At 65.2% G+C, this 49,448-nt stretch carries 52 protein-coding genes and 3 tRNA genes (1 of these 55 only partly in view); 28 read left to right on the top strand and 27 right to left on the bottom strand.

Translation table 11 applies throughout. The features are described from left to right. Positions 1-525: 525 nt before the first annotated feature. On the bottom strand, positions 526-2,352 hold the full coding sequence (locus tag ACIPXZ_RS14970) for a phosphoenolpyruvate carboxykinase (GTP) (RefSeq protein ID WP_400595693.1): 1,827 nt from the start codon (positions 2,350-2,352) through the stop codon (positions 526-528). A gap of 262 nt (positions 2,353-2,614) precedes the next feature. Between ACIPXZ_RS14970 and ACIPXZ_RS14965 the strand changes: the two genes are divergently transcribed. Both ACIPXZ_RS14965 and ACIPXZ_RS14960 read left to right on the top strand, forming a co-directional pair. Further along, a tRNA-Arg gene (locus ACIPXZ_RS14965) sits at positions 2,615-2,688 on the top strand. Positions 2,689-3,026: 338 nt separating this feature from the next. Next, positions 3,027-3,100 (top strand) — tRNA-Arg (locus tag ACIPXZ_RS14960). 109 nt (positions 3,101-3,209) lie between these two features. Here the strand turns inward: ACIPXZ_RS14960 and ACIPXZ_RS14955 are convergent. Genes ACIPXZ_RS14955 through ACIPXZ_RS14945 form a run of 3 tightly spaced genes read right to left on the bottom strand, consistent with a single transcriptional unit; the run spans position 3,210 to position 6,730 of the window. Further along, entirely contained in the window at positions 3,210-4,433 is a 1,224-nt protein-coding gene (locus ACIPXZ_RS14955; protein ID WP_400595691.1) for an MFS transporter, read from the bottom strand. Beyond that, positions 4,430-5,743: a D-arabinono-1,4-lactone oxidase gene (locus ACIPXZ_RS14950; RefSeq protein ID WP_400595689.1), complete on the bottom strand. Its 1,314-nt coding sequence runs from the start codon at positions 5,741-5,743 to the stop codon at positions 4,430-4,432. Before ACIPXZ_RS14950 ends, ACIPXZ_RS14955 begins: the two co-directional genes overlap by 4 nt. A gap of 45 nt (positions 5,744-5,788) precedes the next feature. Beyond that, a complete protein-coding gene (locus tag ACIPXZ_RS14945; protein WP_400595687.1) occupies positions 5,789-6,730 on the bottom strand; it encodes a LysR substrate-binding domain-containing protein in 942 nt (313 codons plus the stop codon). A gap of 102 nt (positions 6,731-6,832) precedes the next feature. Here ACIPXZ_RS14945 and ACIPXZ_RS14940 point away from each other — a divergent pair, with 102 nt between their 5' ends. The 6 genes from ACIPXZ_RS14940 to ACIPXZ_RS14915 all read left to right on the top strand — a co-directional run bounded on the left by ACIPXZ_RS14940 (position 6,833) and on the right by ACIPXZ_RS14915 (position 13,695). Further along, the gene (locus ACIPXZ_RS14940; protein ID WP_400595685.1) at positions 6,833-8,125 is read left to right on the top strand and encodes an amino acid deaminase/aldolase; all 1,293 of its coding nucleotides are present in this window, start codon (positions 6,833-6,835) and stop codon (positions 8,123-8,125) included. Beyond that, the gene (locus ACIPXZ_RS14935) at positions 8,122-9,591 is read left to right on the top strand and encodes an aldehyde dehydrogenase family protein (protein WP_400595683.1); all 1,470 of its coding nucleotides are present in this window, start codon (positions 8,122-8,124) and stop codon (positions 9,589-9,591) included. Before ACIPXZ_RS14940 ends, ACIPXZ_RS14935 begins: the two co-directional genes overlap by 4 nt. 85 nt (positions 9,592-9,676) lie before the next feature. Then, positions 9,677-10,423, top strand: a complete 747-nt coding sequence (locus ACIPXZ_RS14930) for an ABC transporter ATP-binding protein (protein WP_400595681.1) — start codon at positions 9,677-9,679, stop codon at positions 10,421-10,423. Beyond that, positions 10,420-12,471 carry a YhgE/Pip family protein gene (locus ACIPXZ_RS14925; protein ID WP_400595679.1) on the top strand — a complete coding sequence of 684 codons (2,052 nt, stop codon included), beginning with the start codon at positions 10,420-10,422 and terminating at the stop codon, positions 12,469-12,471. Before ACIPXZ_RS14930 ends, ACIPXZ_RS14925 begins: the two co-directional genes overlap by 4 nt. Continuing rightward, complete coding sequence (locus ACIPXZ_RS14920) at positions 12,468-13,136, top strand: TetR/AcrR family transcriptional regulator (RefSeq protein WP_400595677.1); 669 nt, start codon at positions 12,468-12,470, stop codon at positions 13,134-13,136. The genes ACIPXZ_RS14925 and ACIPXZ_RS14920 overlap by 4 nt, the downstream gene beginning before the upstream one ends. A gap of 58 nt (positions 13,137-13,194) precedes the next feature. Further along, positions 13,195-13,695 (top strand): hypothetical protein, encoded by a 501-nt coding sequence (locus ACIPXZ_RS14915; protein WP_400595675.1) that lies wholly within the window; start codon positions 13,195-13,197, stop codon positions 13,693-13,695. Here ACIPXZ_RS14915 and ACIPXZ_RS14910 read toward each other — a convergent pair. After that, entirely contained in the window at positions 13,610-14,134 is a 525-nt protein-coding gene (locus ACIPXZ_RS14910) for a SixA phosphatase family protein (protein WP_400595673.1), read from the bottom strand. The genes ACIPXZ_RS14915 and ACIPXZ_RS14910 overlap by 86 nt on opposite strands. A 118-nt stretch (positions 14,135-14,252) precedes the next feature. Continuing rightward, positions 14,253-15,155 carry a winged helix-turn-helix domain-containing protein gene (locus ACIPXZ_RS14905; RefSeq protein ID WP_400595671.1) on the bottom strand — a complete coding sequence of 301 codons (903 nt, stop codon included), beginning with the start codon at positions 15,153-15,155 and terminating at the stop codon, positions 14,253-14,255. 649 nt (positions 15,156-15,804) lie between these two features. Here ACIPXZ_RS14905 and ACIPXZ_RS14900 point away from each other — a divergent pair. Continuing rightward, positions 15,805-16,557, top strand: a complete 753-nt coding sequence (locus ACIPXZ_RS14900; RefSeq protein WP_400595669.1) for a hypothetical protein — start codon at positions 15,805-15,807, stop codon at positions 16,555-16,557. 92 nt (positions 16,558-16,649) lie between these two features. On the opposite strand, the gene ACIPXZ_RS14895 is transcribed toward ACIPXZ_RS14900, so the two are convergent. Continuing rightward, the gene (locus ACIPXZ_RS14895) at positions 16,650-17,243 is read right to left on the bottom strand and encodes a hypothetical protein (RefSeq protein ID WP_400595667.1); all 594 of its coding nucleotides are present in this window, start codon (positions 17,241-17,243) and stop codon (positions 16,650-16,652) included. 167 nt (positions 17,244-17,410) lie between these two features. Between ACIPXZ_RS14895 and ACIPXZ_RS14890 the strand changes: the two genes are divergently transcribed. Both ACIPXZ_RS14890 and ACIPXZ_RS14885 read left to right on the top strand, forming a co-directional pair. Then, positions 17,411-18,151 (top strand): response regulator transcription factor, encoded by a 741-nt coding sequence (locus ACIPXZ_RS14890; RefSeq protein WP_400595665.1) that lies wholly within the window; start codon positions 17,411-17,413, stop codon positions 18,149-18,151. Continuing rightward, positions 18,148-19,662, top strand: coding sequence for a sensor histidine kinase (locus ACIPXZ_RS14885; protein ID WP_400595663.1), 1,515 nt, complete (start codon positions 18,148-18,150; stop codon positions 19,660-19,662). Before ACIPXZ_RS14890 ends, ACIPXZ_RS14885 begins: the two co-directional genes overlap by 4 nt. 84 nt (positions 19,663-19,746) lie before the next feature. Here ACIPXZ_RS14885 and upp read toward each other — a convergent pair whose 3' ends face one another. Next, positions 19,747-20,394: a uracil phosphoribosyltransferase gene (upp, locus tag ACIPXZ_RS14880; protein WP_400595661.1), complete on the bottom strand. Its 648-nt coding sequence runs from the start codon at positions 20,392-20,394 to the stop codon at positions 19,747-19,749. Positions 20,395-20,523: 129 nt separating this feature from the next. Here upp and ACIPXZ_RS14875 point away from each other — a divergent pair, with 129 nt between their 5' ends. The 3 genes from ACIPXZ_RS14875 (at position 20,524) to ACIPXZ_RS14865 (ending at position 23,767) form a co-directional block, all read left to right on the top strand. Beyond that, complete coding sequence (locus ACIPXZ_RS14875; RefSeq protein WP_400595659.1) at positions 20,524-21,024, top strand: nucleoside deaminase; 501 nt, start codon at positions 20,524-20,526, stop codon at positions 21,022-21,024. A gap of 142 nt (positions 21,025-21,166) precedes the next feature. Beyond that, complete coding sequence (locus ACIPXZ_RS14870; RefSeq protein WP_400595657.1) at positions 21,167-21,640, top strand: MarR family winged helix-turn-helix transcriptional regulator; 474 nt, start codon at positions 21,167-21,169, stop codon at positions 21,638-21,640. A gap of 30 nt (positions 21,641-21,670) precedes the next feature. Continuing rightward, complete coding sequence (locus ACIPXZ_RS14865) at positions 21,671-23,767, top strand: DHA2 family efflux MFS transporter permease subunit (protein ID WP_400595707.1); 2,097 nt, start codon at positions 21,671-21,673, stop codon at positions 23,765-23,767. A gap of 191 nt (positions 23,768-23,958) precedes the next feature. On the opposite strand, the gene ACIPXZ_RS14860 is transcribed toward ACIPXZ_RS14865, so the two are convergent. Both ACIPXZ_RS14860 and ACIPXZ_RS14855 read right to left on the bottom strand, forming a co-directional pair. Next, positions 23,959-24,687, bottom strand: a complete 729-nt coding sequence (locus tag ACIPXZ_RS14860; protein WP_400595655.1) for a VIT family protein — start codon at positions 24,685-24,687, stop codon at positions 23,959-23,961. Positions 24,688-24,788: 101 nt separating this feature from the next. Then, positions 24,789-26,021 (bottom strand): DNA glycosylase AlkZ-like family protein, encoded by a 1,233-nt coding sequence (locus ACIPXZ_RS14855; protein WP_400595653.1) that lies wholly within the window; start codon positions 26,019-26,021, stop codon positions 24,789-24,791. Positions 26,022-26,160: 139 nt separating this feature from the next. On the opposite strand from ACIPXZ_RS14855, the gene ACIPXZ_RS14850 reads away from it, so the two are divergent. Beyond that, positions 26,161-26,247, top strand: a tRNA-Ser gene (locus tag ACIPXZ_RS14850). 80 nt (positions 26,248-26,327) lie between these two features. On the opposite strand, the gene ACIPXZ_RS14845 is transcribed toward ACIPXZ_RS14850, so the two are convergent. The 3 genes from ACIPXZ_RS14845 to ACIPXZ_RS14835 all read right to left on the bottom strand — a co-directional run bounded on the left by ACIPXZ_RS14845 (position 26,328) and on the right by ACIPXZ_RS14835 (position 28,142). Next, positions 26,328-26,792 (bottom strand): tyrosine-type recombinase/integrase, encoded by a 465-nt coding sequence (locus tag ACIPXZ_RS14845; protein ID WP_400595651.1) that lies wholly within the window; start codon positions 26,790-26,792, stop codon positions 26,328-26,330. Positions 26,793-26,803: 11 nt separating this feature from the next. After that, the gene (locus ACIPXZ_RS14840; RefSeq protein ID WP_400595649.1) at positions 26,804-27,376 is read right to left on the bottom strand and encodes a hypothetical protein; all 573 of its coding nucleotides are present in this window, start codon (positions 27,374-27,376) and stop codon (positions 26,804-26,806) included. 91 nt (positions 27,377-27,467) lie between these two features. Continuing rightward, entirely contained in the window at positions 27,468-28,142 is a 675-nt protein-coding gene (locus ACIPXZ_RS14835) for a helix-turn-helix domain-containing protein (RefSeq protein WP_400595647.1), read from the bottom strand. A gap of 303 nt (positions 28,143-28,445) precedes the next feature. On the opposite strand from ACIPXZ_RS14835, the gene ACIPXZ_RS14830 reads away from it, so the two are divergent. The 13 genes from ACIPXZ_RS14830 (at position 28,446) to ACIPXZ_RS14770 (ending at position 36,955) form a co-directional block, all read left to right on the top strand. Beyond that, entirely contained in the window at positions 28,446-28,838 is a 393-nt protein-coding gene (locus ACIPXZ_RS14830; RefSeq protein ID WP_400595645.1) for a hypothetical protein, read from the top strand. Positions 28,839-29,079: 241 nt separating this feature from the next. Continuing rightward, on the top strand, positions 29,080-29,397 hold the full coding sequence (locus ACIPXZ_RS14825; RefSeq protein WP_400595643.1) for a hypothetical protein: 318 nt from the start codon (positions 29,080-29,082) through the stop codon (positions 29,395-29,397). Positions 29,398-29,832: 435 nt separating this feature from the next. Further along, on the top strand, positions 29,833-31,098 hold the full coding sequence (locus ACIPXZ_RS14820; RefSeq protein ID WP_400595641.1) for a DUF3631 domain-containing protein: 1,266 nt from the start codon (positions 29,833-29,835) through the stop codon (positions 31,096-31,098). Further along, positions 31,095-31,346 (top strand): hypothetical protein, encoded by a 252-nt coding sequence (locus ACIPXZ_RS14815; RefSeq protein ID WP_400595639.1) that lies wholly within the window; start codon positions 31,095-31,097, stop codon positions 31,344-31,346. The genes ACIPXZ_RS14820 and ACIPXZ_RS14815 overlap by 4 nt, the downstream gene beginning before the upstream one ends. Positions 31,347-31,363: 17 nt before the next feature. Beyond that, the gene (locus ACIPXZ_RS14810; protein WP_400595637.1) at positions 31,364-31,612 is read left to right on the top strand and encodes a hypothetical protein; all 249 of its coding nucleotides are present in this window, start codon (positions 31,364-31,366) and stop codon (positions 31,610-31,612) included. Beyond that, positions 31,609-31,773 (top strand): hypothetical protein, encoded by a 165-nt coding sequence (locus ACIPXZ_RS14805; protein WP_400595635.1) that lies wholly within the window; start codon positions 31,609-31,611, stop codon positions 31,771-31,773. The genes ACIPXZ_RS14810 and ACIPXZ_RS14805 overlap by 4 nt, the downstream gene beginning before the upstream one ends. Before the next feature lie 9 nt (positions 31,774-31,782). Further along, positions 31,783-32,583: a hypothetical protein gene (locus ACIPXZ_RS14800; protein ID WP_400595633.1), complete on the top strand. Its 801-nt coding sequence runs from the start codon at positions 31,783-31,785 to the stop codon at positions 32,581-32,583. A gap of 174 nt (positions 32,584-32,757) precedes the next feature. Further along, entirely contained in the window at positions 32,758-33,114 is a 357-nt protein-coding gene (locus ACIPXZ_RS14795; RefSeq protein WP_400595631.1) for a hypothetical protein, read from the top strand. Beyond that, positions 33,107-33,349, top strand: coding sequence for a hypothetical protein (locus ACIPXZ_RS14790; protein WP_400595629.1), 243 nt, complete (start codon positions 33,107-33,109; stop codon positions 33,347-33,349). The genes ACIPXZ_RS14795 and ACIPXZ_RS14790 overlap by 8 nt, the downstream gene beginning before the upstream one ends. A gap of 656 nt (positions 33,350-34,005) precedes the next feature. Continuing rightward, positions 34,006-34,866, top strand: a complete 861-nt coding sequence (locus ACIPXZ_RS14785) for a hypothetical protein (protein WP_400595627.1) — start codon at positions 34,006-34,008, stop codon at positions 34,864-34,866. Between the two features lie 448 nt (positions 34,867-35,314). Next, the gene (locus tag ACIPXZ_RS14780) at positions 35,315-35,686 is read left to right on the top strand and encodes a TIR domain-containing protein (protein WP_400595625.1); all 372 of its coding nucleotides are present in this window, start codon (positions 35,315-35,317) and stop codon (positions 35,684-35,686) included. Positions 35,687-35,696: 10 nt separating this feature from the next. Further along, entirely contained in the window at positions 35,697-36,677 is a 981-nt protein-coding gene (locus tag ACIPXZ_RS14775; RefSeq protein WP_400595623.1) for a caspase domain-containing protein, read from the top strand. After that, positions 36,677-36,955: a hypothetical protein gene (locus ACIPXZ_RS14770; RefSeq protein ID WP_400595621.1), complete on the top strand. Its 279-nt coding sequence runs from the start codon at positions 36,677-36,679 to the stop codon at positions 36,953-36,955. The genes ACIPXZ_RS14775 and ACIPXZ_RS14770 overlap by 1 nt, the downstream gene beginning before the upstream one ends. Before the next feature lie 67 nt (positions 36,956-37,022). On the opposite strand, the gene ACIPXZ_RS14765 is transcribed toward ACIPXZ_RS14770, so the two are convergent. The 14 genes from ACIPXZ_RS14765 to ACIPXZ_RS14700 form a co-directional block, all read right to left on the bottom strand. Next, positions 37,023-37,772 (bottom strand): PaeR7I family type II restriction endonuclease, encoded by a 750-nt coding sequence (locus ACIPXZ_RS14765; RefSeq protein ID WP_400595619.1) that lies wholly within the window; start codon positions 37,770-37,772, stop codon positions 37,023-37,025. A 22-nt stretch (positions 37,773-37,794) separates the two neighbouring features. Next, positions 37,795-39,426: an Eco57I restriction-modification methylase domain-containing protein gene (locus ACIPXZ_RS14760; protein WP_400595617.1), complete on the bottom strand. Its 1,632-nt coding sequence runs from the start codon at positions 39,424-39,426 to the stop codon at positions 37,795-37,797. A 55-nt stretch (positions 39,427-39,481) separates the two neighbouring features. After that, entirely contained in the window at positions 39,482-39,760 is a 279-nt protein-coding gene (locus tag ACIPXZ_RS14755; RefSeq protein WP_400595615.1) for a hypothetical protein, read from the bottom strand. 35 nt (positions 39,761-39,795) lie between these two features. Continuing rightward, positions 39,796-39,984 (bottom strand): hypothetical protein, encoded by a 189-nt coding sequence (locus ACIPXZ_RS14750; RefSeq protein WP_400595613.1) that lies wholly within the window; start codon positions 39,982-39,984, stop codon positions 39,796-39,798. 12 nt (positions 39,985-39,996) lie between these two features. Then, the gene (locus ACIPXZ_RS14745) at positions 39,997-40,863 is read right to left on the bottom strand and encodes a hypothetical protein (RefSeq protein WP_400595611.1); all 867 of its coding nucleotides are present in this window, start codon (positions 40,861-40,863) and stop codon (positions 39,997-39,999) included. Positions 40,864-40,930: 67 nt separating this feature from the next. After that, positions 40,931-41,497 (bottom strand): DUF6932 family protein, encoded by a 567-nt coding sequence (locus ACIPXZ_RS14740; protein ID WP_400595609.1) that lies wholly within the window; start codon positions 41,495-41,497, stop codon positions 40,931-40,933. A 790-nt stretch (positions 41,498-42,287) separates the two neighbouring features. Next, positions 42,288-43,124 carry a DUF1643 domain-containing protein gene (locus tag ACIPXZ_RS14735; RefSeq protein ID WP_400595607.1) on the bottom strand — a complete coding sequence of 279 codons (837 nt, stop codon included), beginning with the start codon at positions 43,122-43,124 and terminating at the stop codon, positions 42,288-42,290. Between the two features lie 155 nt (positions 43,125-43,279). Beyond that, a complete protein-coding gene (locus ACIPXZ_RS14730) occupies positions 43,280-43,900 on the bottom strand; it encodes a hypothetical protein (protein ID WP_400595605.1) in 621 nt (206 codons plus the stop codon). A gap of 108 nt (positions 43,901-44,008) precedes the next feature. Continuing rightward, the gene (locus tag ACIPXZ_RS14725; RefSeq protein ID WP_400595705.1) at positions 44,009-45,217 is read right to left on the bottom strand and encodes a Dyp-type peroxidase; all 1,209 of its coding nucleotides are present in this window, start codon (positions 45,215-45,217) and stop codon (positions 44,009-44,011) included. Between the two features lie 41 nt (positions 45,218-45,258). Then, a complete protein-coding gene (locus ACIPXZ_RS14720) occupies positions 45,259-45,813 on the bottom strand; it encodes a copper chaperone PCu(A)C (RefSeq protein WP_400595603.1) in 555 nt (184 codons plus the stop codon). Positions 45,814-45,872: 59 nt separating this feature from the next. Further along, positions 45,873-46,502: a copper resistance protein CopC gene (locus ACIPXZ_RS14715; protein WP_400595601.1), complete on the bottom strand. Its 630-nt coding sequence runs from the start codon at positions 46,500-46,502 to the stop codon at positions 45,873-45,875. Between the two features lie 116 nt (positions 46,503-46,618). Then, on the bottom strand, positions 46,619-47,239 hold the full coding sequence (locus ACIPXZ_RS14710; RefSeq protein ID WP_400595599.1) for a hypothetical protein: 621 nt from the start codon (positions 47,237-47,239) through the stop codon (positions 46,619-46,621). A gap of 117 nt (positions 47,240-47,356) precedes the next feature. After that, complete coding sequence (locus ACIPXZ_RS14705) at positions 47,357-48,727, bottom strand: APC family permease (protein ID WP_400595597.1); 1,371 nt, start codon at positions 48,725-48,727, stop codon at positions 47,357-47,359. A 43-nt stretch (positions 48,728-48,770) separates the two neighbouring features. Next, positions 48,771-49,448: the 3' end of an amidohydrolase gene (locus ACIPXZ_RS14700; protein WP_400595595.1), read on the bottom strand. 954 nt of this gene lie beyond the right edge of the window; the window shows 678 of its 1,632 coding nt (coding positions 955-1,632); the start codon falls outside the window, past its right edge; its stop codon occupies positions 48,771-48,773.

Raw genomic sequence — 49,448 nt, 5'->3', positions numbered from 1 at the left:
TTGGGGGTGGGGGCCCCCGGGGGGGGCGCGGCCCCCAAACATTTTGCTCCCCAGCCCACTCGGGCCCCCGGCCCCCCCACCCCGCGGGGGGGGCCCCCCGCCGGGGGGGCGGCGCCCCCCCCCCCCCCCCCCCCCCCCCCCCCCCCCCCCCCCCCCCCCGGCCCCCGCCCGGCGGAGGTTCCAGATGCAGGCCCCGGATACAGGCCCCGGATACAGGCCCCAGGCAGCGAAGCCGGGAGCACACATTCTTCGGACGGTGCCGCACTGAGACCGCCTCACTCGGGGTGGCCGCGCCCCCTGAGGAGGCCTGCCCTCTACAAACGGCCGCGCCCCTGAGACCACCCGCCCACCAGGGTCGCTGTCCTCTGAGAACCACCCGCCCGCCAAGGCCGCCGTACTCTGAAACGACCAGCCACCTTAAACAGCCGCGCTCCCCTTTAAACAGTCGAACCCCCACCCGAAGGCGGGGGTTCGACCAGTTCCTGCGCGAAAGAGTGTGAAGGCTGCCGCGCAGAGGCTCTGAGCTCAGGCCAGGCGGGACTTCAACCCATCCAGCTCGGCGCGGAGCTCGGCGGGCAGGGCCTCACCGAAGTTGGCGTACCACTCCTCAATGCTGGCGGCCTCGACCTCCCATTCCTCCGGACGGAAAGCCAGGGCGGCTTCCAGCTCGGCGGCACTGACGTCCAGGCCGTCGGTGTCCAGCGAGCCCTCGGCCGGCACGAATCCGATCGGGGTCTCCACGGCCTCGGCCTTGCCTTCGATGCGCTCGATGGCCCACTTCAGCACGCGGGAGTTCTCACCGAAACCGGGCCAGGCGAAGCCACCCTCAGGAGTGCGGCGGAACCAGTTGACCAGGAAGATCTTCGGCAGCTTCTCCGGGTTAGCCTTGGCGGACAGGGAGATCCAGTGCTTCAGGTAGTCCCCCGCGTTGTAGCCGATGAACGGGAGCATGGCCATGGGATCGCGACGCACCACACCGACCGCACCAGCGGCCGCGGCCGTGGTCTCGGAGGAGAGCGTGGAACCCATGAAGATGCCGTTGCTCCAGTCGCGGGCTTCGGTGACCAGCGGGATGGTGGTCTTGCGGCGACCGCCGAACAGGATGGCATCCACCTGAACACCCTCGGGAGCGAAGTACTCCGGGGCCAGCATGTCGATCTGGTCGATCGGGGTGCAGAAGCGGGAGTTCGGGTGCGCGGCGGGACGGCCGGACTCAGGGGTCCATTCATTGCCCTGCCAGTCGGTGAGGCGCGCCGGGGTCTCCTCGGTCATGCCCTCCCACCAGACGCCGCCGTCGTCGGTCAGCGCGACATTGGTGAAGATGCTGTTGCCCTTGGCGATGGCGCGCATGGCGTTCGGGTTGGTGCCCCAGCCGGTGCCGGGCGCGACGCCGAAGAGGCCCGCCTCGGGGTTGACGGCGCGCAGCTCGCCATCCTTGCCGAAACGCATCCAGTTGATGTCGTCGCCCAGGGTCTCGACCTTCCAGCCCTTGATGGTGGGGTCCAGGAGGGCGAGGTTGGTCTTGCCACAGGCCGAGGGGAAGGCCGCGGCCACGTGGTAGACCTTGGACTCGGGGCTGGTGAGCTTGAGGATGAGCATGTGCTCGGCGAGCCATCCCTCGTCGCGGGCCATGACGGAGGCGATGCGCAGGGAGAAGCACTTCTTGCCGAGCAGGGCGTTGCCGCCGTAACCGGAGCCGTAGGAGACGATGGAACGCTCCTCAGGGAAGTGCACGATCCACTTGTCCGGGTTGCAGGGCCAGGCGACATCCTCCTGGCCGGGCTCCAACGGGGCGCCCACGGAATGCAGAGCCGGGACGAAGAAGGCGTCCGTGGCGGTCAGGCGTTCCAGCACCTCGGTGCCGATGCGGGCCATGACACGCATGGAGGCGACGACGTAAGCCGAGTCGGTGATCTCGACGCCGAACTTGGGATCCTCCGCGTCAAGGTGACCCATGACGAAGGGGATGACGTACATGGTGCGGCCACGCATCGAGCCTGCGAAGAGGGCGTTGAGCTTCCCCTTCATCTCGGCAGGGGCCATCCAGTTGTTGGTGAAGCCGGCATCGGCCTCCTTCTCGGAGCAGATGAAGGTCTGCTCTTCGACACGCGCGACGTCGGCCGGGTCGGAGAAGGCGGCGAAGGAGTTCGGGAAGGTCTCCGGGTTGAGGCGGACCAGGGTGCCGGCCTCGACCAGTTCATTGGTCAGGCTCGCGTACTCTTCTTCGGAACCGTTCACCCAGTAGATGGAGTCCGGCTGCGTCAGCTCTGCCACTTCCTCCACCCAGGCCAGAAGCTTCTGGTGGGTAGTGGGGGCGTCGGCTGTCAGGCGAGACGTCGTCAGATTTCCCATAGTGAGTCCTTTTCGATGGGGTTCCTGGGCGGGTGTCTCAATGGTAGGTACGGACCACTGAGAGGATTCTCAGCAATATTTGACTCACGAGGCCTCATCGGAGTGTTTTCGCTGGCCATAACGGCCTTCCAACCCTTGTTTTGTGACTAAGGTCACATAGACCGGTCTATGTGCGAGGCGTCACCGTTCGTCGATTTGGACGCTCCCAAAAGTTCGCGTAAAGTTTATTGAGGTTCAAACGGGGTCACCCGGAGGAAACCATGCGCCCATAGCTCAGCTGGATAGAGCGTCTGTCTACGGAACAGAAGGTCAGGGGTTCGAATCCCTTTGGGCGCACAGAGCATCTGGAATAGAGCATCTGCATCTGGAACACAGCCAAGCCCCGGTCCACGGACCGGGGCTTTTTGCTGCCCGCTCGCACCTCACCCGACCCCTCTCCCCAACCCCTCGCTCCCCGGTGTCGCACCGGCCCACCCCGCGGGTGACGCCACTGACGCGGGTGACACCACTGATCAGCGCCGATCGTGGAGCAACGACGTCGGACGATGTCCACCAACTCGCGAAGAATTCTCGGTTTCGCCCCTGCTCCCCGGCAAGCGATGCCGTTGTGCATCACGAGGAGTTTTCGGGTAAGGTTTAGCAAGGTTCAGACGGGGTCACCCGGAGGAAACCATGCGCCCATAGCTCAGCTGGATAGAGCGTCTGTCTACGGAACAGAAGGTCAGGGGTTCGAATCCCTTTGGGCGCACAGAGCATCTGGAATAGAGCATCTGCATCTGGAATACAGAAAGGCCCCGGTCCACGGACCGGGGCCTTTCCTGTCTCCCGAATCAGCCCGTCCGGAAGCCCCGGGCCCTTCACTCCTCCCGGAACGCGCGGGCCAGCGGGATGATCACCAGCACGAGCACCAGCGGCAGGGCGAAGCCGTACCGCAGCGAATCGGCACCCACCAGCCCCGTCAGCACTGAACCCAGCAGGGCACCGAGATAGTTGAACTGGTTGAAACGTGCGATCACCGAATCCACCCGGCTTCGGAGCACCGCGCCATCGACAGTGTCCCCCGTGGTCCGCGAAGCGATGGACCCGGCCGCGGAGAAGGACAAGGGGGCGATGATGCCCGCGCCGAAGCCGAGAACCGCGAAACCGGCCACGGCCACCATGGCCGACGGTGCCAGCACCACCACCGCGAGCGCGGCCGCGGAGAGCAAGGCCGCGGCACGCAGCAGGCGGACCGCTCCGAACCGCCCGACGGCCCAGTCGCCGGCCAGCCGGGCCAGCAAGGAGGCGCACAGATACGGCAGCGTGGCCACTGCGACGTCGCCGACTCCCGTGCCGAAGAGTTCGTGCAGATACGCCGGGCCCCAAGTGGAGGCCGCGGTGTCCACCATGTAGAAGAGCACCAGGACCAGGCCCACCAGAAGAAGCCGACGCCAGGGGATCTCCACGCGCTGGCCCGCCCCCTCGGCGTCCTCTCCCCGATCCCGCCGCAGGAACGGCAGGAACATGAGCAGGACGGCGAGCGCGCCGAAAGGTGCGATCGACACCGCCAGGGACACCTCACCGAACCCGAGCGCCACGAGAGTCGCCGCGATACCGCCGGCAGTCCAGGCGGCATGGAAACCAGGGAGAAGAGTCCGCGAGAGCCGGTGCTCCAATGCCACGCCTTGCATGTTCATGGACGCGTCGACCGTGCCGAGGCCTACCCCATAGATCGCCAGAAAAAGACAGAAGAGTTCCAAGCCCGGGGCCAGCCCCGCTCCCACAGCACCGGCGCCGATGAGCACCAGCCCGAGCGACAGCGCCCTCGCCGAATCGAAGCGTCGCGCCAGCTGCCCGGCGACGACCGATCCGGCGCCGGCGAGGATGACCATGCCGAGGAGCAGCACCGAGAGCATCGCGGCGTCGAGTCCGAATTGCCCCTGGATCTGCGGCAGGTGCGTGGTCATGGTGATGAAAAGAAACCCCTGCATGAAAAAGGCGACGGCCACCGCCACCCTCTGCCGGGCCAGACGGCCTTCCTGCACGACGTCGAGGTGCTGGCTCATGTCCTTCTCCCTGCGGTGCGAATGCCGGTTCTTCAATGACCGAAGACGCGGCGGAGGTGATCGTTGACGAACAGCCCGTCTGGATCGAGGCGTGCGCGGACGCCCTGGAAATCATCCCAGCGCGGGTAGAGACCCGCGAGCCGCTCGGCGGAGAGGCTGTGCCTCTTGCCCCAGTGGGGACGCCCGCCGTAGTCGAGGGCGATGTCCTGAACCGCCGTGAAGAACTCCTGCCAGGGCATGCCCCGGTACATATGAGCGGCGATGTAACAGCTCTCACGGCCGTACGCGGGGCTCAGGAAGGCCTTCTCGTCCCCCGCGACGAAACGGACCTCGAACGGGAAATTCACGTCCAGGCCGCGGGCGCTCACCAGCTTGCGCATCTCACGGAGCGCCGCGACGCCCGCCTCCCGCGGCAAGGCCCATTCGGTCTCCGTGAAGCGCACACTGCGGCGGCTCACCAGGACGTGGTGGCTGAGACCCGTCCGCGTGGTCGGGCCGACCAGATCCGTGGCGAGACGGTTGAGCCGGGGGATGAGCCGCGGCCGGGCGCGACCCAGACGGCAGACCGCGTCGAGCGCGGTGTTCTCCAGCAGTTCCTCCTCCAGATACGCCTTCAATCGGGCCAGACCACCGGGGCGCCTCCCAGCGCCGGGACCGACCGCCCCATGAACGGTATTCGTGCTCTTGCTGATCACGGTTCCGCTGTGCGGGAAGGAGAAGAACTCGAAGTGTTCGTTGCCGTCCACCCGCTCATCCAGACTCGCCAGGACTTCTTCGAGCGGCGCAGGCTCCTGGACGCAGCGCAGGGCGAACGCGGGAACCACCTTCAGCGTGTAGGCGGTCACGACGCCGAGTCCCCCGACCGCGAGCCGTGCGGCCTCCAGCACGCCCTCCCCCGCCTGGGAAGCATGGATCAGCGAGCCGTCCGCAGTGACCAGCTCGACGTCGTCCACGAAGGTCGCGAGGTTCCCCAGCAGGCGCCCCGTGCCGTGAGTCCCGGTGGAGATGGCACCGGCCACGGATTGGCTGTCGATGTCCCCGAGGTTCGCCAGTGCCAGACCGTGTTCCTCGAGGAGCCGGTTGAGTTCGTGCAATCGGGTTCCCGCGGCGACCCGTACCGTCCCGGCATCGGCATCAACGGAGAGGAGTCCGCTCAAAGCGTCGAGAGACAGCAAGGTCCCGGAGGTCAGGACGTTGTCACCGAACGAGTGCCCGGCCCCTGCGACCCGGACCACGCCGCCTTGCCGGGCTGCTTCCTCCACCACCCGCCGGACATCGTCCACCGACGCCGCGTGGGCGAGGCGGGCCGGGGTGCAGGCCTGATCTCCGGCCCAGTTCTTCCACATGGCGTCCATGGTCACGCCGATGTGAGCCAAGACACAAACAGCGGATCAGTGCGGATTCACAACCGACGGGTGCTCAATTCCCCGGATGAGCTCACGTTCGGCGTCGCGCACCGCACGGGCGACCTCGACGAACGCTGTCACGGCCGCATTCTCGACATCCTGCCGCCAGGCCACCGCCACTTCACTGCCCGGGTGGGGTTCCACCGGAACGTAGACGAGGCCGGGGCGGGAGAGGTACCGCGCCGATGCCGCGGCCGTGAGCGCCGTGGCGACACCGCTCGCCACGAGTTCCGTTTCTTCGGTCGGCGAGCTCGTCTCCACGATCCGCGCGGGCCGATCCGGTCCACGGAAGGCCGAGAGTGTCCAGAACGCCCGCCACGCGACGTCGTTCCCTCCGCCGACGGTGAGCGGCTCGTCCAGCAGCTCGGCCGGTGACACGAGGCGGCGCGCCGCCAGAGGGTGGCCGGACGCCAGGCATGCGACCACGGGTTCCACGAACAAGGGGAGGCGTTTCACTCCGGGAAGGGAGAGCGGCGGCCGCAGGATGGCGAGATCGCTGCTGCCGTCCGCGAGTCCGCAGCTCGGGTCGCTCAGAGACGCCTCCTGGAGGTGCAGCTCGATCTCGGGGTGCCTCCTCGCGAACTCTGCCAGGATGGGGCGGGTCAGTTCCAGGGCAGCGCCCACCACGAAACCGAGCCTCAGTGTCTGCTGCGCGGCGCGGCTGGCCTGCCGGACTCTCCGCAGCCCGTCGTCCCACTCCGCGAGGACTGCTCGCGCCACCGCGAGAAACCGCTCGCCGTCTTCGGTGAGCTCCACTCTCCGTGTCGTACGGATGAGCAGTGTCAGACCGAGCTCGCCTTCCAGTTCGCGGATCTGTTTGGAGAGTGCCTGCTGGGCGACGAAAAGCCTGGCCGCCGCGCGGCTGAAGTGCAGTTCCTCAGCCACCGCCACGAAGTAACGCAAGCGCCGCGTGTTCACGTCCATCATCCGCCCATTGTGCGCACCACGCCCCTGATTGACAACGATTCGCTGTCAGTGACGCCCAGGAGGCTGTTTCCCCGCCGAGGTGAGACGTGTCACAGTCGGGGTATGTCTCTGCTCACGGAACCACCGTTCAGCCTGGCGGGTGCGGCCGGTCCGACAGGCGCCGGGCGCTCTGCGGAGAGCCGGTCCTTCACCGCCTCGGGCGGCTTCGCGGCCCTGGAGCGCGCCACCTCCCGCCATGAGGCGCCGCTCGCGGTCCTGAGCCTGCCGGCGCTGCAGCACAACACCGCGGATCTGCTGCGCCGCGCCGCGGGCAAGCCCATCCGGGTGGCCAGCAAGTCGCTGAGATCCCGGGACATGCTGCGCGCCGTCCTCGCCGTACCGGGTTTCCGCGGCATCCTGGCCTATGCCCTCCCCGAGGCCCTCTGGCTGGCCGAGGAGTTCGACGACGTCCTGCTCGCCTACCCGAGCACGGACCGCGCCGCACTCACGGAGCTTGCGGGGTCCGCGAGCGCCAGGGAGCGCGTCACCTTGATGGTGGATTCGCTCGAACACCTCGAATTCCTGCGGGACTTCGCCACGGCCGGAGCGCCTCTCCGGCTCTGCCTGGACCTGGATGCGTCATTGCGTCTGGCATCGGGCCGCGTCCATCTCGGCATGCGCCGCTCCCCCGTCCACTCCCCGGATGAGGCCGAAGCGCTGAGCACCGAGATCGCGAGCAGGCCGTGGTTCCGGCTGGTCGGGGTCATGTCCTACGAAGGCCAGATCGCCGGACTCGGAGACGACACGGGGTCCTGGGCGAACCGGGTGCAGATGCGGGCCTTGCGTTCTTTCTCCGCATTCGAGCTCGCCGGCCGGCGGCAGGACGCCATCGCCGCGGTCCAGGCGGCCCTGGCCCGTGCCGGTGCTCCCGCATTGGAGTTCGTCAACGGCGGCGGCACCGGAAGTTTCGAGACCACAGGGCGGGAGGAGTGCGTCACGGAACTCGCGGCGGGATCCGGCCTCTACGGTCCGGGCCTCTTCGACGGATACCGGTCGTTCCGGCCTCAGCCGGCCGCGTTCTTCGCCCTCCCGGTGGTACGCCGCCCCGCTCCCGGCTTCGTGACAGTGCTGGGCGGAGGCTGGGCGGCCTCCGGTCCAGCCGGACGGGACCGCTTGCCCCTGCCGGTCTGGCCGACCGGACTGCACCTGCTGGACCGGGAAGGCGCGGGCGAAGTCCAGACACCGCTGCAAGGTCCGGCGGCGGACACACTCCGGCCCGGCGACAAGGTCTGGTTCCGGCATGCCAAGGCCGGCGAACTCCTGGAACACGTCACCACTGTGCATATGGTGGACGGCGACGAGCTGGTGGCAACCATCCCCAGCTACCGCGGCGAAGGAAAGGCATTCCTCGGATGAGCACTTTTGACTCTCTCAACCCCGCCGACGGTTCGGTGCTGGCATCCTTCCCGGCGTACGACGACGTCGAGGTGGCCGCCGCCGTCGCGCGCGCCCGGGAGGCCGCACCCTGGTGGGCGGGGCTCGGCTTCGAGGGCCGCAAGGCACGGCTCCTGGCCTTCAAGAGGCGGATCGTGGCGGGCCTGGACGAACTCGCCCGGCTCATGCAGGAGGAGACCGGCAAGCCGGTGGACGACTCACGCCTGGAGGTGATGGCCGCCGTGGAGCACGTGGACTGGGCGGCTCGCAACGCACATCCGGTCCTCCGGAAGACGTCGGTCCGGCCAGGGCTCCTCGGAGCCAATCTGGCCGCGAGTGTGGAGCACGTGCCGCTGGGCGTGGTGGGGGTGATCGGACCGTGGAACTATCCGGTGTTCACCCCGATGGGCTCGATCGCCTACGCTTTGGCCGCGGGCAACAGCGTGGTGTTCAAACCGAGCGAGTACAGCACGGCGGTGGGGCTTTGGATCGTGGACGCCTTCGCCACGGCCGTCCCGGAACTCCCGGTGCTGCAGGCCGTGACGGGCCTCGGGGCCACAGGGTCGGCCCTGTGCCGGGCCGGAGTGAACAAACTGGCTTTCACCGGTTCGACAGCCACCGGCAAGAAGGTCATGGCCGCCTGCGCGGAGACCCTCACCCCTGTGGTGATCGAGGCCGGGGGCAAGGACGCCGCGATCATCGCCGCCGACGCCGATATACGGGCCGCTGCACAGGATGTGGCCTTCGGCGCCTGGGGCAACGCCGGCCAGACGTGCATCGGAATGGAACGCGCCTACGTCGAGGCACCGGTCTTCGAAGCGTTCGTGGCGGAATTGCGCAGAATAGCCGCGGGCGTGACCGTCGGGGCCGGCCCGCAGGATCGCATGGGTCCGCTCACGATGCCCTCGCAGCCCGACACAGTGCTGCGGCACATCCGCGCCGCGCTCGACGACGGTGGGCGCGCCGTCGTCGGCGGCGAGGATTCGGTGAGGCCACCGTTCGTCAGCCCGGTGATCCTGCTGGACGTCCCGGAGGACAGCGCCGCGGTGCGGGAGGAGACGTTCGGCCCCACGCTGACCGTGACACGGGTGGACTCGCTGGAGGAGGCGGTGAGCAAGAGCAACGCCGGGGTCTACGGCTTGGGCAGCGCCGTCTACAGCCGGAACCTGCGCACGGCGGAGACCGTGGCCCGACGACTGCGCGCCGGGATGACCTCGATCAACAGCGTCATGTCCTTCGCACTGGTCCCGGCCCTGCCCTTCGGAGGCACCGGGGATTCCGGCTTCGGACGTATTCACGGGGCGGACGGCCTCCGCGAGTTCACGCGCCCGCACAGCGTGGCCCGGCAGCGTTTCCCGTTGCCGGTCCCGCTCCTGTCCTTCCAGCGGAAACCGTGGCACGTCAAGGCCTTGGCACGCGCGGTGAGGCTGGTTCACGGGAGGCGCTGACAGCTCGGTCACGTGGGGATATGCTATTTGAACTGACCGGTCAGTTCAGCTAATCTGAGAGTGAACTCCCACGAAAGGCCTCCCCATGCTTGACGTCCGTGCACTCCAGGTGAACGGCCGCAGAACCGATCTGCTGCCGCCCACCTCCCTGCGCGTCTCCCCCGGCGAACTCCTTCTGGTGCGCGGCGAGAACCAGGATGATCGCACCGTCCTGGCCCTCACACTCAGCGGCCGCATGAAGCCCTCTTCGGGCCACCTCTCCTGGAACGGCAGCACCCGGCTCCGGACGATCCGCAAGGCATCCGCCCTGGTCGACTCCCCCGGCATCAACGAACCCGAACAGCATCTCTCCGTCTGCGACCTGGTCACCGAAGACCTCGCCATGGTGCCCCGCCGCTATCGCGGCGCCCTGCTCGCCAAACCCTGGCTCAAGCTCAATTCCTTCGAGGACGTCGAGAAACTCTGGGTCGACGAACTCCCCGCGGAGCGACGCATCGACCTTCTGACGCAGCTGGCCCTCGCCGACCCGGGCGTGGACCTCCTGGTCCTGGACTCGCCGGACCGGCACAGCGCCGATCCTGCCGCCTGGCTCGAGCGCTGCGAAGCGCTGGCCTACGACGCCGGACGGCCACTCGCCGTCGTCGCCACGGTCTCCGCCCTGCCGGAAGGCTGGGAGGGTCCCAGCGCTGTGATCGGGAACTCCGCTCCGCTTCCCGCGGAAGACACGGAGAAAGAGGCCGTAGAGAACGAGGCTCCCTCCGATGAGGAGCCGGAGACCCCTGCCGGGGCCGAAGAGGAGGCCGCGGAGGCCGTCATGGAGGATCAGAAGTGACCGTACTGCGCCTGGCCCGCTCCGAGCTGAAGCGGATGACCAGCGGCGTCCTGCCCAAGCTCACCATCGTGGCGCTGTCCTTGGTCCCCCTCCTCTACGGGGCCATCTACCTGTACGCCAACTGGGATCCGTACAACAATCTCAGCGGCATCAAGGCCGCACTCGTGGTCGAAGACACGGGCGCCGCCCCCAGCAAGCCGGACGGCACCAAGGGCGAAGAACTCAACGCGGGCAGCAAGGTGGCCGATTCCCTGCTGGATGCGCACCTCTTCGACTGGCAGCGGGTGTCCACCTCTCAGCAGGCCGACGAAGGCGTGCGGACCGGACAGTACGCCTTCGCCCTGAAGATCCCCGCCGATTTCTCCAAGAACCTCGTCTCGCCGTCCAGCTTCGACTCGGCACACCAGGCGATGCTGAACGTCACCACGAACGACGCCAACAACTACCTGCTGAGCACGATCGTGGACAAGCTCACCACGGCCGTGCACAGCACCGTCGCTCAGGAGGTCGGCCAGCAGACCGCCGACCAGCTCCTGACCGGGTTCGGGGTGATCCACCAGAACATGGTGAAGGCCGCCGACGGCGCCGGAACGCTCTCCAAGGGCCTCACCCAGCTGCAATCAGGAGCCACCCAGCTCCACCAGGGCACGGGAGATCTGACCACCGGAGCCCAGCAGCTCGTGGACGGCCAGGGCAAACTCGTGGCCGGCGCGAACCAGCTCTCCAGTGGTGCGGGCACGCTCTCCAACGGGCTGTCACAGTTGAATCAGGGTGCCTCTCAGCTTCCCGCGAGCACCAAGCAGCTCGCCGACGGCGCCGCTCAGGTGGCTGCCGGGAACGCCCAGCTGAACGCCAAGGTCCAGGGCGCGGTGCAGCAATTGCAAGGTGCCGAGACCAAACTCGACACCGATATCAAGAGCACCGTCGGCAAACTGGTCACCGATGGGGTCATCACGCAGGCGCAGGCCGATAAGGTCCTGGCCGATCTGCAGACCGCCCAGAGCTCGAACCCGGTCACCGACGCCAAGGCGAAGATCTCCGGTGCAGCGGCCGACGTCCAGAAACTCTCCGACGGTTCGGCGGCGGTCGCCGCCGGGGCGAAAAAGCTCTCCGACGCGGCCCCCACCTTGGCCGGAGGCATCAGCCAGGCCAACAACGGCGCGGCGCAGCTCGCTCAGGGTGCCAAGACCCTGGCCGCCGGCGAGCAGGATGCCTACAACGGCGCCAGTCAGCTCTCCGCCGGTGCGAGCAAGCTCAACACCGGAGCCGCGCAGCTCCAGGATGGTTCCAAGACCGCGTCCTCGGGCGCCAAGGAGCTCGCAAGCAAGCTGGCCGAAGGCTCGGGACAGATCCCGAATCCGAACGAGAACCAGCGGGACAACGTCTCCAAGGTGATGTCCGATCCGGTCTCCGTGAACAACGTCTCGCAGGCCAAGGCCACCACCTACGGCGCAGGCCTGGCCCCGTTCTTCCTGAGCCTGTCCCTGTGGATCGGCGCGTTCATGCTGGTCCAGGCGATGCGCCCGCTCACCCAGCGCGCACTGGCCTCCAACGCCCCGTCCTGGAAGATCGGCATCGCCGGCTGGTTGCCCTTCTTCGTGGTCTCCGCGGTGCAGACCGCCCTGCTCTGGGCTGTGGTCACGCTGGGACTGAAACTGGAATCCGCCAACCCGGCACTGACCTTCGTGTTCCTGCTCTTCGCCGCGATGGCCTTCACCGCACTGATCCAGGGCATCTGCGCCCTGCTGGGCACCCCCGGCAAGTTCGTGGTGCTGATCCTGCTGGTGCTGCAGCTGGTCTCCTCGGGTGGCACCTTCCCGTGGCAGACCACGCCGGAACCCTTCCACGTGGTCCACGACATCCTGCCGCTCGGCTACGTGGTGACGGGCATGCGCCACCTGATCTACGGCGGCGACCTGTCCATGGTGGCTCCGATCATGCTCGGCCTGGTGGGATACGCGGTGCTCGGCATGGGGATGTCCATCCTGGCAGTGCACAAGCACAAGCTCTGGACCCTCAAGAGCTTCAAGCCGGAGATCTCGGTATGAGTGCCGCCCCGGCCCCCGCAGCCACGCCGGGCGGGCCCGCCCCGGAGGAATCCACGCTGCGCGACGACGGCGCCCCCCGCCGTCGTCCGCAGCGCACCGAAGCCTCCCGGCAGAAGATCTTCGAGGCATCGATGCGGCTGATCGGCGAACGCGGAGCATCAGAGGTGACCGTGGACGAGATCGCCGCTGAGGCCGGGGTGTCCAAGGGCACCGTGTACTACAACTTCGGCAGCAAGTCCGAGCTGATCGCCCAGCTGCTGCGCCATGGCGTGGACATCATGCTGGCCCGCTTCGCCGCCTTGCCACCGGAGGAGGACCCGGTGCTGGCCATGGAGGCCGTGGTGACGGAAGCCATCGCCTTCCTGGACGGCTACCCCTCCTTCGGCCAGCTCTGGATGAACGAGAACTGGAAAGCGGAGAACGAGTGGCGGGATCTCATGCAGGAGCTGAGGACCGAGCTGCTCGACGTCATCGCCCGGGCCCTGGACCGGATCTCCCGGCACTATGCCGTCAACCAGGAGGTGTCCCGTTCCGGGCTGGAGGCCGCGATCTTCGGAGCCTGCTTCATCGTGGGCCTGGACCGGAAGAACTTCCACCCCGAGAGGTCGCAAAGTGCCAGCGTCGAGGCCATCATGACCTTCGTGAAGGGCTACCTGGCCCGGTGACGATTCTCCGCCCCGAGGCCGACGCCCCGATCCTCACAGCTCTGGGAGAATTAGGCACATGAGGCTGCTCACCACCCGGATCATGCTCGGTGCCCTGGTGGCCTGCGCCCTGCTTCTGGTCCAGGCCGCACTCGCCCCGGAGGCACTGGGCTTCGCCCTGTTGCTGATCTGCGCCGCCGTCGCACTGGTCTGCGCCATCGCTTCGGTGGCGATCCTGCGCCGCAACAAGACCCTGCTCGCGGCAGGGGTGTTCAGCGTTCTCGCGACCACCCTGATCGTGGCGTTCATCCGCGTCTGGGGCCTGGGAAGCGGCACCGGCTACAACGTCATGCACACCTCGGGCTTCGGAGCGCGCAGCGACAATCTGCTCTTCGCCGGGCTGCTGTGTGCAGGTGTGGCCCTGCTGATCCTGCTCCTCGGCAGCATCTGGCCCACCGCGAAACCCGGGCCACGCTCCGGTGCCCGCCGGCCTGTCAGGCGCGGGGCACCGCGAAAGCCGTCAGGCTCGCGTCCTGTCCATCAAGCTCGGCCCAGGGCTTCGAGGTCTCGAGCACACTGATGCCACTGGTCCGGTAACGTTCAGCCATCTCCAGGTAGGCGTCCTGATCCGAATCACGATCGGCGAGCAGCAGCGCGAGGTCCTGCACGCCGGGCAAGTGGCTGATGATCATCAGGCTGGTCACCGTCTCCGGCACATGATTGACGACGGCGAGCATCCGCCGCGCCATGGAGGCGTACAGCCCCGATTCGAGCTTGGGCGTCGGGGCCTTCTCCCCCAGTTCCTCGCAGACCCAGGTGCAGCTCTGCCGGGTGCGGAGCGCCGTGGAACAGAGGATGAAGTCGGGAACGTTGCCGGTCTCACGGAGCCAGGCGCCAGCGGCCGCGGCGTCCCGATGGCCGCGCGGTTCCAGGGGACGGTCATGATCGTCGACGCCGAGAGGCCAGTCGGCCTTGGAGTGCCGCATGATGATCAGGCGCTTCACATGGTGCTGGCTCATGGGAAAACACTATCCCTGCGAGGCCGGTGGGGTCCTCGAGGCCGGCGGCATCCTACGGCGCACTCCGGATGCCACCGGCACCCCGTGCGGGCCCCCTCCTTCTCACAGAATCGAAATGTCAGATGGAGTACTCCGGCGCCGCCCAGACGACGACCTCGGGGTGCTCGTAGAAACGGTAACCCTGACCGCGGACCGTCCGGACCGTGTTGGCCAGGCGGCCAAGCTTGGAGCGGAGACGCCGGATGTGGACGTCGATGGTCCGCTCGTTGGGAACCTCTTCGGCGTTGCGCCACAGGTTCTCCAGGAGCTCCTCACGGTCCACGGTGCGCGTACCGTTCTCCACGAGGTAGTTCAGGAGTTCGAACTCCTTGAACGTCAGATTCAGGGTGTCGCCGTCCAGATGGACTTCGCGACGGGCCAGGTCGATCAGAACGCCGCTGGGGCGCTGGTCGGGAACCAGTGCCGGGCGCGGCGTCTCCACACGCTGGCGGTTGGCCACGGTCGGGTCACCGAAGGTGCTGCGTACGACGTCGAGGGCGGTGCCCGGCGCACTCGCGGGGGCGACGGCGACGGCGGCGTAGCTCTCCGCACCCTGGACGAGGGACTGGGCATAGGCCCGGATCTCCTGAGCGAGCTTGGCGATCGACTGGCCGGACGCCGCGGCAGTCTCCTCATCGATACCGACATAGAGCACGAAGCCACGGGCGACGGTCGGAGTGCCGGCCGGGCGGGCGGCCGTTCCGGTGGCGCCGCGGGTCACGAGCGGGGTCGGAGCGGTGGGCGGGTTACCGTCCTGCGGGACGGGGTTCTGAGGCACCGCGCGCAGCTGACCATAGGGGCTCGGCTGGGCGTATCCGGCAGCCGGGGCCTGTCCCGGGGCCACGGTGGCGTTGTACTGGCCGTTGTATCCAGCAGGGTATTGCTGGGGCACAGCCCCGCGGTTGGCGAATTCCGGGCGGACGGCAGGCGCCTTGTTGGCGTTCCGCAGGGAGATGTGGACGTATCCGGATGCAACTGACATGGGTTCAAACCTCTGAAGTGAATTTGCCGACATCGCGGCTCGAATGTTGATTGAGTCCCCGCAATGAGTAACGAGATGTGCCCTTCGTTGGGCGGGGAGGACGGTTGCCTGAACTGAGGGATGGGGTTCAGGCGCACATTCGACAACAGCGAACCATCGGTCCAGCGGGTGCGCTGGAGAAGGTTACTGCGGCTGCAGGTGCTGTTGAGTTGGTATTCACGTATTCGAGTGTGCAACGTAACAAACCCAACTTGCAAGTAACAAAGACTCCAGGCGTCCACATCGTGAGACAAATCCGTCCATTGTGATCAAATTCACGATTCTGAGAAGTGGATTCGAAGCATCCGTTTCACTTACTTCGGCGCGAGAAGCAGAGCATGTCTCAAATTTTTTGATCAGAAAATATCATTCAAGCGAATATTATTCATCATTACGCAACTTCTTCCCGCATACCCCGATGACCGGATCCTGGACACTCCGGCTTCGAGTCGCCTCAGAACGACCCATCTTTGCCGGCACTCCCGTTACCTAAATGTGACATTGATCGGACGGGCCCGTAGACTGTTCTGCGGGGCAGAGCTGTTTCCTTTACCTGTCAGACGCCACGGCGCATCCGAGCTCCCCCTCCGGAACCACGAAGGGGTTGAGCATGACCGCGAGCCGTCAACGGCCTACCAAGAGTGCCGCTGCCCGAAAGCGCAGCCGCCGATCGATCCTGGGCCAGCTGCCCGGCCTCCTGCCCCGCAGCCGGGGCGGCCGCGCCGCCGTCGTCGCTTCCACCCTCACGGTCGCCCTCGCAGCGGGCCTGGCCACGCAGGCGTCGGTCGCCGCTCAAGGCACCGCTCCCGCAGCACTTCCGGCGCAGCAGCAGACCCTCCCCGAGGTCAAGGTGGGGGCCACCCAGTTCCACAAGGTCAGCAGCACCAGCACCGGACAGAAGCTCGATTTCTCCGTCCTCAGCACGCTGTCCACGCAGAGCGCCACCGCCGGAGCCGAAGCCATCAAGTCCGCTCGTGAAGCGGCCCAGCAGGCCACCGCACTGCGCGAGGCCGCTGACGCCATCAAGGCCGAGGCTGCACCTCCCACCCAGGTGGACGATCCGTCCGGCGCCCAGTCCTTCGCCTCGACCCAATTGGGCAAGTTCGGCTGGGAACCGGGCGAGATGCAGTGCCTGGTGACGCTCTGGACTCGCGAGTCGGACTGGAAGACCACGGCCCAGAACTCCAGCTCCGGCGCCTATGGAATCGTTCAGGCGCTTCCGGGGACCAAGATGGCCAGTGTCGGCGACGACTGGCAGACGAACTACAAGACCCAGATCAAATGGGGCTTGAAATACATCCAGGATCGCTACGGCTCCCCTTGTGGCGCACTCGCGTTCCACTACGCCAACAACTGGTACTGAGCCGGAAGACGACGCATTGAGGCCCCCGACGGAAGCGAATCCGCCGGGGGCCTCTCGCGTCACCGACGAATTCGGCGCGTCACTGACGACACTCAGGGCACCAGAAGTTGCACTCCGCGCGTCCCCTCGGACGGGACCAGCAGCCCGGACAGGCTGCCAGGCTGTGTGTTCGAACCGTTCTGCTGGCCGTAGCCGCCGTTCTGCCCGCCATTGCCCCGGTTCTGTCCGGGCCCCTGGAACTGTCCAGGACCCTGACGGTACTGGCCCTGATGGGCGTGCCCTCCACCGGTGGCCCGGCCCAGGACGAAACCGCCGGCACCGCCGGCCAGGACAAGGACCACGGCGGCACCCGCGATGATGAACCCTTTACCCACACTCGGAATGCCGGACCAGCCTCCGCTCCTCACGGGCGTCCCCTGACGGTACGGGGTCGCCTGAGCCTGGAATCCGCGTTCCTGCGGTGACGGCGAGGCGTACGGGCCAGCCGGCACCGCGCCCGGAGGAGCAGCCGGGGTGGGACCCGACGCCGACGGCGGAGCCTGGGCCGCGCCTGCTGCGTACCCGCCGGCCGCCTGCTGATAGCCCTGGAGGGGTTCGGTCGGAGAGTCGGTGGGGACGGGGCCCTGCTGGCCGGATCCCGCCGGATTCTCGGGTGCCTGTCCTTCATGAGGCTGCTGTGTGTTCATGGTCTTTCCTCCGGGTTCAGTGCTGTCGATTCTCAGTGTCCGACCCACCGCTATGTCCGCGCTGTGCAGGTGCAGGGAATCCGAAGCGGCCCGCCGCCGTCGGCCCTCACAGCGTTCGCACAGAGAACGCCTAGGCAGAAACGAACGGAAGGGTACAGAGTGGATACATGTCGTTGCCACCATCACTCCAGTCCCTGCCCCGCCTGAGCCGGCCGGACGGCTCGCCTATCCGCGCCCTGGTCCTGGACGACGAGCCCATGCTCCGCGAGCTCGTCGCCATGGGCCTGAAGCTGAGCGGCTGGGAGGTGGAATACGCCGAGGACGGGCCGTCAGCGGTCCGCGTTGCCCGCGAGTTCCAGCCGGATGTCCTGGTCCTGGACATCATGGTCCCCGTCTTCGACGGCGTCGAAGCCTTACAGAAGATCCGCACCTTCATGCCGGATGTCCCAGCCCTCTTCCTCACCGCCAAAGACAGCGTGGAGAACCGGATCGAGGGCCTGGTGTCCGGTGGCGACGACTACGTCACCAAGCCGTTCAGTCTCGAGGAACTGACACTCCGCCTCCACCGTCTGGTCCAGCGCTCCGGCGCCACCGCCAAGGGCTCCTCCGAGCTGGTGGTGGGCGATCTGGTGCTGAACGCGGACTCCCGCGAAGTCCACCGGGCCGGCGAGGAGATCCAGCTCACCGCCACACAGTTCGACCTGTTGCAGTACCTCATGGAGAATCCTCGTCGCGTGCTGTCCAAGAACCAGATCCTCGACAACGTCTGGCACTACGACTTCGGCGGACAGGCCAACATCGTGGAGCTCTACATCTCCTACCTGCGCAAGAAGATCGACGTTGGCCGGGCACCCATGATCCACACGGTCCGCGGCGTCGGGTACGTCATCCGACCTGGTGCGGAATGACCACTCACCACACCCCATCGCCTCCGGGCAAGCGCCGCTGGACCAAACCCAAGTCCTGGCCGCTGCGCACCAAGCTGGTCCTGGTCACCATGGCCCTGCTCACCGTGATCGCCGCCGTGCTCGGCTCGGTCCTGTACGCGACCATGGACGGCGTCCTCAGTAACGACGTCGACGGGCAGCTCCGGCAGGCGAGCCATCGGGCCGCCGCCGGTCTGGGCGGGCCCGGCGGGCCGACCGACCCCCTGGATGTCAGAGGACAGGCTGCGGGAACGATCAACGTACGGCTGCAGGGAAGCACCCTCCTGGTCCAGGGCATGATCAATCCCGACGGGAAACGGGTCTCACTGAACACGAGCGACGTCACCAAGCTCGCGCTGCTCGCCACCACACCCGAGATGTACGGTCCGGGTGCGGCTCCCGTCACCCGAGAGCTCAGCGTCGGCGACTACCGCCTGCTTGCGACGGGGACTCCCGACGGCGATGTGATCGTCACCGGACTCCCCCTCACCGGCAAGAACACGGCCCTCGGCGCCCTCGTGCTGAGCACGGTCCTCGTCGCCGGTTCCGCGCTGGTGGTGTGCGCCGTCGTCGGCACCTGGCTGATCCGTCGCACGCTGCGCCCGCTCGCCCAGCTGAGCGCCGTCGCAGGCCACGTCGCAGAGTCGCGGCTCGACGTCGGCGAGGTGGCCCTGGGCGTCCGCGTACCTGAGAGCGCCACGGATCCTGACACGGAAGTGGGCAGCGTGGGCCACGCCTTCAACCGGATGCTGGACAACGTCTCCGGCGCGCTCGCCGTGCGGCATGCCTCCGAGATGAAAGCCCGGCAGTTCGTGGCGGACGCCTCGCACGAGCTCCGCACACCGCTGACGGCCATCCGCGGCTACAGCGAGATGATCTCCCTCACCGAGAACCTCAGCGACCAGGGCAAGGAGTCATTGTCCCGTGTGCAGAGCCAGTCCCTGCGGATGAACACCCTGGTGGAGGACCTGCTGACACTCGCCCGGCTGGACGAGGGCCAGGACCTTCAAGGCCGACCCGTCGACTTGGTGCAGCTGGCCGTCGAAGAGGTTATGGAGAAACGGGCCCAGGATTCGGGCCATGACTGGCGACTGTCCGTCCCTGCGGGGACCCTCAACGCGTGGGCGGACCCGGCCCGGCTGCGGCAAGTGCTGGTGAATCTGCTGACGAACGCGCAGAAGCACACACCGGAGGGCACCAAAGTGGAGGTCGGGGTCTTCAGCAACGACGCCGGCCGGCCGGTCATCACCGTGACCGACGACGGCCCGGGCATTCCGGAGGAGCTTCAGCCCGAGGTGTTCTCACGGTTCACGCGGGCCGACAAGGCCCGGACCGGTGGTTCCACGGGGCTGGGACTATCGATCGTTCAGGCGATCGTTCAGGCGCATGACGGACGGGTCAGCGTCGAATCCGAGCCGGGCCGGACCCGGTTCACGGTGGAGTTGCAGGCGGCCGAAGCGCCTTCCTCCTCCGCCTCCAGCGCCCCCGCCTGACGCGAGAAGCCAGTTGAGCACAGTGTTCGACGTGAACACTGTGCTCAACTGGCTTCTCGCGAGCAGGGAAGAGTTTCCCGGAGCTCAGGCTTCCAGGACGCTGGCCACTCCGTAGAGGCGGTCGCCGGCGTCGCCGAGGCCCGGGACGATGTAGGCCTTCTCGTTCAGACGCTCATCGATCGACGCCAGCACGACGGTCACGTCCGTCTCAGAGAGTTCCTCTTCGAGCTTGGCCAGACCCTCCGGGGCGGCCAGGAGGCAGATGCAGGTGACCTCGTCCGCACCGCGGCGGAAGAGGAACTTGATGGCCTCGCGCAGCGTGCCGCCGGTGGCGAGCATCGGGTCCAGGACGAAGACCTGGCGACCGGTGAGGTCCTCGGGCAGACGCTCGGCGTAGGTGATGATGTCCAGAGTGTGCTCGTCGCGGGCCATGCCCAGGAAGCCGACCTCGGCGGTCGGGACGAGCTTGGTCATGCCTTCCAGCATGCCGAGACCGGCGCGAAGGATCGGAACCACGAGCGGCGTCGGCTTGGTGAACGCGGTGCCCACCGTGGTGGCGACCGGCGTCTCGATGGTGACGGGCTGCGTGCGAACCTCGCGGGTCGCCTCGTACGCCAGCAGCGTGACGAGTTCTTCGGTCAGCTGGCGGAAGACGGGCGACGGCGTCGTCTTGTCCCGCAGCACGGTGAGCTTATGGGCGACGAGCGGATGGTCCACGACGATGGTGCGCATAGGGTCAAATTTACAGGACGCCGAGCGTTCGCCTTCCCTCGCGAACCGCCAGTAGATGCCCTTGTCCGCGCTCCGTGGGTGCGTCTACTGGCGGTCCGCGAAGGGACGGGCGCCGGATACGCTGGAGACATGACCGTCCGCCGCCTCGATCACGAGCAGTGGATGGGCCGCGCGCTGGACGAGGCGCACGCCGCTCTGAACACCGACGATGTTCCCATCGGCGCGGTGATCATCGGGCCCGACGGCGGCCTCCTCGCCGTCGGACGCAATGAACGGGAAGCCTTCGGCGATCCCACGGCTCACGCCGAAGTGGTGGCGATCCGCGCTGCGGCGAGGGCCCTGCGTGAGCGCGCAGCCGCCGTCGGCGATTCTCCCGACGGCTGGCGCCTGGAGGACTGCACCCTGGTGGTGACCCTGGAACCATGCGCGATGTGCGCCGGGGCGATCGTGCTCAGCCGGATCCCCCGCGTGGTCTTCGGCGCCTGGGACGAGAAGGCCGGCGCGGCCGGTTCGGTGTTCGACATCCTCCGGGAACGGCGCCTCAACCATTGGGTCGAGGTGTTCCCCGGCGTGCGTGAGGCCGAGTGCGCCACGCTCTTGCGAGAGTTCTTCTCAGCTCACCGCGGCTGAATCGGCACCACTTCCCCGCTACCGCACCCGGCCCCCTGCCTCAGCGCATCCAGGGCGGCATCCTCGCACCCTCGGGAATATTAGTTTGACTAAGCAACATTCGAGATATATAGTTTCCATAAGCAATCATTAGGAGGATCGGATGCCAGTCGAGGCTGATACCGCCCGGGCGCTCCTTCGAGGTGTGGTCGATCTGCAGCGGGCTTTGCGCTGCCTTTCCCACGACTCGCTGGTCCCCGGCACCAGCACGGCCCTGCTCGGGGTGCTCCACATGGTCACCGAACACGGTGGGCGTGCGGTGGACATCGCGCAGAAGCTGGGGGTCAGCTCCCCCGTGCTGAGCCGACATCTGGCCGAGCTTGAGGAACGCGGGTTCATCTCCCGCGAGCAGGACCCCACGGACCGTCGCGCCCACCTGCTGAAGGTCACGCCCCTCGGCCAGGAACAAATGGCACTGGCGGAGGACGAACGAGTCCAAGCCCTCCTGGGTCTCCTGGACGAGTGGACCCAGGAGAAGGCCCTGGGCTGCCAGTCCTCGCTCACCGATCTCACCGAGGCTCTGCGCACGTTCCGGCGCCGGAGCCTCGCACATGCCACCACCGAAGCAGGAGTCTGATACGTGAATCCCCCCACAGCGGCTCAGCCCATGAGCCACCGGCAGATCATGGAGGCTTTCACAGGCCTCCTTGCCGCGTTCTTCACAGCGATCGTGTCCAGCACGATCGTGTCGAACGCACTGCCCACCATCATTTCCGACCTCAAAGGCACCCAGACGGACTTCGCCTGGGTCATCACGGCGTCGATGCTGGCCAGCGCGGTCACCACGCCGATCTGGGGCAAGCTGGCCGATCTCTTCGACAAGAAGCTCCTCGTTCAGCTGTCCATCGTCATCTTCGTGGCCGGCTCCGTCGTCGCCGGCCTCTCCCCTGACATCAGCATGCTGCTGACCGCCCGGGTGATCCAGGGCATCGGCATGGGCGGTCTGATCGCCCTGTCCCAGGCCATCATGGGCGTCATGATCGCACCCCGTGAGCGCGGCAAGTACTCCGGCTACCTGGGTGCCGTCCTGGCGGTCGGCACGGCCGGCGGTCCGCTGCTCGGCGGCCTGATCGTGGACCACTGGGGCTGGCGCTGGACCTTCTACGTCTGCGTGCCGCTGGCCATCATCGCCCTGATCCTGCTTCAGATCACCCTGAAACTGCCGCAGGTCCGCCGCAAGGCCCGGATCGACTGGCTCGGCACTATCCTGCTGAGCGCCTCCGTCTCCACCCTGCTGATCTGGGTCTCCTTCGCCGGTAACCCGGACTACTACGACTGGTGGTCCTGGCAGACCGCGGTCATGGTAGGCGGCTCGGTCGTCGGCCTGCTGCTGTTCATCCTGGTTGAGACGAAGGTCTCCGAGCCGATCATCCCCCTGAAGATCATCTCCAACCGCACCACCGCCCTCAGCATCGTGGCTTCCGTCGCCATCGGTGTCGCGATGTTCGGTTCCTCCTCCTTCATCGGCCAGTACTTCCAGGTGGCCCGCGGCGCGACGCCCACCGAAGCCGGCCTGCTGACGCTCCCCATGATCTTCACCAACCTGGTGGGCTCCACGGTGGCCGGGCAGCTGATCTCCCGTTTCGGCAGGTGGAAGGGCTACCTCGTGGCCGGCACCATCCTCACCGCCGCCGGCATGCTCCTCCTCGGCACGATCGACCACGAGACGGACTTCTGGATCACCGGCATCTACATGGCGGTCCTCGGTCTCGGCCTCGGCATGACCATGCAGAACCTGGTGCTCGCAGTGCAGAACACGGTGGCTCCGCGGGACATCGGGTCCGCGAGCGCCTCAGTGGCGTTCTTCCGCACCGTCGGCGGCGCGATCGGCGTCTCCGTGCTGGGTGCCGTGCTGGGCAACCGGTCCTCGGATCTGATCAAGCAGGGCTTCATCGATCACCACATCCAGGTCCCGCCGGGATCCGGGGCGTCGAGCACCAGCTTGGACGTCAAGGACATGCCGGGCCCGATCGCGAGCATCGTCAAGGCCGCCTACGGCGACGCCTCGGCTCAGATCTTCCTCATCGCCGGCGTGGTCGCCATCGTCGCCATCCTGGCCGTGCTCTTCATCAAGGAGGTGCCGCTGCGTAAGACGGTCGAGATGGTCGCCTCCAAGACGACGGAAACCCCTGTTGAGGACACGACGACGGCGACTCTGGACGCGATCGCCGCTCCGGCCGGTGCCGTGGCGCTGGAGGAGGCGGAGGACGCCCGCCGGGCTGGCGAAGAGTCAGCCGCCGAAGCGACCGGGCAAGGTCTGGATCCGCGAGCAGCCGAACCGCTGCAGACTGAGCCTCAGCCGGTCGATTCCCGCCTGGCGGGGCTTCTTGACCGCCAGAACCATCGTGCGGAGTCGGCGGCTCATGGAGCGCTGCAAGGCAGCCTCGATTCCGAGCTGCGACTGCTGCTGGCCGAACGTGACGACGAGTTCCAGGAAGCGGTGGCTTCAGCGGGCAACGATCTGGCATCGACGCTCGCGGCTGTGCAGCAGACCCAGGCGACCCTGGCCCGGCAGCAGGAGCAGATCTCCCGCCTGGCCGAACGCGTCAACGCCCAGTTGCTCGCACAGATTCAGGTCTCGGAGCAGCAGACGGCTTCGGTGGCCGAGCTCAGCCGCTTGCAGGCGGAGCTCGACGCCGAGCGGCAGCTCCAGAAGGAGGCCGCGCTCTATCTGGCCACCCGGGGGCGGCACAGCGCGAGCTGATCGGCAGGCACACCCGAACGCGCAGTCACACTCAAGCGCAGGGCCCGGCACTTCGGTGCCGGGCCCCGCCGCGTTCGATGGCTTGATCAGATTTGGGGCCGGCGGTCGTGTTCGGGACCGCGTTCAGCTGACTGCTTTCAGACAGCCGCCCGGGCAACCGTCTCGGAACAGCCGTGTTCGGTTGACCCGTTTCAGACGACGCCGCTGGTGCCGAGAAGGGCGCCGATGGCGAAGGTCGCGGCAAGGGCTATCGCCCCGCCCAGCACATTGCGCAGGGTTCCCCGTCGTTTGGAGCTGCCGCCGATGCGCGCGCTGACGGTCCCGGTGAGGACCAGAGCCGCCAGAACGGCAAGGAAGGTGACGGGGATCTTGGCCGGGGACGGGACGAGGAGGATGACCAGGAACGGCAGAATGCCACCGCAGAGGAACGCGACCGCCGAGGCGAAGGCGGCATGCCACGGGCTCACCACGTCGTCCGGGTCAATGCCGATCTCCGCTTCCAGATGGGCGCGCAGCGCATCGTGTTCGGTCAGTTCCACGGCCACCTTTCGCGCCGTGTCCGGTGAGATGCCCCGAGCCTCGTACAAGGCGGCGAGTTCGTCGAGTTCCTCCTCGGGCATGGTGGCGAGCTCGTGGCGCTCCTTGGCGATCAAGGCGTGCTCACTGTCCCGCTGGCTGCTGACCGAGACGTACTCCCCCACGGCCATCGAGAAGGCTCCACCGACCAGGGCCGCCGTGCCGGCCGTGAGGATCGGCGCGGTACCGGCTCCCGCACCGGCGACACCGACCACGACCGCCGCAACCGAGATGATCCCGTCATTGGCACCGAGCACCCCGGCGCGGAGCCAATTGAGTCGCTGTGAGAGCCCGCCCTGATGCGGTTCATGTCCGGAAGCGTGGATGTTCGGCATTTCGCTCATGAGCGCAGTAAAGCAGAAGCGGCCACGATCCCATAGCCTTTCCCCTCAGGTCTCGCCCCGGCCACTTGACCTGCACCGTACTGCCCTGTCCTAGCGCCGTCCTAGCCCCGGCCGGCGAGTGCGTTCAGATGGTCGATCCGTTTCCGGCGGCCTTTGGGGGAATCGAGGCTGTTGCTCCTGAAGTCGCCGAGGTCCTCCGCGATCCACTCGCCGGTGCGTGCGATCTCCGCACGGGCTGCGTCCTCCTGAGCTTGTTCCAGATCCGGGAACAACCAGGCGGCGATCCGTCCGGCGTCAGGGTCGAAATGCCAGAGGCCGATGATCTGTCCTCGGTCGACTACCGGATGGTCGTCCAGGTCCGCAGACAGGGCCGAGCCGCCCCGGAGGATCTCGTCGGCGATCGCCGGGTCCGCGATGAGCTCGGGCGCGTTGCGGCGCAGGAGCACGAGTGCGTCGCTGTTGGCCAGCAGACGGACTCGCGGCGTCGCCTCCGGACGGAAGGCCGCCAAAGCCTCGACATCCTCGGCGAGCATCCAACGCTGAGTTCCCTCCGCCGTCGTCAGCTCCAGTGCGCCGATGGCTGCGAGTGCTTTCTTGCTCTGGGCGACGGTGAATCCGCTGAACCATTGGCTCTCTTTGAGGCTCGCCCCGCCCGTCCAGGAGAGGTGCAGGCGGAGCAGCTTCGTCCGGGCACCGTCCTCGTCCAGCTCGCTGAGTGGCAGATCCCAGTTCGTGTAACCGAATCGCTGCTGGTCCAAGCGCCCGCTCGGCGGCACCCGGCGGATGCGCCCTTCCCGTTGCAGCATCCCGAGTGTGGCCGGCAGGGTGGTCGATGCCCCCTTCTTCCGTCCCTCCTCACCGAGGCTCCGGACTTTCTCGCCGAGCACCTCACGAAGCTGCTGCGGATCCAAAGGGACTGCGCTGCCGTCCAGAGCAGTCACCACGTCCTCGGCCAGGGCGTCGATCTCCGTGGCCTCGACCCCCAGCTTCTCCAGGACCCTCAATTCCCCCGCTCCGCTGTCGCGGCCGGATTGCAATGCGAGTGCGAAGTGCTCCCGGCCGAGAACATATGCGCAGCCGCGCGCGGAGGGCAGCTCGTGGATCCGAAGCTCTTGGAGAGCCACATCCGCCTCTTGCCGCCGGATGCCCGCCCGGCTGAACAGGGTCAGATACGGATTGCCTCCACCGACCGAGCGAGCCCAGCCGTAGCGGCTGAAGACCTCCTCGGGCGCGAGACCTTCAGCGGCGCCGTCCAGACCCTGCCGATGCCAGGACCAGGCGGCCAGGAGTTCGGGGGTGAGGTGGTCTGCGGGAAGGGCTGGAATCCTGCTCATGCCCTCATTCTGCCCCGGTTCGAACCGGCAAGGACAGAAGTCAGAAGGGTATGTGGAGAACCCTCGCCTGCACCTTGTGGGCTGCCCGGCCGTCCCGATTGGGCGGTGCCGTCCCGCTACGGTAAAGTAGTCAACCGTTGGTGACGTGTCCGAGCGGCCGAAGGTGCAACACTCGAAATGTTGTTTGGTGTAACAGCCAACGTGGGTTCAAATCCCACCGTCACCGCCGAGTAGCAAGGCCCCTGCTTCCCTTTGTTTATAGGGGAGGCAGGGGCCTTTGCTTTGCCCGGCATCAGCCTTTGGGCATTATTTGGGCACAATCTTCTGAGACACGGCGTGATCAAGCGCTATGGCAACGGCGTCGAGGTCGTCGTCGAACAGGTCCGCGTACACGTCCAACGTCATCGCCGCCGACGCGTGGCCAAGCATTTTCTGGACAGCCTTGACGTTCGCCCCTGCCGATACAGCCAGGCTCGCCGCAGTGTGCCGCAAGTCGTGCGGAGTGATGCGAGGTACCCCGGACCGGAGGACGGCCCCGTAGAACCAAGACTTGTTGTCGTCGCTCACCCTTGGGAGTCGGAGATGGTTTCCGTGTTCGTTGCAGAACACCAGATCGTCGGGTCCCTTGTTTTCGCACTGGCGCGCTAGAAGTGGACTGAGAAAGGCCGGGAACGGCACGGTGCGGGCCTTGTGCCCCTTCGGTGTTCCGAGTTCAATCGCGCCCCCTACATCGACGGCGTTCTCCTCGACCCGGATACGTCGACGCAGCATGTCCAGGTGCTTCACCCGCAGCGCTGACGCTTCACCCGCAGCGCTGACGCTTCACCCCAGCGAAGACCGCAGTACGCCAGTAGGAGCACGAGGGCCGGGTACTTGGAAGCCCCCGCCAGGTCATGTGCCTGCGCATGGTTGAGATAGACGTGCGGCTTCTTCACTTTCCTAGGCAGGTTTACGCCGCGAGCAGGGTTGGTCAGGATACGCCTGTCGTCCACTGCATCATCGAGGATCGAGGCGAGTACACCGTAGGCCCGAATGACCCCCGTTGCCCCCAGTGGTTTCCTAGGGCTTTCGCCAAGCGCTGGCCCTCTACCGGCCCCAAGGTCAACCACCCACTGCTGCACTTGCGTCTTACGAATGTCCTTGACCGCCGTGTAACCCCACACTGGCTTCACATGTAGTCGCCAAGCCGACTCCACCACGCGGTACGCAGATGGTTTCAGGTGCGCTTGACGTCCGAGCCATTCCACCCCGAGGTCCGCGACCGTTCCGCGCGCAGCCGCTGGACTGACGAACTCGCCGCTGGCTTGCTGGACCGTGACCTTCGCTGCGAACTCTCCCGCCGCCTTTTTGGTCACGAACCCGCGCTTCTTCGTTAGCGGCCGGCCTGGTTTTGCCAGGTCCCTGTACCTGACCATGTACCGCAGCCCCTTAGCGGTCTCGTAGGACTCAATCGACGCCACGGCAGTTCCCAATGTGCGTCCGCAGCTCGTCTAGAAGCTGCCGCGTAATTCGACCCCTAGCTTGGGCTGTCATTCCATTCTGAGACCGCGCCTCACGCTCTGCCGTGAGGGATCTACCCCACAGAGCGGCCGCAGCGCCCAGCAACTCGGAGCTAGTGATTCCTAGCGAACGAGCAGCTTTGTCTTCAGCGACCCCCGCAGAACTAGCGACTTCATCCCAAAGCTCGAAGTCATCCGGGCCACCGAATTTCGTGTACTCAGCCAAGGACGATTTGTACTTGTCGGCGAAGCTCAGAATGCCCTCCTGAACCTTTGCCTTTATCTCCGGAAAGATGGAAAGGTCCGTCGTCATGGGTTCCCCACGCAGGAAGTCCTCAAGTGCTGTCTGCTCCACGTGGGTTTCCCCGTTCAGACGGAGATCTTCGGGTCCGATCACCAGGTCAACAAGGCGTACGCCGCGCTCGCGGTTGCTCAGGCAGTTTGCTAGACCGATCATTTCGGCGAGGGACACCGGCTTCGCCCCCCGTTCAAGTTCAGAAACTCGCGACGGCGTCCAGGTAAACCCCAGAATCCGCATGCGCCTGGCAAGCTGCTCGCCCGTCAGGCCTCGATCAGCTCTGAGCTTCTTGACGTTCTCGCCGATGCGCTCTCTAAATTCCATGAGCCTCACGTTATCAGGAATACGGTTAGTTGACATCCTGTGAAGTGACCCGCTAGTCTCATCTCAGGTTCACAAGGAACCGGATTCTTGAAACTCTCTGAGAGGAGCCTTGATGGAAGAGGAGCTTCTGACTGCTACGGATCTCGCGCAGTGGTTGGGGAAGAGCGTGCAGGCGCTCGCACAGGATCGGTACCGAGGCGTCGGACCGTCATTCGTTCGCATCGGGCCGCGCACAATCCGCTACCGCCGCAGCGACGTTGAGAACTGGCTACAGGCAAACGTCCACCAGGCGGGGAGCTTCGCATGACGATCTCCCCGAGCACAGAAAAGGCCGCCGCGTCGTATCCGACCAAGAACACCGCGACGGCCATCACCGAATCAACCCATATCAAGGAGTTCGATATGACCCAGTGTAACCAGAACCGCACGATCAAGGCACCAAAGGGGTTCACCCAAGGCGCTGACGAGTTCGCGCCTGACGGACTGGCCGGGGTGTGGACCAGCCCCCGACGATTCACCAATGACGGGTACGTCATCGAAACCTCGTGGCTTCCCGAGTCAGGGTTCGAGTACGAGGTCTACCGCCGGCCCGGCCACGACGGATACTCGATGAACCTCGATGGTGTTCGTGACCTCCGGGACGCCCTGACCGAGCTGCTCGATGAAGCGGCCGCACAGCAGGGGGACGACAGGTGAGCGCCCTCGCACAGCGTTCACCCAATGCCTTGCCCACCCACGATTTCAACCCAGTCATCCACCACAGGGTGCTGCACCGTGATATCGCATGGTCCGTTGCAACCGGCGGCGCTATCACCGCGCTCTGCGGGATCATCTTCGCAGTCAGCCCAACTATGACCGGCACTGAATCGAACGGAACAGTCACCCTCTGCCCCCTATGCGAGACAGTTATGGGCAGTCTCCCCGATAGAGGTGCGTCATGAGCGATCTTCCTGACAACTTCATCGTCACGGACGACAACGGCGTCCCGTCGTTCAGCATGGACATGGTCGAGTTGGGCCAGCACGCCAGCCGGTTAGCCTCCCAGCTCTTCGCCAAAGCGGGCGACGAGGAGGCGGTGATGCGGATCGTCCTTGCTGAGACCAACACCAACCCGCCGGTCTACAACGTCTCTCTCCTCGCGTCGGTCCTTCAAAGCTCTGTCGCGGTCATCGATTCGCTCTTGATGGTCTGCGAGACGCAGAACCCCGGCGCTGGACTCCGGGACAAGCTCATCGAACTCATGGGGGCCACCTGATGGAAGCCCTCGCGATCACCATGATTGTCGCCGTCGCTACCTGGGCTCTCCGGGAACACGACCAGCGCTTCGGAGCCGGACGGCGTTGACCACCACGCGGCCCCGTCACCACCGTCACCAAGGCGGGGCCGCACACCCACACCACCATTCGGGAACCACCACAGCAACGGACTGCCCACCACGGGCACGAACGAACGGTGCTTTCTTGACACACCCACTTACCGAATCCGAGTGGCAACCCATGACCCCAGGCGAACTGGCCGCGTACCGCGCCGGCCACGCCGCGGGGTGGGCCTCCGGCTACACCGCCGGATCGTTCGACGAATGGGAACGCTGCTGTACCGAACACACCACGGAGCACGGATTGATCGAAGCCGCTGCACGGCGCTTTCTGACCCTAACCACTGACGACTTCCACCGAGAGGAGGGCGCACGATGACCGAAACAAAGACCGATTCGACCACATCGGACGGTTCGTCCGGTTCAGATAGGGGTGGTGCGTTGACCCCTTCCAGTGCGGCCAGTTCGCTCAGTTCGACCGCTTCGACCGGTTCAATTCTCGGGGAGGTTCTGAACCGGACGAGGGAATGGTTCGGTACTTACATCCGCGTAGCAGACGACCTCGACTTGGACCTCCTAGCCCTCTGGACCGTCCACACCCACCTCGCCGCAGTGTCGTACTCCACGCCCCGCTTGCAGATCGACTCCGCCATGCCCGGCGCTGGAAAGACCACAGTCCTTGAGCACCTGAACCGACTGGCCTACGAACCAGTTCAGGCCGCCTCGGTCAGCTCCCCAGCCCTCCTGGCCCGGCTCGTCGCCGGAGGAATCAGAACCATCCTCATCGACGAAGTGGACCGGTCGCTCAACCCGAAAAAACCCGGCGTGGAGGATCTGATCGCGATCATCAACTCCGGTTACAAGAAAGGCGCAACCCGCCCGGTCCTCGTCCCTGTCCAAGGCGGCAACTGGGACGTGAAGGAGATGAGCACCTACTCCCCTGTAGCAATGGCCGGTAACTCCCCGCAGCTCCCGGACGATACCCGGTCACGATGCATCCGTGTGCTCCTGATCCCCGACTTCAAGGGCGAGGCATCCGAATCCGACTGGGAGGTGATCGAACCGGATGCGTTTGATCTGGCCGAGACGATCCGGCAGGCCGTCGAACAGGTCAGCGACGACGTACGCACTGCGCGGCCCGCGTTGCCGGAGAAGTGCGTTGGCCGGATGAAAGAGAAGTGGAACCCCCTACGACGCATTGCCGAAGTGGCAGGTGGTGACTGGCCCGCCATGTGCGACGTGCTGATTGAACGAGACATCGAGGAAACCGAAATGGAAAGAGAAGAAGGACTTGCCAAGCTCCCGCCCGCAGTAATCCTCCTCAAAGACCTGTCCGAGGTCTGGGGCGACACGGACTTCCGGAAAACTACATCACTGGTCACCGAGCTTGCCTTGCACAACCCGGAGATGTGGGGAATGAACAGCGCTTACGGCAAAGCCCTCACAACACAGCGGATGGGGCGGATGCTCATGCAGGCCTACAAGATCAACTCCGTCAAGCTCCCAGACGGCGACCGGCCACGGGGATACCGGAGGACGGCCTTCACGCAGCTCTGGGACCAGTTCGACCTTGAGCCCTCCAAGGAAACCGGACGAACCGGACCAAGCGTCCGAACCGACCGGAGAGAAGGTGCCGCATGAACCAGGCTCTGGAACTTCAAGCAGTCACGCTCGCGAAGACCTGGACGAAAGCGGACCTCGCCCGGCTCGCTGTCCGGCACCAAGACCGGGCCTACTACCTCCACCTAGAGAACAGGGCCCTGAAAGCCCGCCTCGCCCTCTACGAAAAACGAGAACGCGCCCCAGACCCGCGAACCCATGTAGAGCCCCACCGCCCCACACACGGCCTCCACAGCGCCGACGGCGAACCAGACACCACCAACCTCTAAACCCTCAGGACCACCACATGATCACCTCACGCACCCGCCCCTTCACCACCCGCATCGAGTACTACCAGCGACAGCGAGACGAAGCGGCCGCAACCAGCCTCAGCCCAGGGAACATCACCCGCCCCGACCGAAGCACCGAACCCGGCATCGTCATCCTCACCGGCAACTACCCCCGCATCGTCCTCACCCTCGAACAGGCCTGGCAATTCGCCCAAGCCCTCGCCGACCTCCTCGACACCATGCCCCAGGAAGGAACCAACCCGTGATCCGCATCGAAACCGAAACCGGCACCCACTACCTCGACGCCGACCCAGCAGACGTGAACACCATCGGCCAGACCCTCACCGTCACCGTCAAAGGCACCGTGATCGCCAAATTCCGCAAATGGGTCAGCTACTCCGAAACCACCCAGACCACCGACCGATAGGACCAAACCATGTACTTCCGCATCAGCGACAACACCCACACCAACGACTCCGACATCGCCCTGTTCACCCGCGCCGTCCGACTCCTGAAACTCACCGCCGAACCCTTCACCCCCACACCCATCAACGTCACCCCGCCGGCCAGCACCGACGAACTCACCGAAGCGATCCTCACCGCAACCGAGGCAGGCAAAGACCCCGCCGCCGACAAAGAAGTACAGCGCCTACTCACCAGCAAACTCATGCACGAACACAGCCACATCAACAACACCATCCAAGTCCGGGAATCCCGGCAGCACATGGAACACCTACTCGCCCAAGCCCCCAACCTCCTCTCGCAGATCACCCACACCTTCACCCAGTGCATCGACACCATGCGCGCACAGATCCCAGTCCTCGGACACGCCGACCTGACACAGGCACTCAACACCGCACGACCCGACCTCATCGAAGCCGGAGCAGCAGCACTACAGGCATCCACCACAGCGAACAGGATCATCACCGAAACCCAGTGGATCCGCCGCGCACTCACCCACGACACCAGCCGCTACGAACTCCTCTGGTACTGCAAGCCCACCAACGAACAGTTCAAAGAACACAACATCGGCGGCCACACAGGCCTCAACCGATACAACCGAAACCACAACATTTGGGACCTTCTCAATGACGGTATCGAAGTTGAGATCACCACCGACCCCGACGAATACGCCGAACGCGTCACACAGGCCACCACCACCCCCACAACAACCGACCCCACACAGCTCCGAGCAGCAGAAAACACCAAGGCATGGGCGCGCACCTGGGCACGCTAACAGCACCCAACGGTGGGTACGCACTGGATGCGTACCCACCCCAAGGGGGTACCCGGTCCCCCGTGGCGTCAAAGTCGCTCTCGCGGCATAGCGATCCGTCTCCGGCTCCCTGAAATGATCGGCCCTTGAACTGGGCTCTTACCGGCCCTGATGGGCCAGAAAGGCGGGTAAATCATGAGAATGCCTACCGGTTTGTCCGGCCCTGGAAAAGCCCTGTGGAAGGCCGTGACGGCTGATTTTGAGCTGGCTGACCATGAGGCCGCGCAGCTCGCGGAGGCCTGTCATGTGCGGGACACCATCGAGGCGCTGCGGGCGGAGGTGAAGGCGTCGGGGACGATGATTCCCAGTTCTCAGGGCATGCGCTTGCACCCGGCTATTGCGGAGATACGTGCTCAGCAGTTGGCTTTGGCCCGGCTCCTCGCGACCTTGGCTGTGCCGGGCCTGGAAGAGGACGACTTGCCGAAGTCGAGGGGTGTCCGGGGCGTTTACTCGCCGAACTATCGAGGGTTGAGGAGCGTGCCCAATGGTTAGGCGTAAACGTCCCGAGCCGCCGGATGGTTTCGACTTCACCGGCTTCCCGACGTTCGTTGAGGACCCGTCTTTGGACTATGAGGCCAGTAAGGAGGCAGTGGCGGCCTGGTACCGGGAGTTCGACGCTTGGGACACTGCCCGCTTCCAGTGGTACACCGATCAGGGTCTCTACCCGCCCCACCACGGCCTGACCTTACCGGGGATGCCCTGGGACCCGGAGATCGACCCTGTATGAAACCTAGTAGGGCACCACACAGCGTGGTGCCCTACTAGGCATCAACAAGCCAGTCCATCGTCAAGTTCTGGGGGTCCGAGTTATCGCATCGGTTGTTGCTGCACCTGAACGGGACCTTCTCGAAGACGGTGGAGTCGTCTGCCAGTGTGGTCACGTCGACGTTTCGGTAAATCGGCACACTGCCGCACTCGCTACACACCAAAGCCATGACTTCCCCCTTCACTGGGCCTATTGCCTCAGATGCTACGCCACGACCCACTGCCTCAGGTGTTTGCCGGTGTCGGTTTTCCGACACGATCTGTGCAGGTCGGATTTGAAATCCGACGTACACAGCCACCTCTCATTTCAAATGAGGGATGCGACAGCTCACGTTTGAAACGCGACTTGGCTACAGCATCACACATATGCGGCCCGGCGCCTTTCCGTGTCAGACCCTCATGAGACTCTTGCGGTCGTGTCAGTGCCCCGCCGTGATCGCCTCTACCTGAAGCCCCAGCGTACGCGGCACGCCTGGATCCTGGACAACGACGAGCCCGGCACTCAGCCCCTCCAGGTCCTCATCGTGGAATGGCGCAGGCCGGCGATAAGCTCAGACGCCAACTGTCCGCTAGACGATATGATCCAGTCAGCGTTCTAACGGTTTGGATTGGGGAGCCTTGGGAGAGATACGTTCAGTCGAAGATGCCACCGAAATCCAGGCACTCAGAAACATCCTCAGCGCCTTCAAACTATCGGCGGCTATGCATGAGTCCTTTGTTGAAGGTGCTGAGCCAGCACCTGGATCTCAATTTGAAGCCGACGACTCAGTTACGTCGCCCTTGCCCATGTCCTACTACATCCGAGCGCAAATTGAAGGATCCTTCCAGGCTCTTGACGCCCTCCGACTGATGATGGTCACGGAGACGAACCTCGAGGTGCAAGTGCTTGTGGGTCCAGTCGGCCCGTACACCTTGCTACGTCAGGCGCTCGATGGCCTCGCGCTAGGGCTTTGGATTATCCAGCCACAGAACCAGAAGCTCCGCATTCGTCGGCTTCTTCTAGCGGAGAAGGAAGAAGCCATTAAGTCGCGAGACTGCCTCAAGGAACTCGGATTCCCACACGGCCAGCAATTTGCTCACAGGACGCAGGTGATTTCTGAGATCCAGGCGGGTGCAGGCATCCATGGCAGTCTAGGCAGGCTCGAATCGACAACGAACATACTGAAGGCCCTCAGCATGTACACGGACCCGGCAGGGATGTCTTGGCTCGGAGCATGGCAGCTCTGTAGTGGCCTAGCCCACAACAAAAGATGGGCACTGCTGGCTGCTCACGACAAGGACCATCTGCTTAACACCGCAGATGGCATGGGTTCCGAATACGAAATGACGATCAGCTACACCATGCTGTCTGGCTTCCTCGCGGTCACAGTCGCCTTCATGCGGTGCGCGATCGAACGTTACCGAGAACTCGCCTCCGCACCCAATCACTTCAAGCCATCGTCGTTGAGCTTTGGCATCTCACCGGATCTGAGCTGCTAGGCTCCTTGACTTTGCGGCCCGCAAAGATCGGGCAAGACGCCACACAAGGTCTGTACCTGGCCCACCGACGGTCCTACATGTCAGTTTCATTCCTGGGCATTATTTGGGCACAATCCAGTGAGATTGGGCGTGATCTTCTGTCATCTGCTGGCATAAAAAACCCCATGATTCCGCGAATTTTCCAGCCTACCGAGACCGGGCGGGAGAGTTCAAATCCCACCGTCACCGCCAGCTGAAACCCCCGCGGTTCCCTTGAAAACACAGGGATCGCGGGGGTTTCTTCATGCCTGGGCTCGTCGATCCGACTACAAAGCGACTATAGAAATACTGGACTACTGGTTCCAGAAGCGATCTGGCACCGAATCCATGTCAGTGGCTATGAGTAACCTGATAGCGAGTTCCAATGCGGTCGGTGGCGATCGCAGCTCGCACACTTGGGGAGGCCACATTGGCTGAGAAGAAGACCGTTTTCGTCGCGTTCGCCATCGAGGACGAGCGCCAACGAGATTTCCTGAAAGGCCAGGCCCTCGGGCCGCGCTCTCCGTACGAGTTCATCGACATGTCGGTCAAGGAGGCGTATGAGTCGGGCTGGAAGGACAAAGTTCGAACCCGCATCCGCCGTTCCCATGGCGTGATTGCGCTGGTCAGCAAGAACTCCCTGTACTCGGAAGGCCAGAAGTGGGAGATTCAGTGCGCCAAGGAGGAAGGCAAGCCGGTTCTGGGCATCTGGGCGTATTCGGCTGACAGAACCGCTCTGAGCGGCGTCCGCACGGTGGTGTGGAGCGACAGCAATATCGCCGGTTTCATCGACTCCCTCTGAGGGGCAGACCATGCGGAAAGCGCTCATCGTGGGGATCGACTACTACGAGCGTTTCAGTTCTCTCCAAGGTGCAGTAAACGACGCGTATGAGGTCCGGAACGTTCTGGAACGCCATGCCAGTAGCAGAGTGAACTTTGCTCAGCCGAACCTCCTTGTCGCGGCCGATCAGGATTCGAGGATCACACGGACGGCACTCCGTGAGGCGGTCGAAGAACTGTTCAAGGACGATGCCGAGATTTCCCTGTTCTACTTCTCTGGGCACGGGTACCTCGACGGCGTCGGCGGCTACCTCTGCGCGAGCGACTGCGCTAGCGGGCACGACGGGCTCTCGCTGTCCGAAGTCATGGTGCTGGCGAATAAGTCTCCTGCGAAGAACAAGGTCATCATCCTCGACTGCTGCCACAGCGGATTCGCTGGTAGCAGCGCGACAGCGACACCCATCTCCGAGCTCAGGGAGGGGGTGACCATCCTGACTGCGTCCACGGCCGACCAATACGCCATGGAGACTGGCGGATCCGGGGTGTTCACCACGTTGCTCGTGGACGCCTTGAACGGAGCGGCAGCCAATCTCGTGGGCGATGTGACTCCGGGTAGCGTCTACGCCCATATCGACCAGTCCCTAGGGCCGTGGGCGCAGCGTCCTGTGTTCAAGACGAACGTGAAGAACTTCGTCTCCCTCAGAGAAGCCGAAGCGCCCATCGACGAAATCCAGTTGAGGAAGCTCACGCAGCTCTTCGCGGACAAGACTAGGGAACTCCAGCTCGATCCGTCTTATGAGCCAGAGCGCACGGGATACGAAGACGAGAGCGTGCCGGGGCCAGATCCGGCACGGAATGCGGACTTCGCGGTGCTCCAGGCCATGGAGAGCGTGAATTTGGTCCGGCCGGTGGGCGCGCCACACATGTGGCATGCCGCGATGGAGTCGAAGTCATGCGAGCTCACAGCTTTGGGACAGCACTACTGGGGGCTCGTGAAGCAGGACCTCATCTGATGGTTTCGCCTTCCCGAGTCCGTGAAATCTTGGAGAGCGACAGCAGCGTTGAGCTCTTGGCGGCGATCGAACACGAGCGTTGGGCGCACTGGCAACAGTATGTCCACGACCAGTGCGAGCGTCAGGACGACGGTTCTCTCGTTATCCCCGCAGACCTCGTGCGCCGTTGGCAGGAGCAAATTGAGACGCCGTACTCCGGTCTGTCTGACGAAGAGCAGGAAAGCGATCGAGAACAGGTGCGCAAGTTCCTGCCTGCCATTGTCGAGATGATCGACTGACAGCCGAAACACAAAAGGGATGCCCTCCAGCCATTGGTCGGAGGGCATCCCTTCATACAGGTCGCCGCTACCTCGTCAGCTCGTCGAAGAGCTCGTCCGGCAGCGTCTTGATGTAGGCGACCCGGGCGCGGATCGCCGCTTCGAGATTGGCCAGTGACAGATTCGCAGACGGCTCGACATAGGAATCGCTGCCCGCCTCCGCAGTGAGCAGGGCCACCGCGTCATAATTTCCTTCCTTGACCATGCGGTCGAAGAAGATCCTGTACCGCTCGATGTAAGACGCTCCGGTGAAGACCGGGTCAGCTGGGAACGGCATGCCCTTGGGCACGGCGACGGGTGAGAGCGACTTCGGCGCGCGCTCGACAAGCATGACGAATCCGAACCAGGGCTTGAGGTGACCGAACAGTCCTCGCTCTGCAGCCATCTGAGAGTCAGCCGCGAGTCCGAGCGCCTCTTCGGTCCGGTTGTTGAAGTTGTTACCGAACGACGGCCCTCGCTGCGATTTGAACTCCATGGCAGCGATCAGCGAGCCGCGGTAGAGCACCAGCAGGTCCCAGTTCTTGGCCGGTCTGAAGTATGCCGGCAGGTTGTTGTGGCCCGTGGTCCGGACTTCGAGGGTGATGTCAGGTTCGTCGCGCCAGAGCGAGGCCACTACTTCCTGCATGGCGTCCATCTGCTTACCACCCGTCACCGCCGCGCGGTTACCGGTGTCCTTGACCCCCGAGGCTTCGCCCTGCTTCGCGGCCTGAAGATTCAGACCCTCCCAATAGCCGAGGACAGCTGCCCTCCAGGTGTCAGACGGAGTAAGGCTCCCCATTTATGCTCTCCTTGAATGTTGATCAAATACTGCCCGCGGGCAAGCCGTAGGCAGCTTCAGCTGCCCGAGTGGCCGCATCACGGTCGCTGGTCCGGAATGCATCTCTGAGACGGTCCGACACTTCCTGCGGAATGGTCTCAGGTCGAGGCACAGTGATCTTCCGCAAGTACTGCGCTTGGAAACGCAACGTCCCTCCTCGCATCTTGACGCCGTAGGCGCTCACGAACGCTTCGGCGATCTTGGACAGCAGGAGGCCACCGAGAACTTCCAGGTCCCAGGATTCCGACGTCACGTAGTACAAGTTGTGGTGCGGGTAGTAGCCACCTGGCTCCAGCACCGGTGTGATCTGTGCCTTCATGTCCTGCAGCAGCAGCTTCGGACGCTCGGCAAGGCCCGGATAGACCTTGTCGATCGTACGATGCCAGGTCAATGGATTCTTCTTGGCCACGAAGCGCTTCTTCACATCCTCGTGGGCCCCGAGGACCGCAGCGAACTTCGGATACGCCTCCAAGTCGATCAACCGCCCCTCGCCGTCCCACGGGTTCAGCAGGACCTTTGCCGGCTCTTTCAGGTACCCCGCGCGAATGTCATCGGCCATCACCACCGGCATCAGACGGTCCGCTTCGACGTCAACGTCGGCGTCCTTTGCGACGATGTAGGCCTTGTCAGCGCCGGTGGCGACGCCGATGCTGATCTTCGTCACTCCGTCTGATTCAAGAGTCGGGAACTCCTCTTGGAGACGTTCCAGCAGCTTGATCATGTGTGGGCTGCCGGCTGGCCAGAAGTCGTCGGTCTCGAACCAGTTGGGCAGACGCGCACCTTCCCAACCTGAGCCGCGAGCCTCGTCGGCGTCACCCTGCACGAACGCGAGAGCTTCCTTCGCTGACTGCCCGTCGAAATCACGCGTTGTGTCGATGAAGGTGGCGCTCCCCTGCGGGGAATTGGTCAGCACAGTGATCGCCGGGTAAGCCGAGACCTCGGCCTCGAATGCATCGACGTCGTGCATCTGCCAGACGGTGTCCACCGAATAGCCGGAGACGACGAAGCCACGAAGGTACCGTCCGTACTGATTCCTCATCCAACGGTCGGCGCAGATGAAACCAAGCTTGCCTCCCTCAGCGAGGAGTGAGAGGGATCGCTCGTAGAAGCCGATGTAGATGTCCGCACGCCCTCGCATCGTGCGCCACGTGGCGCGGTACGCGGCCTCGATCTCGTCGTCCAGATCCTCGGTACGGATGTACGGAGGATTGCCGACGACGAAGTCAGCACCGGTTGGGACCGGATCAAGCAGGTAGTCGCCGCGGTGCAGCCATGCGCCCACGAGATCGAAGGCCTCGTCGCTGTTCGCTCCGGCGGCAATGAGCATCTCGAATGTTTTCGCACGGCAGGCTTCGACGTGATTCTGCTGGAGGTCGAGACCAAAGAGGCAGTCGCGAAGCTCCGTGAACCCGACGCCGCGGGCCTGAGAGGACTGAATCAAGCGTTCGAGAACAGGGATAAAGAACGCCCCGGACCCGATCGAAGGTTCCACGAGCTTCATGCTGGCAAGGTCTCTGTCCGCCGTGTAGCCGACAAGGTCGAGGATCGATTCGACGACCCAGCGGCGGGTGAAGACCTCGCCGTACTCAACCTGGTCAGGAGCCGCTACCGCCATGAATTCCTCTCGTTGTTGTCCAGAAGGGGCGTACCAAAAGATTACCGGGGACCATTCACCATCCCGGCTCGTCGTCACCCCAGTACGGCGTCTCATCATCAAAGTCGTCGAACACCAGCGGGGTAAATCCACCCGGGGCCTCAGATGACAAGCATGCGACGCAGCCGGGGAGCCCGAGCTCGACGCTTCTCAGGATAAGGTCCCGGTTGTGTCCGGTGTGCCAATCGCCGGTTACCGGATCCGGTCCGGGGACGGTCCCGCACCAGCCGACCAGGTCGTTCGCCTCGCCGTTCGGGAACAGGTGGTGGACAACTTCGCGCGTGGCAGTGCTCATGCGGTCATGATGCCACCGCCCTCTGACAAGAAAGGTCAGCGCAGATCGGCAACGGGGTCGACGACCGAGTGGATGCCGTGCTCCGGGCAGACGAATGCGATGCGGACGCCGAGCCCGTCCACGCCAGCGCTCGGGTCCGAATGGCAGTCCCGGCCGCACTCGGAACACGTTCGATAGGACTGATCGCGACAGACCAGCGAGTCGAAGTCCTCCCACTCCACCACCGTTTGCCTGCCTTACCCGTCTCCCACGATCGTGAACCCTGTGGCCGTGTACTTGGGCTTCGGTTCTCCTACCGGTCCCGACTCTTCGGTGACTGTGACATCAATGGTGATCGCGAGGCCAGTTCGGAGTGTCTCAGTGTCGGCAACCGGGATCTGCTTGGCATCGATCCTGACCTGTTCGCCGTCAACCTCGATTGACCACGGGCCGACCTCGCTCACCGTGCGGAGGATCCCCCGTATTACTGTCGGCTCTCGTTCCAGCTCCCGCGATGCAATGAGTTCGCTGATGCGGACCAGGTCAGCAGTGCTCAGAGAGGAACGTAGGCGCGGCTGACGTGGCTGCGTCCACGTCAGATCCGGCTCAAATCCTGACTTCACCAGTCCGACAGAGAAATCTCTGAGCGTCGTGGCCACCCTCGGACCAAAGGTCTGGATCCTGGACAAGAATGCGCTAGCGTCCGCGTCTGGGCCGATTTGCCGGCCATCGTCGAGCAGCGAGAACGCATCCTTTACCGCGGTGTCAACAAGCTGGGTGTTTTCATCTCCGAAGAGTCCTGCTTGACCGTTCGGCGCGATCTCGTCCGCCGGAGACATCGCCGGAATGATCTGCAGCACAAGGCTGCCTGGCAACGGCGAACCATTGAGGCTGAGCTTCGTCTTCGCGACCACGTCGGAGGGCGGCTTTCCTTGAAGGGAGATGTGCCCGTTCGCGGCAAGGCCTGTGGCCAGGACGAGGCGCTGGAAGTTGCGCAGAGCATCGGCGATGCCGTCGAGGGCAGCGGAGTGGCCGGTGATCCCGGAACCGGTCAGACGAAGCGAACCCGTGGAAATGTCTCGTCGTAGCGCCCCATTCTCCGCGTGGAATGCCTGGATGCTCATGCGGGCGAGATCGTCAGAGTCCAGCCACTCAGCGGGGACAAGAGTCCCTTGTCTATATGCGTCCCAGTCAAATGCCATGGAAGCCGTCCAGTGTTACCTCGAAGTAGCCTCGCCGCGGCAGAGCGTCGGCTCGTTGAGGTGCCATGCCCTTTTCGCCATTACGCTTGCGCATCCAAAAATCATCCCAATAGCCACGCTGCTGAACATAGGCGAGATGCTCAGATGTCGGCCCGCGGTCCGCCCCCGGATAGACATGCCACTGGCAGAAATGAGTGTCAACTCTAAGCCCAGTCTCCTCGCGAATTTTGTTGAGGGCGAACTTCTGCAAGATGATTCGCGCCTTTGGGTCGACTACCTTGTTCACGAGCACGTCCTCGCACCAGTAGACGAGGTCGATGTCGTCCGGGTCCATCTTGTCCGTGAGGAAGCTACCACCGATCCACACACAGACCACGGGAACAATCGAGCGGATCCCGCCGGTCGCCGACTCGAAGTGGTCCCAGATCTCAGCACGGGTCGTCGACTGCGCGAACCGCGGGTCGTCGACATAGCGCTCCTTGATGTGCTCGAGTGATGCGCCGAACCGGCCCAACGGCAGAAGGCCGGTCTGACCGTCGAGTGCTGGCAGCACCATCCCCACCCCCTGGACCCCAAAGCCAATTGGGCACAAGTATGCCTCACGCGTGAGTGCTCGCACAGAGCTAGCCGTTTGTCGCTTACAACCCCAGGACTCGCGCAGTGGTGTCCCACATGGCCTCTGCCGGCCTTGCATAGGCGGCCGTGGTTCCAGGCGAGCGTGGCGCAATGTCCGTGCGAGCTTCAGCACGTCCGCACCGTTCTCGGCCGCCGTGGTTGCGTAGCCCGCGCGCGATGTGAAGATCCTGCGCAAGGTGTCCAAGCCACGGGCGTATCTCACGGTTCCCCAGATCGAGCTGCTGGCAGAGTGCTCGAAGTACCCGGCGGTGATCCTCTTCCTGGCCTACACCGGCCTGCGCTGGGGCGAAGCAACGGGCCTGCAGATCAAGCACATCGACCGGATCCACCGGCGCGGCAATGACGCTGGACACATACGCCGGCCTCTTCCCGGAGGACCTGGACGCCGTGGCCGTCGCTCTCGACCGCCAGCGTGCGGCCGACCTGTCCGACTACAATCCGACTGCCGTCTAGTCGAGAGATGCTGTGAGCTCATGTGAGATTACGTGGCAAAAACCGCGTAACTTCAACGATCTATGCAGCCCTTCCACCACCCGCCTGCCATGGGAAATGGGTTCAAATCCCACCGTCACCGCTAGCGCGAAGGCCCTGAGAACCTTGATAAATCAAGGTTCTCAGGGCCTTCGTCGTTTCACGGAAAGTCTGTTCGTCGCCGTACCCGGAGTACTTGCTTCAGGCGGCGTTTCGCCGGTGCTGACTCCGTTCGGGCATTACCGGAGTTCGCTTTCCACCAGACGGTTTCCTGACCGGACGAGATAGCGTTTTTCGCCTTTCATCTGCAACGCTGGCCCACGGGGCGTCGGATGGCGTGGATCGCCCCCGTCTGTGAGCCCGTCGAACATGTACAGATTGACGCCATAACGATCAAGCGTGTCGAGTACGTCCTCCTTGGCCCTGCGCAGCGTCGCGTGCTTCAGTCCTCCCCAAGCACCGAGCACCTCTGTGACTCCAAAGCGGACCATCACCTGCTCGATCGCAGCACAGTTCGCAGCGGATAGCTCCGGATCGTACGGCGACAGCTGCGAAGAGTCTGTGGCCCGTTCTGGATATAGGTTCAGAACGAGCCAGCCAGGATGACCATTGTCGATACTCGCCTGGATCAACCTGTTTACTGTTTTATCGGCCTGATCACGACTCGCGTATGAGGGGTTCATGCAGATGGCGACGAGTGGAGGGGCAGCGGCAGATGCGTGCGCCACATTACCGAGGGCGAACCGATGGGTTTGTTCCTCGGGGAGCGGGCAACAGAAGTCCGGCTCATGTCCGGGCGGGTAGAGCATGCGGCGGCGAGAGACATTACCCCCTCGAACCACCCTCGCCTTAGGCCCTCCCTTCGTGTCGTCGCGCTCCTGTAGGACGGCGACGACGTCTAGGCCAAGTTCGGACGCCATGTCGAAGACGGGACGTAGAACGGCCGACCGACCGGCTTCGATATCGCTCAGCTGGGAACGGGAAATGCCCACATGGTCGGCGAACTCGGCTTCGGACAACCCGAGTTCACGTCGACGGGACCGAAAGTGTGCCCCGAGGCGTTCCATCGCGTTCATGACCCGACCTCGCTCCATATTAATCTCGACACACCATGAATCCTCATGGAACTTGTCTCGATTTTGATACAGCACACCTCACATACTGAAAACTTCCCCGGAGCCAGTAACGATCACTCGGTCCGGCCTCGGGAAGCTTCATCAAGCCTGCGAGCTCACACCTTGGACTTGCGGTACCCGGCGTTGCGGGCCGCGGCCTCCGTCGAGAAGCAGAGTTCCGGCGTCGTCTTGGCGTAGTAACGCTGGCCGGGCAGGTGGTAGATCTTGCTCGGCTTGTTGCCCTTGATCGGCGCCCAGGACGGGCAGTTCCACTTGCTGACCGGGCCGGTCACCGAAGGCCGGGCCACGACGCGCACGTACTTCTGGGCGGTGGCACTGGCCTTCAGGCTTCCTGCGGACACCAGGCGGATGGACCATTTCCCGGACACGGACGCACTGAAGCTCGTCCGGATCAGACCCTTGGCGTTGCTGTTCACAGTGCGGACCGCGGCGTTGGGCTTGGCGCCGTCCGGATCGAAGTAGATCACGGCCTTCACGGTGCCGGTGTTGGCCCAGGCACGGCCGTTCAGCCGTTGAGCCTGTCCCTGCACGGTGATGGCGTTGCCCCGATAGACCGTGGCCGGCCCCGCGGAGAACGCTGCGATACGGGTGGTGACGGTGGCCGCCGCATCGGCCGGAGCCGCCGCGACGAGTGCGACGAGGACGGCGGCGAGCGCCGTCAGGGCAGCGACGACGGCGCGCCCCATGACTTTAATGGGCACAGGTGTTTCCCCCATGGATTCATTCCGGCCAGGCCGGTGTGCGAGTGATGCTTCATCATAGTCAGCAGGCGCACGGAAAGGGCGCCTGGATCGCTCCCGGCGCCCTTCCTCACGTGTTCATAACTATTCGCCGAACAGCCCTTCTCCCACGAAACCGTCGGGAGCACAGCCCGGCGGCACCGCGAAGACCGCGGAACCGATCGGCGTCGTCCACTGGTTCAGCAGGTCCAGCTCGTCCAGCCGCTTCTGGATCGGCACGAACTGCCGGTCCACATCCGCCTGAAAGGAGGCGAAGAGCAGACCCGATTCGGAGACCCCGGCTCCCGCGGGAGGGGCGTCGTAATTGAACGCCCGGCGGAAGATCCGCTGAGACGGGTCGTCGGGGCGCGCCCTGCGGAGGTGGGAGAAGTCCGCGATCACCGGGAAGCCCACCTGGTTCAGCGCCGTGAAATCCGGTTCATCGTGCTCCTCGGTACCGGTCAGAGGAGCCCCGTTGGCAAGTTTGCGACCCACCGACTCCTCCCGCCCGGAACGGTCCAGTTCGTCCCAGGTGTCCAGGTTCATGCTGATCCGGCGCAGGACCAGGGACGTCCCGTCCTTCACCCAGGGCCGGATCCGCTCGTCCCCGTACACCACCGTCTCGAACCCCTCCGTCCCGGGAGCCGGATTGGACGTGCCGTCCACCTGTCCGAAGAGATTGCGCATGGTGGTCCCGCTCTGCTCCGTGCCATAAGCCCGGCGGAAACCCTGTTGCACCCAGCGCACCGTCGCGAAGCTCCGGCTGTCCTTGAGCAGCATGCGCTGAGCGTGTGCCAGCGTCAGCGGGTCGTCCGCGCAGATCTGCAGGAGCAGGTCGCCGTCGCTGAACTCCGGTCGGAGACGGTCGATGCCGAACGCCGGCAACGCCCTCAACCAGGCCGGAGCCTGGGCGGGAGCCGCGATGCGGAACAGCCCGGGCCCGAAGCCGAAGGTCACGGTCAGCCGCGCCGGACGGACCGCCAGTTCGGCCTCGGTGTCGGCCAGGGCGGGTCTGCCTTGCGTCAATCGCGCGGCGTCCTGGGTGAGGAGCCGCAGCAGCGAACGGACCCGGGCACGGCTCGTCCCCGCCTTGAGATCCAACGCCACGAACACGCCGTGCGCCTGGGCGGCCGTCCCGACCCCGGCCTGCCGCGCGCCATGAAAAGGCACCGTCTCGGCTCCGCGGGCGCCGTCGTCGTCCAGTGCTGCAGCGGGCGCCGACGACGGCGCGCTGCTGGCCAGCTGCACCCCTGCGGCCGCGATCGCACCCACTCCGGCGGCGGCACCTCCCAGCAGAAGGTGCCGCCGCTGCATTCCGGAACGGGGCTTCGCCCCGGGCTGGACGGGCGAGTCGCTCACTTGCCCGCGGGGGTCGTGGGCGTGCCGTGACCGGAATGGTCTCCGTGTCCGGGCGCGTAATTCTCCTTCGCCCCTGAGAAGTCCTTCACCTGTGCCGTGAAGGAGAGGACCTCACCGTCCGAGGTCTTCAACTCGAACGGGATCTCGTCCCCCGCCTGGTACGCCTTGTTCAGCTTCATCAGCATGATGTGGTTCCCCCCGGGCTCAAGCGTCAGCGCACCGCCCGCCGGGATGGTGAAACCGCCCTCTTTGGCGCGCATCTGCATCCCGCCGTTGGCGGACATGACGGTCTCGTGCAGTTCGGCCATCGCAGAGGCCGGCGTGGCGACACTCACCACCGTGAGCTCCTTGCCGGAGGAATTCTTCACCACCCCGAACGCGGCTGTCATGCCGGACGGCGCTGCCTTGACCCAGGGTTCGCTGATCGACAGGGCGCTTGCGGCCTGGGTGGTGGAGCCGGCGTCCGCCGTGCTCGGTGGTGTGCAGGCCGACAGCGCGAGAAGGGCTGCGCTGGCTGCGGAGATGATGAATGCGTTGGTCTTCTTGGTCATGATGACTCCTTGCTCGGCCTTCCGCGCCGATGGCGTCCGGAAGGCGGAATGTTTGTTTGTCAGGCGTTGCGGCGCAGTCGGCGCGCAACGCTCACGGCGAGATAGAGGCCGAGTCCCAGCAGGCCTCCGGCACCGGCTGCGATGAGCCAGCCGGGTACCGGCGCGGCAACGCTCTCCGCAGCGGCACCGTCGGCGGACGGGCTGTCCGGAGCGGCGCTCGCAGCGTCCTCTGGTACAGGGATGGTTCCGGCTTGGGCCTTCGCTCCGACGAGGAAGGTGTAGCTGCCGTTGATCGGGTGTCCATCGCTCGAAACCACCCGCCAGCGCACCTGGTACTCGCCCTCGGGGAGGCCGGCACTCAGCGGCTGGGTGATGGTCTCGCGGGCCAGGACCGGACGGCCCTCCGCCCAATTCTTCGAGGCGGCGTCCACCACCCGGACCTCATAGCCGAGGTCCAGCAGTGCCGCACTGAAGCTGACCGAGACGGACGACGGCGTCGCCGCCAGCCGCTCGCCGTCGGACGGTGCCGAGGAGACCAGCTGGTCGTGGGCAGCTGCCCGCTGCGCACCGGAGATCAGAGCGAGGAGACACAGCACCAGCACGGCCAAGGGCCCGCGGAGACGCCGGGCGAGCGTTCGCCGCGGGGATGGATCGGTGGTGAAAGGGGAATGCATGATGAAAGTGGTCATGACTGCTTCCCGCCCTCGGGACGCAGGGCGCCCCTGAGGGCGTAGGTGTGAAGGGTGAGGGCGCGGAAAGGCCCACGCTGATGTCCCCGGCCAGGAAGGGCGGGAGGTCAGCGGAATCAGGACACGGTGGGAAGCAGCGGCGGACCGCGGTGGCGCATCGCCAGCAGCGGCACGCCGAGATTGCGCAGTGGTATCACGAGCCATTCGGCGGGCCTGTTCAGCCCGTCAGGCCGGATGACCAGTGGCCGGACCAGCGGCAGGGCCGGGATGAGGCGCATGCGCAGTGCAGCCAGGAGGCGCAGAGTCGTGACCTCACCGTGCCGGAGCACCGCGATGGTGAACGCGGCCGCCACGGCGTGACCCAGCCACATGGCCGGGGAGGAGTGGTCCATCATGAGGGACTCTCCGGCTCCGCCGGGAAGAGGAACGAGCGTGTGAGCGGCATGGGCTCCGTGGGGAGCGCCGGAGGGCATCGTGCTGTGCATGCCGCCGGGAGCCATGCTGAAAAGCCAGTGGAAGAGGCCCTGGCTGGTGACGACGCCCAAGGCGAGCCGCCACAGGGAAAGCGCCCGACCGGCGAGCAGCGTGCAGACCAGCCCGGACAGTGCCAGGGAAAGCAGGAGGATGACCGCGGCCGGTGTCGCACCACCGGCGAGAACGTGGGAGGCGGCAGCGATCGACGTCGCGGCGGCGGCTGCGATCCAGCCCCGCACGAGTCTCGCCTCGCGTGCCGTCATGGTCCTTCCCCGCCCCTGTTCAGGAAGGGCCGGTGCCCATCCACCGAAGATTATGCTCCACTTTCTACAGAGTGTCGAAGTCAGTGGGGTGGAGGGGCACCGCGGGTGCGGCCACCGCTAGTCGAAGCTCAGCTTCGGCGGGGCCTTGCGGAAGCCCTTGGTCCGGACAGCCAGGAAGACGATGCCGACGGCCATCCAGCACAGGCCCACGGTGAAGGACGTGGGCGCCAGGGAGGTCCACAGCCAGATCGTCAGGGCGAAGCCGATGAGCGGCAGCAGAACGTAGTTGACCACGTCCAGCGCACCGCGCCGCTTGCCGTCCCAGAAGAAGTGCTTCACCACGGAGAGGTTCACCATGGAGAAGGCGAACAGCGCACCGAAACTGATCATGGTGGCGGCGATGTCCAGCGTCAGGACGAGGGCGAGCAGGGAGACCGCGGAGACGGCGACGGCGGCAAGCACCGGCGTGCCGAAACGCGGGTGCAATTTGCCGAACGGGCGCGGCAGCAGGCCGTCGCGGCCCATCGCGTAGATGATGCGGCTGACACTGACCTGGCTGGTCATGGCGGAGCCGATGCAGCCGGCGACGAACACCGCGATGAAGATGGCGCTCAGCACCGGACCGCCGACCTTCTCGATGAGTTCAATGCCCGCCGTGTCCAGGGAGCCGAAGGCATGCCAATCAGGGAAGACGAGTCCGCCCGCCCAGGCGACGGCGATGAAGATCACGCCACCGAGCACGGTGGTGATGACGATGGCACGGGGGATGTTCTTCTGTGCGTCCCGTGCGTCCTCGGAGAGGGTTGAAACGGCGTCGAAGCCGAGGAAGGACAGAGCCAGCACGGCGGCACCGGCGAAGATCGGCCCCACTCCCCCGTCGCCGCTCTCGAAGGGCGCCAGCACCGACGGCGCGGGATGGCCGGAGAGGTAGGACGCGGACAGTGCGATGAAGACGACGATGATCACCACGGCCATGGCCACGATGACGCCGCTGAACTTGCCGACGAACTTCACACCCATCGAGATGAACGCGAGCACCAGCACGATGCTCACCAGCGCGAAGACCCAGGCGGGAACGGCCGGGAACGCGGAGTTCAGATAGAGCCCCACGAGCAGGAAGTTGATCATCGGCAGGAAGAGGTAGTCCAGCATGAGGGTCCAGCCGGTCACGAAGCCGATGTGCCCGCCGAAAGTCTGCGTGGTGTACGAGTAGGCGCTGCCCGCCGCGGGGATCACCCGCGAGATGCGGGCGTAGCTGAAGGCCGTGAAGACCATGGTCAGCAGCGCGACCACATAGGCGGCGGCCAGGTGACCGTCGGTGATCTGGGTGACCGTGCCGAAGGTCGTGAAGACCGTGACAGGAGCCATGTAGCTCAGGCCGAACATCACCAGAGCGGCCAGGCCGAGGACTCTGCGGAGCTGTCGCGGCCGCTGGCCGTTCGCGGAACCCGGGTCCTGAAGGCCTGGGTCGAGGGGTGTTGAGGTCATGGGAGGTCTTTCGTTCTGCTGCGCCGGCCGGGGCCCGCGGTGTTCAGCGCGTGGTGGGGAGGAGGGCTGAGTGGGTCGGGCGTCCGGCAAGCCAGGTGCCGAGCACCTGCATCTCCTGGAGTTCCTCTGCGGGGATGTCCCGGGGGTCGTGGGACAGCAGCACCAGATCGGCGCTCATGCCGGGGCGCAAGACGCCCCAGTCGTCCTCCGCGAAGGCCTGATAGGCGACGCCGGAGGTGTAGGCATTCAGGGCGGCGTCGACGTCGACGCGCTCGGCGGGCAGCCAGCCGCCCGCGGGCAGGTGGTCGGGGGTCTGGCGGGTGACCGCCGTCGCGAGTCCTGGCACCGGTTCGTGGCAGGTGACGGGCCAGTCGCTGCCGAAGGAGACGTGGACGCCTCGCTCGATGAGGCTCCCGATGGGGTACTGCTGTTCGGAGCGGGGACTCCCCAGACGCGGAACGGTGAGGAGGTTCATGACATCGTCCTCGCGAGCCCAGAGCGGCTCGAAATTGGCGACGACGCCGAGCTCAGCGAAGCGCGGCACGTCTTCCGGGTCGATCACCTGGAGATGCGCCAGCACGGGGCGGCGGTCGCGGGGGCCGTTACGACGGCCCGTCTCCTCGATGGCGTCGAGTGCCATGCGGATGGCGCCATCGCCGATCGCGTGAATGTGCGCCTGAAAGCCGAGACCGTCGACGGCGGCAAGGGCGTCGTTCAGTTC

This window comes from Arthrobacter sp. NPDC090010, from assembly GCF_044748305.1.
Classification (GTDB): Bacteria; Actinomycetota; Actinomycetes; order Actinomycetales; family Micrococcaceae; genus Arthrobacter_E.
Note: the sequence above shows the minus strand (reverse complement) of the source record. Positions and strands in the feature narration are given on the sequence as shown.

Bases quoted from the DNA above. Each gene is read 5' to 3' on its own strand.
- ACIPXZ_RS14865 (WP_400595707.1), top strand. From the start codon at position 21,671: ATGAGCCACCGGCAGATCATGGAGGCTTTCACAGGCCTCCTTGCCGCG.
- ACIPXZ_RS14970 (WP_400595693.1), bottom strand. From the start codon at position 2,352: ATGGGAAATCTGACGACGTCTCGCCTGACAGCCGACGCCCCCACTACC.
- ACIPXZ_RS14920 (WP_400595677.1), top strand. From the start codon at position 12,468: ATGAGTGCCGCCCCGGCCCCCGCAGCCACGCCGGGCGGGCCCGCCCCG.
- ACIPXZ_RS14825 (WP_400595643.1), top strand. From the start codon at position 29,080: ATGAGCGATCTTCCTGACAACTTCATCGTCACGGACGACAACGGCGTC.
- ACIPXZ_RS14860 (WP_400595655.1), bottom strand. From the start codon at position 24,687: ATGAGCGAAATGCCGAACATCCACGCTTCCGGACATGAACCGCATCAG.
- ACIPXZ_RS14770 (WP_400595621.1), top strand. From the start codon at position 36,677: ATGGTTTCGCCTTCCCGAGTCCGTGAAATCTTGGAGAGCGACAGCAGC.
- ACIPXZ_RS14885 (WP_400595663.1), top strand. From the start codon at position 18,148: ATGACCACTCACCACACCCCATCGCCTCCGGGCAAGCGCCGCTGGACC.
- ACIPXZ_RS14895 (WP_400595667.1), bottom strand. From the start codon at position 17,243: ATGAACACACAGCAGCCTCATGAAGGACAGGCACCCGAGAATCCGGCG.
- ACIPXZ_RS14810 (WP_400595637.1), top strand. From the start codon at position 31,364: ATGATCACCTCACGCACCCGCCCCTTCACCACCCGCATCGAGTACTAC.
- ACIPXZ_RS14830 (WP_400595645.1), top strand. From the start codon at position 28,446: ATGACGATCTCCCCGAGCACAGAAAAGGCCGCCGCGTCGTATCCGACC.
- upp (WP_400595661.1), bottom strand. From the start codon at position 20,394: ATGCGCACCATCGTCGTGGACCATCCGCTCGTCGCCCATAAGCTCACC.
- ACIPXZ_RS14720 (WP_400595603.1), bottom strand. From the start codon at position 45,813: ATGACCAAGAAGACCAACGCATTCATCATCTCCGCAGCCAGCGCAGCC.
- ACIPXZ_RS14775 (WP_400595623.1), top strand. From the start codon at position 35,697: ATGCGGAAAGCGCTCATCGTGGGGATCGACTACTACGAGCGTTTCAGT.
- ACIPXZ_RS14755 (WP_400595615.1), bottom strand. From the start codon at position 39,760: ATGAGCACTGCCACGCGCGAAGTTGTCCACCACCTGTTCCCGAACGGC.
- ACIPXZ_RS14725 (WP_400595705.1), bottom strand. From the start codon at position 45,217: ATGCAGCGGCGGCACCTTCTGCTGGGAGGTGCCGCCGCCGGAGTGGGT.
- ACIPXZ_RS14905 (WP_400595671.1), bottom strand. From the start codon at position 15,155: ATGTCAGTTGCATCCGGATACGTCCACATCTCCCTGCGGAACGCCAAC.
- ACIPXZ_RS14900 (WP_400595669.1), top strand. From the start codon at position 15,805: ATGACCGCGAGCCGTCAACGGCCTACCAAGAGTGCCGCTGCCCGAAAG.
- ACIPXZ_RS14800 (WP_400595633.1), top strand. From the start codon at position 31,783: ATGTACTTCCGCATCAGCGACAACACCCACACCAACGACTCCGACATC.
- ACIPXZ_RS14705 (WP_400595597.1), bottom strand. From the start codon at position 48,727: ATGACCTCAACACCCCTCGACCCAGGCCTTCAGGACCCGGGTTCCGCG.
- ACIPXZ_RS14745 (WP_400595611.1), bottom strand. From the start codon at position 40,863: ATGAGCATCCAGGCATTCCACGCGGAGAATGGGGCGCTACGACGAGAC.
- ACIPXZ_RS14730 (WP_400595605.1), bottom strand. From the start codon at position 43,900: ATGGGGGAAACACCTGTGCCCATTAAAGTCATGGGGCGCGCCGTCGTC.
- ACIPXZ_RS14735 (WP_400595607.1), bottom strand. From the start codon at position 43,124: ATGAACGCGATGGAACGCCTCGGGGCACACTTTCGGTCCCGTCGACGT.
- ACIPXZ_RS14740 (WP_400595609.1), bottom strand. From the start codon at position 41,497: ATGGTGCTGCCAGCACTCGACGGTCAGACCGGCCTTCTGCCGTTGGGC.
- ACIPXZ_RS14710 (WP_400595599.1), bottom strand. From the start codon at position 47,239: ATGACGGCACGCGAGGCGAGACTCGTGCGGGGCTGGATCGCAGCCGCC.
- ACIPXZ_RS14820 (WP_400595641.1), top strand. From the start codon at position 29,833: ATGACCGAAACAAAGACCGATTCGACCACATCGGACGGTTCGTCCGGT.
- ACIPXZ_RS14795 (WP_400595631.1), top strand. From the start codon at position 32,758: ATGAGAATGCCTACCGGTTTGTCCGGCCCTGGAAAAGCCCTGTGGAAG.
- ACIPXZ_RS14890 (WP_400595665.1), top strand. From the start codon at position 17,411: ATGTCGTTGCCACCATCACTCCAGTCCCTGCCCCGCCTGAGCCGGCCG.
- ACIPXZ_RS14910 (WP_400595673.1), bottom strand. From the start codon at position 14,134: ATGAGCCAGCACCATGTGAAGCGCCTGATCATCATGCGGCACTCCAAG.
- ACIPXZ_RS14760 (WP_400595617.1), bottom strand. From the start codon at position 39,426: ATGGCGGTAGCGGCTCCTGACCAGGTTGAGTACGGCGAGGTCTTCACC.
- ACIPXZ_RS14875 (WP_400595659.1), top strand. From the start codon at position 20,524: ATGACCGTCCGCCGCCTCGATCACGAGCAGTGGATGGGCCGCGCGCTG.
- ACIPXZ_RS14945 (WP_400595687.1), bottom strand. From the start codon at position 6,730: ATGATGGACGTGAACACGCGGCGCTTGCGTTACTTCGTGGCGGTGGCT.
- ACIPXZ_RS14935 (WP_400595683.1), top strand. From the start codon at position 8,122: ATGAGCACTTTTGACTCTCTCAACCCCGCCGACGGTTCGGTGCTGGCA.
- ACIPXZ_RS14930 (WP_400595681.1), top strand. From the start codon at position 9,677: ATGCTTGACGTCCGTGCACTCCAGGTGAACGGCCGCAGAACCGATCTG.
- ACIPXZ_RS14855 (WP_400595653.1), bottom strand. From the start codon at position 26,021: ATGAGCAGGATTCCAGCCCTTCCCGCAGACCACCTCACCCCCGAACTC.
- ACIPXZ_RS14845 (WP_400595651.1), bottom strand. From the start codon at position 26,792: ATGCTGCGTCGACGTATCCGGGTCGAGGAGAACGCCGTCGATGTAGGG.
- ACIPXZ_RS14940 (WP_400595685.1), top strand. From the start codon at position 6,833: ATGTCTCTGCTCACGGAACCACCGTTCAGCCTGGCGGGTGCGGCCGGT.
- ACIPXZ_RS14715 (WP_400595601.1), bottom strand. From the start codon at position 46,502: ATGACCACTTTCATCATGCATTCCCCTTTCACCACCGATCCATCCCCG.
- ACIPXZ_RS14950 (WP_400595689.1), bottom strand. From the start codon at position 5,743: ATGTGGAAGAACTGGGCCGGAGATCAGGCCTGCACCCCGGCCCGCCTC.
- ACIPXZ_RS14915 (WP_400595675.1), top strand. From the start codon at position 13,195: ATGAGGCTGCTCACCACCCGGATCATGCTCGGTGCCCTGGTGGCCTGC.
- ACIPXZ_RS14790 (WP_400595629.1), top strand. From the start codon at position 33,107: ATGGTTAGGCGTAAACGTCCCGAGCCGCCGGATGGTTTCGACTTCACC.
- ACIPXZ_RS14815 (WP_400595639.1), top strand. From the start codon at position 31,095: ATGAACCAGGCTCTGGAACTTCAAGCAGTCACGCTCGCGAAGACCTGG.
- ACIPXZ_RS14870 (WP_400595657.1), top strand. From the start codon at position 21,167: ATGCCAGTCGAGGCTGATACCGCCCGGGCGCTCCTTCGAGGTGTGGTC.
- ACIPXZ_RS14835 (WP_400595647.1), bottom strand. From the start codon at position 28,142: ATGGAATTTAGAGAGCGCATCGGCGAGAACGTCAAGAAGCTCAGAGCT.
- ACIPXZ_RS14765 (WP_400595619.1), bottom strand. From the start codon at position 37,772: ATGGGGAGCCTTACTCCGTCTGACACCTGGAGGGCAGCTGTCCTCGGC.